50 protein-coding genes (2 of these 50 cut by a window edge) are annotated in these 57,671 nt (G+C 41.5%); 25 read left to right on the top strand and 25 right to left on the bottom strand.

Going from position 1 to position 57,671, the window contains the following annotated elements; genetic code table 11:
• Together cdd and purT are read left to right on the top strand one after the other, a co-directional pair.
• On the top strand, window positions 1–549 hold the 3' portion of the coding sequence (gene cdd / locus K358_RS0113570) for a cytidine deaminase (RefSeq protein WP_027697329.1). It extends 342 nt beyond the left edge of the window; 549 of the gene's 891 nt are visible here — the last part of the coding sequence; its start codon lies beyond the left edge, outside the window; it ends in the stop codon at window positions 547–549.
• A gap of 215 nt (window positions 550–764) precedes the next feature.
• On the top strand, window positions 765–1,940 hold the full coding sequence (purT, locus tag K358_RS0113565; protein WP_027697328.1) for a formate-dependent phosphoribosylglycinamide formyltransferase: 1,176 nt from the start codon (window positions 765–767) through the stop codon (window positions 1,938–1,940).
• Window positions 1,941–2,003: 63 nt separating this feature from the next.
• Here purT and K358_RS0113560 read toward each other — a convergent pair whose 3' ends face one another.
• The 7 genes from K358_RS0113560 to nrfB all read right to left on the bottom strand — a co-directional run bounded on the left by K358_RS0113560 (window position 2,004) and on the right by nrfB (window position 8,178).
• Window positions 2,004–2,648 (bottom strand): thiopurine S-methyltransferase, encoded by a 645-nt coding sequence (locus tag K358_RS0113560; protein WP_027697327.1) that lies wholly within the window; start codon window positions 2,646–2,648, stop codon window positions 2,004–2,006.
• A 79-nt stretch (window positions 2,649–2,727) separates the two neighbouring features.
• Complete coding sequence (ihfA, locus tag K358_RS0113555; protein ID WP_027697326.1) at window positions 2,728–3,024, bottom strand: integration host factor subunit alpha; 297 nt, start codon at window positions 3,022–3,024, stop codon at window positions 2,728–2,730.
• A gap of 398 nt (window positions 3,025–3,422) precedes the next feature.
• On the bottom strand, window positions 3,423–3,794 hold the full coding sequence (locus K358_RS0113550) for a cytochrome c-type biogenesis protein (RefSeq protein ID WP_051241325.1): 372 nt from the start codon (window positions 3,792–3,794) through the stop codon (window positions 3,423–3,425).
• Between the two features lie 46 nt (window positions 3,795–3,840).
• Window positions 3,841–5,808: a heme lyase CcmF/NrfE family subunit gene (locus K358_RS18555; RefSeq protein WP_051241318.1), complete on the bottom strand. Its 1,968-nt coding sequence runs from the start codon at window positions 5,806–5,808 to the stop codon at window positions 3,841–3,843.
• 113 nt (window positions 5,809–5,921) lie between these two features.
• Window positions 5,922–6,890, bottom strand: a complete 969-nt coding sequence (gene nrfD / locus K358_RS0113540; protein ID WP_027697324.1) for a cytochrome c nitrite reductase subunit NrfD — start codon at window positions 6,888–6,890, stop codon at window positions 5,922–5,924.
• Window positions 6,887–7,576: a cytochrome c nitrite reductase Fe-S protein gene (nrfC, locus tag K358_RS0113535; protein WP_027697323.1), complete on the bottom strand. Its 690-nt coding sequence runs from the start codon at window positions 7,574–7,576 to the stop codon at window positions 6,887–6,889. The genes nrfD and nrfC overlap by 4 nt, the downstream gene beginning before the upstream one ends.
• On the bottom strand, window positions 7,576–8,178 hold the full coding sequence (gene nrfB / locus K358_RS0113530; protein WP_027697322.1) for a cytochrome c nitrite reductase pentaheme subunit: 603 nt from the start codon (window positions 8,176–8,178) through the stop codon (window positions 7,576–7,578). Before nrfB ends, nrfC begins: the two co-directional genes overlap by 1 nt.
• A gap of 372 nt (window positions 8,179–8,550) precedes the next feature.
• Here nrfB and nrfA point away from each other — a divergent pair, with 372 nt between their 5' ends.
• The 8 genes from nrfA (at window position 8,551) to K358_RS18550 (ending at window position 16,075) form a co-directional block, all read left to right on the top strand.
• Window positions 8,551–10,014 carry an ammonia-forming nitrite reductase cytochrome c552 subunit gene (gene nrfA / locus K358_RS0113525; protein ID WP_038150223.1) on the top strand — a complete coding sequence of 488 codons (1,464 nt, stop codon included), beginning with the start codon at window positions 8,551–8,553 and terminating at the stop codon, window positions 10,012–10,014.
• 466 nt (window positions 10,015–10,480) lie between these two features.
• Window positions 10,481–11,146, top strand: a complete 666-nt coding sequence (locus tag K358_RS0113520) for an amino acid ABC transporter permease (RefSeq protein WP_038150175.1) — start codon at window positions 10,481–10,483, stop codon at window positions 11,144–11,146.
• Between the two features lie 2 nt (window positions 11,147–11,148).
• Window positions 11,149–11,820, top strand: a complete 672-nt coding sequence (locus K358_RS0113515) for an amino acid ABC transporter permease (protein WP_027697319.1) — start codon at window positions 11,149–11,151, stop codon at window positions 11,818–11,820.
• 10 nt (window positions 11,821–11,830) lie between these two features.
• Window positions 11,831–12,565, top strand: coding sequence for an amino acid ABC transporter ATP-binding protein (locus K358_RS0113510; RefSeq protein ID WP_027697318.1), 735 nt, complete (start codon window positions 11,831–11,833; stop codon window positions 12,563–12,565).
• Window positions 12,565–13,521, top strand: coding sequence for a glycosylasparaginase (locus tag K358_RS0113505; protein ID WP_027697317.1), 957 nt, complete (start codon window positions 12,565–12,567; stop codon window positions 13,519–13,521). The genes K358_RS0113510 and K358_RS0113505 overlap by 1 nt, the downstream gene beginning before the upstream one ends.
• Complete coding sequence (locus K358_RS0113500) at window positions 13,511–14,305, top strand: transporter substrate-binding domain-containing protein (RefSeq protein WP_211232240.1); 795 nt, start codon at window positions 13,511–13,513, stop codon at window positions 14,303–14,305. Before K358_RS0113505 ends, K358_RS0113500 begins: the two co-directional genes overlap by 11 nt.
• A gap of 75 nt (window positions 14,306–14,380) precedes the next feature.
• A complete protein-coding gene (locus K358_RS0113495) occupies window positions 14,381–15,103 on the top strand; it encodes a copper homeostasis protein CutC (RefSeq protein WP_027697315.1) in 723 nt (240 codons plus the stop codon).
• Window positions 15,104–16,075 (top strand): LacI family DNA-binding transcriptional regulator, encoded by a 972-nt coding sequence (locus K358_RS18550; protein ID WP_051241317.1) that lies wholly within the window; start codon window positions 15,104–15,106, stop codon window positions 16,073–16,075. It abuts the gene before it with no gap.
• Window positions 16,076–16,423: 348 nt separating this feature from the next.
• Here the strand turns inward: K358_RS18550 and K358_RS0113485 are convergent, their stop codons facing one another.
• The 5 genes from K358_RS0113485 to pheS form a co-directional block, all read right to left on the bottom strand.
• Window positions 16,424–17,089 (bottom strand): hypothetical protein, encoded by a 666-nt coding sequence (locus K358_RS0113485; RefSeq protein WP_051241316.1) that lies wholly within the window; start codon window positions 17,087–17,089, stop codon window positions 16,424–16,426.
• 167 nt (window positions 17,090–17,256) lie between these two features.
• Window positions 17,257–18,870 carry a peptide ABC transporter substrate-binding protein gene (locus K358_RS0113480; RefSeq protein WP_027697313.1) on the bottom strand — a complete coding sequence of 538 codons (1,614 nt, stop codon included), beginning with the start codon at window positions 18,868–18,870 and terminating at the stop codon, window positions 17,257–17,259.
• A gap of 183 nt (window positions 18,871–19,053) precedes the next feature.
• Window positions 19,054–19,620, bottom strand: coding sequence for a hypothetical protein (locus K358_RS0113475; RefSeq protein WP_027697312.1), 567 nt, complete (start codon window positions 19,618–19,620; stop codon window positions 19,054–19,056).
• An 81-nt stretch (window positions 19,621–19,701) separates the two neighbouring features.
• On the bottom strand, window positions 19,702–22,104 hold the full coding sequence (gene pheT / locus K358_RS0113470) for a phenylalanine--tRNA ligase subunit beta (protein ID WP_027697311.1): 2,403 nt from the start codon (window positions 22,102–22,104) through the stop codon (window positions 19,702–19,704).
• 18 nt (window positions 22,105–22,122) lie between these two features.
• Window positions 22,123–23,103: a phenylalanine--tRNA ligase subunit alpha gene (pheS, locus tag K358_RS0113465; protein ID WP_038150220.1), complete on the bottom strand. Its 981-nt coding sequence runs from the start codon at window positions 23,101–23,103 to the stop codon at window positions 22,123–22,125.
• 349 nt (window positions 23,104–23,452) lie between these two features.
• Between pheS and K358_RS0113460 the strand changes: the two genes are divergently transcribed.
• On the top strand, window positions 23,453–24,601 hold the full coding sequence (locus tag K358_RS0113460) for a PQQ-dependent sugar dehydrogenase (protein ID WP_051241315.1): 1,149 nt from the start codon (window positions 23,453–23,455) through the stop codon (window positions 24,599–24,601).
• An 87-nt stretch (window positions 24,602–24,688) separates the two neighbouring features.
• On the opposite strand, the gene K358_RS0113455 is transcribed toward K358_RS0113460, so the two are convergent.
• Both K358_RS0113455 and K358_RS0113450 read right to left on the bottom strand, forming a co-directional pair.
• Window positions 24,689–25,228: an NUDIX domain-containing protein gene (locus tag K358_RS0113455; protein ID WP_027697308.1), complete on the bottom strand. Its 540-nt coding sequence runs from the start codon at window positions 25,226–25,228 to the stop codon at window positions 24,689–24,691.
• Window positions 25,229–25,260: 32 nt separating this feature from the next.
• Complete coding sequence (locus K358_RS0113450; RefSeq protein WP_027697307.1) at window positions 25,261–25,992, bottom strand: SIMPL domain-containing protein; 732 nt, start codon at window positions 25,990–25,992, stop codon at window positions 25,261–25,263.
• Window positions 25,993–26,156: 164 nt separating this feature from the next.
• On the opposite strand from K358_RS0113450, the gene K358_RS0113445 reads away from it, so the two are divergent.
• The 3 genes from K358_RS0113445 to K358_RS18545 all read left to right on the top strand — a co-directional run bounded on the left by K358_RS0113445 (window position 26,157) and on the right by K358_RS18545 (window position 29,977).
• On the top strand, window positions 26,157–26,858 hold the full coding sequence (locus K358_RS0113445; RefSeq protein WP_027697306.1) for a tRNA (adenine(22)-N(1))-methyltransferase: 702 nt from the start codon (window positions 26,157–26,159) through the stop codon (window positions 26,856–26,858).
• 288 nt (window positions 26,859–27,146) lie between these two features.
• Window positions 27,147–28,835 (top strand): NAD-dependent malic enzyme, encoded by a 1,689-nt coding sequence (locus K358_RS0113440; protein WP_027697305.1) that lies wholly within the window; start codon window positions 27,147–27,149, stop codon window positions 28,833–28,835.
• 386 nt (window positions 28,836–29,221) lie between these two features.
• Window positions 29,222–29,977: a SanA/YdcF family protein gene (locus K358_RS18545; RefSeq protein ID WP_038150171.1), complete on the top strand. Its 756-nt coding sequence runs from the start codon at window positions 29,222–29,224 to the stop codon at window positions 29,975–29,977.
• 1 nt (window position 29,978) lies between these two features.
• Here the strand turns inward: K358_RS18545 and K358_RS0113430 are convergent, their stop codons facing one another.
• A complete protein-coding gene (locus K358_RS0113430; protein WP_051241314.1) occupies window positions 29,979–31,292 on the bottom strand; it encodes a GGDEF domain-containing protein in 1,314 nt (437 codons plus the stop codon).
• Between the two features lie 287 nt (window positions 31,293–31,579).
• Between K358_RS0113430 and K358_RS0113425 the strand changes: the two genes are divergently transcribed.
• Window positions 31,580–32,416, top strand: a complete 837-nt coding sequence (locus tag K358_RS0113425; protein ID WP_027697303.1) for a DUF2797 domain-containing protein — start codon at window positions 31,580–31,582, stop codon at window positions 32,414–32,416.
• A 66-nt stretch (window positions 32,417–32,482) separates the two neighbouring features.
• On the opposite strand, the gene K358_RS0113420 is transcribed toward K358_RS0113425, so the two are convergent.
• The 7 genes from K358_RS0113420 to K358_RS0113390 all read right to left on the bottom strand — a co-directional run bounded on the left by K358_RS0113420 (window position 32,483) and on the right by K358_RS0113390 (window position 42,766).
• Entirely contained in the window at window positions 32,483–33,631 is a 1,149-nt protein-coding gene (locus K358_RS0113420; protein WP_342341432.1) for a tetratricopeptide repeat protein, read from the bottom strand.
• Complete coding sequence (locus tag K358_RS0113415) at window positions 33,576–37,229, bottom strand: LysM peptidoglycan-binding domain-containing protein (RefSeq protein ID WP_038150169.1); 3,654 nt, start codon at window positions 37,227–37,229, stop codon at window positions 33,576–33,578. Before K358_RS0113415 ends, K358_RS0113420 begins: the two co-directional genes overlap by 56 nt.
• 3 nt (window positions 37,230–37,232) lie before the next feature.
• Entirely contained in the window at window positions 37,233–37,751 is a 519-nt protein-coding gene (locus K358_RS0113410) for a DUF4123 domain-containing protein (protein ID WP_038150168.1), read from the bottom strand.
• Window positions 37,744–39,849, bottom strand: a complete 2,106-nt coding sequence (locus tag K358_RS0113405) for a type VI secretion system Vgr family protein (protein ID WP_027697299.1) — start codon at window positions 39,847–39,849, stop codon at window positions 37,744–37,746. Before K358_RS0113405 ends, K358_RS0113410 begins: the two co-directional genes overlap by 8 nt.
• Before the next feature lie 291 nt (window positions 39,850–40,140).
• The gene (locus K358_RS0113400) at window positions 40,141–40,659 is read right to left on the bottom strand and encodes an Hcp family type VI secretion system effector (RefSeq protein ID WP_027694943.1); all 519 of its coding nucleotides are present in this window, start codon (window positions 40,657–40,659) and stop codon (window positions 40,141–40,143) included.
• Between the two features lie 198 nt (window positions 40,660–40,857).
• Window positions 40,858–42,114, bottom strand: coding sequence for a cysteine desulfurase-like protein (locus K358_RS0113395; RefSeq protein ID WP_027697298.1), 1,257 nt, complete (start codon window positions 42,112–42,114; stop codon window positions 40,858–40,860).
• The gene (locus K358_RS0113390) at window positions 42,101–42,766 is read right to left on the bottom strand and encodes a 2OG-Fe dioxygenase family protein (RefSeq protein ID WP_027697297.1); all 666 of its coding nucleotides are present in this window, start codon (window positions 42,764–42,766) and stop codon (window positions 42,101–42,103) included. The genes K358_RS0113395 and K358_RS0113390 overlap by 14 nt, the downstream gene beginning before the upstream one ends.
• Before the next feature lie 296 nt (window positions 42,767–43,062).
• Between K358_RS0113390 and trxB the strand changes: the two genes are divergently transcribed.
• The 3 genes from trxB (at window position 43,063) to cydC (ending at window position 47,766) form a co-directional block, all read left to right on the top strand.
• The gene (gene trxB, locus K358_RS0113380) at window positions 43,063–44,025 is read left to right on the top strand and encodes a thioredoxin-disulfide reductase (protein WP_027697296.1); all 963 of its coding nucleotides are present in this window, start codon (window positions 43,063–43,065) and stop codon (window positions 44,023–44,025) included.
• 242 nt (window positions 44,026–44,267) lie between these two features.
• Window positions 44,268–46,052, top strand: a complete 1,785-nt coding sequence (cydD, locus tag K358_RS0113375; RefSeq protein ID WP_027697295.1) for a heme ABC transporter permease/ATP-binding protein CydD — start codon at window positions 44,268–44,270, stop codon at window positions 46,050–46,052.
• Window positions 46,045–47,766 (top strand): heme ABC transporter ATP-binding protein/permease CydC, encoded by a 1,722-nt coding sequence (gene cydC, locus K358_RS0113370; protein WP_027697294.1) that lies wholly within the window; start codon window positions 46,045–46,047, stop codon window positions 47,764–47,766. The genes cydD and cydC overlap by 8 nt, the downstream gene beginning before the upstream one ends.
• Before the next feature lie 89 nt (window positions 47,767–47,855).
• Here cydC and serC read toward each other — a convergent pair whose 3' ends face one another.
• Both serC and K358_RS0113360 read right to left on the bottom strand, forming a co-directional pair.
• Complete coding sequence (serC, locus tag K358_RS0113365) at window positions 47,856–48,938, bottom strand: 3-phosphoserine/phosphohydroxythreonine transaminase (RefSeq protein ID WP_027697293.1); 1,083 nt, start codon at window positions 48,936–48,938, stop codon at window positions 47,856–47,858.
• A gap of 185 nt (window positions 48,939–49,123) precedes the next feature.
• Window positions 49,124–50,386, bottom strand: a complete 1,263-nt coding sequence (locus K358_RS0113360; RefSeq protein ID WP_027697292.1) for a DUF945 family protein — start codon at window positions 50,384–50,386, stop codon at window positions 49,124–49,126.
• A 275-nt stretch (window positions 50,387–50,661) separates the two neighbouring features.
• On the opposite strand from K358_RS0113360, the gene K358_RS0113355 reads away from it, so the two are divergent.
• Window positions 50,662–51,213 (top strand): hypothetical protein, encoded by a 552-nt coding sequence (locus tag K358_RS0113355; protein ID WP_027697291.1) that lies wholly within the window; start codon window positions 50,662–50,664, stop codon window positions 51,211–51,213.
• Window positions 51,214–51,309: 96 nt separating this feature from the next.
• Here K358_RS0113355 and K358_RS0113350 read toward each other — a convergent pair whose 3' ends face one another.
• Window positions 51,310–51,903 (bottom strand): TfoX/Sxy family DNA transformation protein, encoded by a 594-nt coding sequence (locus K358_RS0113350; RefSeq protein WP_027697290.1) that lies wholly within the window; start codon window positions 51,901–51,903, stop codon window positions 51,310–51,312.
• 441 nt (window positions 51,904–52,344) lie between these two features.
• Between K358_RS0113350 and K358_RS0113340 the strand changes: the two genes are divergently transcribed.
• From K358_RS0113340 to K358_RS0113315, 6 genes are all read left to right on the top strand, one after another.
• Window positions 52,345–53,250, top strand: a complete 906-nt coding sequence (locus K358_RS0113340; protein ID WP_027697289.1) for a LysO family transporter — start codon at window positions 52,345–52,347, stop codon at window positions 53,248–53,250.
• Between the two features lie 131 nt (window positions 53,251–53,381).
• Window positions 53,382–53,903 carry a hypothetical protein gene (locus K358_RS0113335; RefSeq protein ID WP_027697288.1) on the top strand — a complete coding sequence of 174 codons (522 nt, stop codon included), beginning with the start codon at window positions 53,382–53,384 and terminating at the stop codon, window positions 53,901–53,903.
• Between the two features lie 124 nt (window positions 53,904–54,027).
• Complete coding sequence (gene panP / locus K358_RS0113330; protein WP_027697287.1) at window positions 54,028–55,677, top strand: pyridoxal-dependent aspartate 1-decarboxylase PanP; 1,650 nt, start codon at window positions 54,028–54,030, stop codon at window positions 55,675–55,677.
• 307 nt (window positions 55,678–55,984) lie between these two features.
• Window positions 55,985–56,839, top strand: coding sequence for a MurR/RpiR family transcriptional regulator (locus K358_RS0113325; RefSeq protein WP_027697286.1), 855 nt, complete (start codon window positions 55,985–55,987; stop codon window positions 56,837–56,839).
• A 104-nt stretch (window positions 56,840–56,943) separates the two neighbouring features.
• Window positions 56,944–57,210: a GrxA family glutaredoxin gene (locus K358_RS0113320; protein WP_027697285.1), complete on the top strand. Its 267-nt coding sequence runs from the start codon at window positions 56,944–56,946 to the stop codon at window positions 57,208–57,210.
• Window positions 57,211–57,535: 325 nt separating this feature from the next.
• A protein-coding gene (locus K358_RS0113315) for an aspartate:alanine antiporter (protein ID WP_027697284.1) crosses the window boundary here: on the top strand, window positions 57,536–57,671 show its beginning. Its footprint extends 1,547 nt past the window's final position; only the first 136 of its 1,683 coding nucleotides appear in the window; it begins with the start codon at window positions 57,536–57,538; its stop codon lies off the right edge, out of view.

Raw genomic sequence — 57,671 nt, 5'->3', positions numbered from 1 at the left:
AAAGGTGAAGCAGGCATAAAGAACATCACGGTAAACCATTCTCCTTGTGGTCATTGTCGTCAATTTATGAATGAGCTGACTACCGCCTCAGATCTCACTATCCAACTGCCAAAACGTCCAGCGATGTCATTAGGTGATCTGCTAGCCGATTCTTTTGGTCCTGCTGATTTAGAGGAACCTCGCCGCTTAATGGATCAACACACGCACGATATAAGCAGCCCTGAAAGCACACCACTGATGGAAGCCGCTGTCGATGCCTTAAACAGCAGCCATGCACCTTACAGCAAAAATATTAGTGGTGTCTCGCTGCAAGTGAAAACTGGTGAAATTTTTAACGGTAGTTATGCCGAGAATGCGGCTTTTAATCCAAGTTTGCCGCCTCTTCAAGTCGCGATCAACTTATTGTTATTGGCTGGTTTCTCACTAAAAGATATTGAATCGGCTTGTCTGGCAGAGGTTGCGAGCGGGAGTATTAGCCACCTTGCCGATACCCAATCAACATTAGAAGCGATCAACCCTGACATTACGCTTGAATACGCCGCTCTATAAATTATACCGATCGCACTAATTATCTGATCATCTAATTAATTTGATTGGTATTAATCAGTTAAGCTATCCATGCCTAATCTCTTGTGTAAATAATAAGAGATTGGGCATTTTTTATACGCTTAGCTTTTTATTGATAAACCCACCAAGCAAACGATTGCCTAACCGAGAAAAATCAGTATGATCTAACTCCAAATTCATCTTGCAGAGAATAGATCATGTTTGGAACCGCAACGGCAGAAAATGCAACCAAAGTCGTATTATTAGGCTCGGGCGAGCTCGGTAAAGAAGTCGCTATTGAATGCCAACGCTTAGGCTTAGAAGTGATCGCGGTCGATCGCTATCCTAACGCCCCCGCCATGCAAGTGGCGCATCGTAGTTATACCGTCGATATGCTTGATGGTGATGCGATTGAAGCCATCATTGCCAAAGAAAAGCCTGATTATGTGGTTCCTGAGATTGAAGCGATCGCTACCGATAAATTAGTCGAACTCGAAGCCCAAGGCGTTAATGTCGTCCCCACCGCAAAAGCGACGCAACTGACAATGAATCGTGAAGGTATTCGTTGTTTAGCGGCTGAAGAACTTGGCATAAAAACCTCACCCTACCGTTTTTGTGACACCTTTGAGCAGTTTGAACAAGCAGTCGAGTTTGTGGGTTTGCCATGTGTGATAAAGCCGATCATGAGTTCATCTGGTAAAGGTCAGAGCGTGGTCAAAACTCAAGCAGATATGCAAAACGCTTGGCAATATGCTCAAGAAGGCGGCCGCGCTGGCGCAGGTAGAGTGATTGTTGAAGGCTTTGTCGATTTTGATTACGAAATCACGTTATTAACGGTTCGCGCCGTGGATGGTGTGCATTTTTGTGCCCCGATTGGACATAGACAAGAAGACGGTGATTATCGTGAATCCTGGCAGCCACAGGCTATGTCTGAGGCGGCACTAAAGGCTGCGAACAACATGGCTGAAAAAGTGGTTAATGCGTTAGGGGGTTACGGCTTATTTGGCGTAGAGTTATTTGTGAAAGGCGATCAAGTGATCTTTAGTGAAGTCTCCCCTCGTCCACACGATACCGGCATGGTAACACTAATTTCGCAAGAACTGTCTGAATTTGCTCTGCATGTTCGTGCGTTTACAGGCTTGCCAATTAACAACATTACTCAATACGGCCCAAGTGCTTCTGCGGTAGTACTCGCCGAAGGAAGTTCGCACAATATTGGGTTCACGGGGTTACAAGAAGCACTTGCTGCACCGCAAACTCAAATTCGTCTCTTTGGTAAACCGGATATTGATGGTCGCCGTCGTTTAGGGGTTACGCTGACACGACGTGACAATATTGAAAGCGCGGTTTCTGATGCCGTTGAAGCCGCAGGAAAAGTAAAAGTAAGTTTCTAGTTGCTCGTTGCTCGTTGCTCGAAGATAATATTGATTCCATTATTTTCGAGCAACGATAACAACTTACGATTCAATCAACCAAACTTCTTCTGCAAAGCGAGAAAGCCCTTGCTTAATTCTTGGGTGTTCACTATCGCCATCATCACGATTTAAATGCGTCACCTTATAACCTAGAAATAAGCTTTCAACCTCTTCAGCAGGTACGCTAAACGGCGGTCCTGACATTTCAGATTGATCGTAGTCTAATGTCACTAGTAAAATTTTCCCGCCTGGGGCAAGTAACGATTTAATACGTTCAGCATAAGCAACACGCAATTCAGAAGGCAATGCAATTAAAGCCGCTCGGTCATAGATGTTATCAAATTGAGTTAATGGTGCAGTGAAGAAATCTCCAGCATAAATCGACAACTCATCAAACTGATACAATTCATGTTGACCATTTAGTGGCGTGACCATTGGGGTATAAAAGTGCTCAGCAAAAAAGGCACGTACCGCGATATTACTAAGCTCTACCCCTGTCACTTCATTATGTTTTTGTGCAAGCCAAACCAGATCTTCTGTTTTTCCACATAGAGGAACGAGTACAGAGTGCTGACGTTCTGTAGATAGTGTTTCCCAATATTGAATCAGCAATGGATTCACATCTTCTAAGTGAAAACCTATTTTATTTTCAGCCCATTTGTTATGCCAAAATTCTTGATCTTGCATGGGGTTCCTTTATTAAAATTTAATAACAAAAAGGCCACCTTTAACGGTGACCTTCTTTCTTCCAGTGACTAGCGTGTTTTTATTTTTCTATCTTAATATTTTCAACACGAGCTTTCAGTTTTTGCCCTGGTCGGAATGTTACAACACGACGGGCAGAAATTGGAATATCTTCACCAGTTTTAGGGTTTCGTCCTGGCCTTTCACTTTTATCACGTAGATCAAAGTTACCAAAACCAGACAATTTAACCTGTTCACCATTTTCTAGTGCTTTGCGAATTTCTTCAAAAAACACTTCAACAGTATCCTTGGCATCACGTTTACTGTAACCAAGTTTTTCAAACAGGTTTTCAGCCAAATCGGCCTTAGTGAGCGCCATAAAACATCCCTCAATTTATCACTACCATAACGGCAGCATTTATAGCATTAGTACGTAGTTAGCAAGCTTAAAGCTAAGTATAACTTCGAAAGTGTAATCCAACCTTATGATTTTCGCCAAATTTTTTTGATTGTTTGTATAAAATATACTTTAGAGTTTCTTTTTAAAGTTGCTATTCATATACTAGCAGATAGTTAATAAAACCAAATAAATCAAAAATTTCAGTTAAATAAATCAAATTATTGAATAATTTTTAGTCATTCCCTCTACATTTGACTTTTTATTAAGAAGTGAGAAAAATTCAAACTTTAGATATATTTTAAAAATAAAACCAACAAAAGCAAAGCCTTAATTCGTCTATAACATTAGATTAAGCATTCGAACAATCCGTCTTTGTCCTACCGACTCAAGGTCATCCGACCAGCAGCCCAAACAAGTAAAAGTAGGAGCCCCATTGGAGTAAACCATAGTAGCCAAGTCTTATATTCTAGCTTAGGTTTATATAATACAAACTCTCCAAACCTTTGCTGCATGAAGTCCATAACTTCAGTATCGGTTTTACCTTGTTCCACCATAACAAAAACCTGATACTTCATATCGACAGCAATAGAAGCGTTTGATTCCATTAAATTTTGATTTTGACATTTTGGACATCGAAGATGGCGCGCAAGATAATAAGCTCGCTGTTGATTCTCTATCGAGCTAAACTGGAACACTTCTACACTGTTACGGTCGTTAGAAACGGTCAACTGTGCATACGCACTCGGCATAAAGCCGCATATAATAAAAACGAAGATAACGCGCAAAAAGCCATATCTACTCAGCACACCAGCGACCTTCTTGTTCTTTGATATTCAGTGATAATTTAGGACGAGTACGACCAAAAACGAGAGCAATCAACGCGCCAAAAATCATCAGCCCACCGCCAATCCAAATCCAGCGCATTAAAGGCTTATATTGCAAACGAAGCGCATAATGCTCGTTATCAATTTTATCCCCTAAGGTGATATACCAATCTCCCCAACGATTCCAATAGACATCTGGCTCAGTCATATCCATGCCTCTTACGGTGTAATGGCGCTTCTCAGGTTGTAGGTAGTTCACCAACTGCCCTTGTTCATCCGACATTCGAATAACCGCGCGCTCAGCAGTATAGTTGGGACCAATCAATAGCTCTGTTTTTTCGTACTCAAAGAGATGATCATGAAAGCTAAACTGAGTTCCATTTGTGACTTTTCGGCTGGTTTCAACAGAAGCGTAACCTTCATAACTTGCAGCAATCACAATCAAAGCAACCCCAATATGCGCGCACGCCATTGCCATTTTTTTGTTATCTTTGATTGCAGCCATAATTGAAGAAACAATCACCCAACAAGACAAAATACTCGCAATAGCAACGATAGAGTAGCTACCTTCAAACCATTGAAATTCAGGACGATAAGCCTTAAAAACCCCTATTCCACCTATCAGTAATGCAATACCAATAGAGATAATTAAAGGCCGCTTAATTAAATGGAAGTAAGAGACAACAACGTTGGACTTCTGATGATGAATAAACGAACTCAAGCCCATTAAAATACACAGAAGCAAAACAATCGGTATAAAAATTTGATTAAAATACGGAGCGCCGACTGAAATATTACCTAATCCAAATAGTTGATAAACCATAGGATAGAGTGTGCCCAGTAATACGCTAAAGGTCGCAATACAAAATAGCCCATTCCCCAAGAAAAATAACATTGGCAAGCTCAACCATTCAAACTTCATCGGTTGAATATACCGACCAGCACGATAAGCAAAAACCAACAAAGAGCCAATCATCACTACACTTAAAATCGATAATAGAATGATCCCTCTTGTAGGATCGGTAGCGAATGCATGGACTGACGTAATCACCCCAGAACGAACAATAAAAGTACCAAGAATGCTTAAACAAAAGGTAAATGTTGCAAGCAGTAAACTCCAGCCCGACATAATATTTGGTTGCTTACTCACTTTTAATGAATGCACCAATGCGGTCGCCGTTAACCAAGGCATTAAAGAGGCATTTTCTACCGGATCCCAAAACCACCAGCCACCCCAACCTAACTCGTTATAAGCCCACCAAGCGCCAAGCACAATGCCAGCGGTCATGAAACACCAGGAAGATAATGCCCATGGACGAATATCTTCAGCCCACTTTTGGTTGTTCTCTTTAGTGATCATGGTTGCCATCGACATAGCAAATGCCACAGCAAATCCAACATAGCCTAGGTATAACAATGGCGGGTGCACGATCAGCCCTATGTCTTGTAGCATTGGGTTTAAATCTCGTCCCTCAAATGCTGCAGGTAGTAACCGAATAAATGGATTTGAGGCGAATAAAATATAACCGCCTATCGCCGTTGAAATTGAACTTAAAATCATCAATGTCCAGTTTTGGAACTCTTGATTTTTTGTCTCTCCTATCCTTGCAACTAACGCGGTCCAACCGATTAAGCAAAATAGCCAGAATAAGAAAGAACCTTCATGCCCTCCCCAAACTGCAGTGAGCTTATAAATAAAAGGTAGGTGGGTATTCGAGTGGGAAGCGACATAAAGTACCGAAAAGTCATCAGTGGCAAAACATATAGCCAAAAAAGCAACACTGAGCGTGACACATCCACATGCTAAGTAGCTCAATAAGCGGCTACAACTAGCCCAATAGGACTCAACTTTATAGATAGCAAAAACTGAGCAGAGTGCACTACTTAAAGACAAAACAATAGAAAGAATTAACGACCAATGGCCCAACTCAGCAATCATATAAACCTATTAAAATTGATAGAAGAAAGAAGATGCATTACACACCTTCCTTTATATTTCAGTCATATACACCCAAGTCGCTTTGATATATCCAAGTGACTTGGGTATATATGTTAATACACCGTCATTTGCCCGGCATACAAAATGAACGTTCTCAACATCAACACACCGATCAAACTCAGTGTTGTCACAAAGACAATAAAGGCTTTTTTATGTTGAACTTCATTGGAGGTAAAGGTGTTCATGGCCAATGGCAATAACATCCCCATGCCAATCACTCCTACCCAAAACCAACTCGACCAAAAACCGCCACCAATTGCTGTTATCACCGCATCTGCCCTTGCACCGCCACCAAAATATAGGCCGGCAAAAAATGCACACAAGACAAACAACTCAAACAACACCACTGGTTTTTCAATTTTATGGATCCAGCGTACGCTTGGGCTATTAATCGGTTCTTTTCCACCCACAATGCCGAACAACAAGCACGCAGCAGCCCCCGATGAAACACTGGAAAAAACGAATAGCACGGGTAACACAGGGTTATTCAATAATGGGTAGGTTTTTAATGCGGAAAGCAAGAAGCCTGTATAAGCGGCTAACAAAAAAGCCAATATCGCCAAAAACCACTCAATCGGATTTTCAAACTTTTTCGCGATGGTTAACACTCGCTCAACCAAACCTTGAATAGCTGAAAATTTAGTTAAGAACTGAACAATCTCTTTTTTGAAAATAACCCCTAACCAAACAAACAACACCACCATATATATTTGGAACAACAACACCCCCATCGACATCACTGATGATGGGTTGTAATACAGCATAATTTTCCAAAATAACCATGGTCTTTGTAGATGGAAGACTAAAATAGTCAAACCTAAAATGATCCCCAAAGGGGCAAAAATGGCATTGGCTCGAATAATGCCATTTTTGCAAGCCTCGCCAGTAATCACCTTTTTCTTCAAGTAGATGGAAATCATCACCCCACCAGCAGACATACCGGTAAGAAATAAGTAAATCGCAATCACCCAGTCCCAAACTAAGGAGTCAAAGTGAAAAGCTTGGTTAATAATCTCACTCATCCTAAAATCTCCCCTTTATTGTTGGGCACTTTGTACATTTTAGGTTCAGTGCCTAACTCAACCTTCATTCGATAAACGGTATGAGTTTGAATGACTTTATTAATCTCACTATTGGGATCGTTTAAATCCCCAAACGTGAGTGCTTTGGTTGGGCAAGATTCAACACACGCTGGCTTTTTACCTTGTGCAAGGTTGGTCTTACGGCAGAAGTCGCATTTATCTGCCACTTTAGTTTCAGGATTAAAGAAACGAACTTGATAAGGGCAAGCCGCTAAACAATAGCCACAACCGACACATCGGTCGGCATTCACATCCACGATGCCCGTTTTAGGATCTCGGTAAGCGGCTTGAGTAGGACAGACATGAACACAAGGTGCATTATCGCAATGCTGGCAAGAGATACGTTCAAATGTGTACGAAGCATTTGGGAATTCACCAATAGGCTCACTACGTTGAATTTTTAACCTTGTCACCCCCTCGGGTACCTTGTTGACTTCTCGGCAAGCGTCGGTACAAGCGGTACAACCAATACATAATGTTTCATCATGGACCATGCCATAACGTATTAAGCCATCCGTTTCCGTAGCAATGAGTTTTTTACCATTCGCTAACGCAGTTGTTGCAATACCAGTGGTAAAGATGACAGCACCACTTCCTAATAAAAAATTACGTCTTGAACAGGACATTATTTATCCTCCTGTTGCTTATAACTTGTCATATCTGAATGGCAATCCACGCACATTTTGATCCGCGGTTTACGTTCAATACCTTGCATTGGATCTTTTTCTGGATGAATGGAATGACACGAGGAACAAGTCAGTTTTAAAGCATGTACATCATGGGTCCAATTGGCTTTACGCAATTGCTCACCTTGATGACAATCTATGCATTGTGAATTTTGAGTCTTGACCCAGGCTAGATCGTGAGCAGGTTTACTTTCTCCGGCAACCACTTGGCCTTGACGGAATTTAACAACATTAGGAGCACCATCACGATGAGAGGCACTAATATCATTGTGGCAATCAATACAGCCAATATTTCTTCCTGTTTTTTCATTCAACGCTTTAGCATGCTGTCCTAACAAAACATCATGCTCATCTTTATGGCATTGCGTACAGGCATAGTTTTTATCACGTTGAAATGACACGTGAGCTTCGTCTGTTTTTTTTAGATTTGGCTCAGCAGTATTTCCTTGTGAAGTCGCTAACGCATTGAATGAAAAAACCAATGCAACCAATATCAGGAACATGCCCGATAGCTTTGCGATGGTCTTTTTTATGCTATCCATGTTTTTGCACCTTATTTCTTACAAAACACTTATTTTTAAAAATAAGTTGTTAATGGTTTTGTATTTATATTTTGCCCATAAACCTCAACGGTTCATTTGCAATTAGTGCAACTCAAGTCATCAAATTTGTTTAGCCACAACACTCAACATTACAAAATGTAATACCACTAAAGAATAAAAAACCCGATCTAATTAACAACTTATAAAACGTATATTTTTAATATACCTTTATTTGATATCAATCAATTTAGCGCCACTTTAACCTTAAACTTTTCAAGGCCTTTGCTAATATTCCTCTGCACTCTCATTGTTATCAACTGCCCACAACAACACTTGATATGTAATTACAATAATGGAGTGATGATCGTGAATATAAACTGGAAAGCCCCTGTGGTTAGTTCAGCACTGCTATCGTTGTTAGGTATGAGCCTTTTGGTAAACCCAATTTCCACCTACGCTAACAAGCAAGCAGAAACAACCCAATCCGCTACTCAAATAATGAAGTTCGACCCTCGAAATGAAAAATTCGAGTCGGACCACCCTGAGCAATACCAAAGCTGGAAAGACACCTCGAAAAGCGAACATATAACCGATGCGTTAGCAAACGACCCTAATATGATTATTCTTTGGGCCGGATACGGTTTTGCCAAAGACTACAATGCACCACGTGGTCACTTTTATGCCATCACCGATGTGCGTGAAACCTTGCGTACTGGTGGCCCTAAAGATGCAAAATCAGGCCCAATGCCAATGGCATGCTGGAGCTGTAAAAGCCCAGATGTCCCTCGCGTAATAGATGAGCGTGGTGAGGATGGTTACTTTGAAGGTAAATGGGCACGTTTAGGGGCACAGATAGTCAATCCAATTGGCTGTGCCGATTGTCACGACACACAAAGTGATGACTTTAAAAAGGGTAAGCCCGCTTTACGTGTTGCTCGCCCTTTTGCTAAAAGAGCGATGCACGCCATTGATCGTGATTTTGACCAACAAGATCGTTTTGGTAAGCAATCTCAAGTTTGTGGTCAATGTCATGTCGAATATTACTTCCAAAAAGATAAAAAAAATGCCGTCAAATTCCCATGGGATAAAGGTGTCACTGTTGATCAAATGGAAAAATATTACGATGAAATAGGCTTTAGTGATTGGATAAACCCTGTCTCTAAAGCGCCAATGTTAAAAGCTCAACACCCAGAATATGAAACTTGGCAAATGGGTATACATGGTAAAAACAACGTTGCTTGTGTTGACTGCCACATGCCAAAAGTAAAAAACAAAGACGGCAAAGTTTATACCGATCATAAAGTCGGCAACCCGTTTGATCGTTTTGAAGACACTTGTGCACAATGTCATACGCAAGATAAGAAATCCATGATGGATATTGTGAAATCTCGTAAAGATAAAGTACAAGAGATGAAGCTGATTGCTGAGAAGCAACTGGTCGCTGCACACTTTGAAGCAAAAGCTGCTTGGGAAGCTGGCGCAACAGAAGCGGAAATGAAAGACATTCTAATGGATATTCGTCATGCTCAATGGCGTTGGGACTACGCGATTGCCTCTCATGGTGTACATATGCATGCCCCAGAAGTGGCCCTACGTGTCTTGGGCACTTCGGTTGACCGTGCCACCGATGCTCGAACTAAACTCATCCGAGTATTAGCAAAACACGGCATTATGGAGCCAGTGAAAATTCCAGACATTTCGACCAAAGAAAAAGCACAAAAGGCTCTTGGTATGGATATGGAAGGCATGAATCAAGAGAAAGATGACTTCTTGAAAACCGTCATCCCTGAATGGGATAAAGAAGCTAAAGCGCGCGAGGCGACCTACCCTCAATAAGCCATAGCATACACTTCGATGCACCATTTCAAACCCTCAATCTCTTTGGTTGAGGGTTTGTTTTATGGGTAAGACGAGATCAGCAGTTATTCACATTCAACCCTACACATTGGATTGTAAGACACGATTAATAGTGCGAATAAAGTGTTAGGTTGTGACTCATTTTGGGACAGAAACTAAGTCAAAAATTTTTCTAATTTTGTAAGCCATGAATTATTCAGAGTATGACAAATTGCGTAACTCAATGCCCAATCTGATGGAGCAGATCACTTAACCTCCACTCCAATTTTCGACAAAACCCGAAACAAACGCAGGTATTCACGGATGAAAAACCTCACACGGGTAACATTCCAATAAAAAATCATTAACAATGTGATACCGGTTTCAATTTTAAACAATCGTCATTGCATAAAAAATAATCAACACATAAATTGAAACTAGTTTCAATTATATAGAAGGAGGTTCCGTGTTTGATATATCGATAATACATCGATACTTAGACTCGTTTGTAGAAGGATTTACGATCACCGCTAGTATTAGCGTCGCTTCTATAATTGGCAGTTTTTGTATTGGTTTACTGGTGATGTTTGCCTGCATTAGTCAGTCGAAAGTGCTGTCTAAAACGGGCTATACCTACATAAATATTTTTAGGAATATTCCTTTTATTGTTCAGGTGTTTTTTATTTTTTATGGCTTACCTGAATTAGGCATTTTCATTGATCCCTATACCACCGGGGTGCTGGCGCTTTCTATTGCGGTTGGAGCTTACTGTGCAGACGTGTTACGCGCAGCAGTTCAGCAGGTCGATCATGATATAATCGAAGCGGCCCAATCTTTTGGGTTAAAACGCCTAACTATCTATAGAAAAATCATTATCCCTATCGCATTACGCAATTCGATCAAACCGCTTGGTTCGATTTTCGTGAACCTAATTTTGACTACGTCAATTTTATCAACAGTAACACTTAATGAACTAACAGGAACCGCAAAAATCATAGCGGCGGAAACGTTTAGACCTTTTGAAGTCTACTTCTTCTTATTACTGTTCTACTGTGTTCTGACTTACATCTTATCCATTCTTATCACTATAGCGCACAAGCGACTAAATCGATTTTCTGAAGCGGGAGCATAGCAATGTCTAGTACTGAATTTGTCCCCTATGACCTTATTGTTCTTCTTAGTGGTATCAGCGTTTCGCTAAAGGTGTTCTTGATCTCTAGCCTGTTTGGTGGGGTACTGGGTTTAAGCTTAGCGTTGTTTCGCCACTATAAATTTCCACTATTGAGCCAACTTTCTGTTTTCGTCAGTGAGTTTTTAAAAAACTCCCCGGTTTTGGTTCAGCTATTCCTGATCTACTTCGGCCTGCCGATATTCCTTTCCATGGATATGTCTGCGGAGTTAGCTGCCACCATCACTCTGACAGGCAACACCGCCGCGTTTGTCTCCGTCATTATCGTGACAGCTATGGCTGCGGTTGATAAAGGTCAAATTGAATCAGCACGTTCATTTGGCATCTCTGAAATGGTGATTTTGAAGAAACTCATCACACCTCAAGCACTACTAGTTGCCATTGCGCCACTCGTCGGTCTTGCCGTAAACCAACTTCAGGTCACGTCCCTGGTATCCGTTATCGGGGTTATGGACATTACTAAAGTCGGCGCCATTTTGAATCAACGCACTTGGCAGCCGTTTATTGTTTGGCCAGTTATCGGACTAACCTACTTCGCCATGTCGTTGATCATCTCGACACTGGGCAGAAAGCTCGAGCTCTATTTACGAAAATATCAAACTTGGTCTTTAACATAAGGTGATAACCATGATTTCAATTAACAACGTAAAAAAGTCGTTTGGAAGCAACGATATATTAAAAGGAGTCAGCCTAAATATTGAGCAAGGCGATGTGGTATCTATTTTAGGTGCCAGTGGCTCTGGGAAATCTACTCTATTGCGCTGCATCAATGGGCTGGAAGCGATTAACGACGGTGAAATCACCTTCCGCGATCTCTCAGTCTCCAACAAAAGGGAGTTACAAAAGATCCGTACGTCAGTGTCGACTGTGTTCCAACACTTTAACCTTTATCCGCATATGAGCATTTTAGACAACATCACCCTCGCGCCTATTGAAGTGCTAGGACAAAGCAAAGAGCAAGCCGAAAGCACCGCGCGGGAATTGTTGCAGCTTGTTGATCTAGCGGATAAAGAGACCAGCTTCCCAGCCCAACTCTCTGGCGGACAGAAACAGCGTATCGGTATTTGTCGAGCTCTAGCGATGAAACCTGAATGTCTGCTGTTAGACGAAGTAACAAGCGCGCTTGATCCAGAAATGACCTCAGAGGTGCTTGATGTACTCGCTGACCTTGCCAAATCAGGTACAACATTAATCTTTGTTACTCACGAAATTGCCTTCGCGAAAAAGATCTCTAATCGCATGGTTTTCCTCGATGAAGGGGTCGTAAGAGCTGACATGGACAAAGACGCCTTCTTTTCCGATGAAGGCGGTAAACAAGACGAAAGAATTAGACGATTTTTAGAGAAAATGGATAGTAAATAATGATTGTATTATCAAATTCAGAAGCCTGGCCGGGTATTGACGACACGGTAAGTATGCTTAATAGCGGATATAATGGTCTAGATGCGATCATTTGTGGTATTGAAAAAGTCGAAGCAGAGCCCAGAATTCGCAGCGTCGGTTACGGTGGCTGGCCTAACCTATTAGGTGAAATGGAGTTTGACGGCGCGGTAATGGATGGCAACACACTTCGAACTGGTGCTGTTGGTGCCGTCAAAGAGCATTTTCATGTCACGCGCATTGCCAAAAAAGTAATGGAAGAGCTCAACCACGAGATCCTTGTCGGTGAAGGGGCAACACGCTTTGCTTATGAGATGGGTTTTGAGTGCCCGAATCCACTTCTCGTAGATTCAAAAGAGGTATGGTTTAAAAAGCTTCAGGAGATAACTGGCGAAGACAACCCTGATATGTCGACTCGACCACTTGCTCACCTCAACTCAATGATCACCGACCCTGAGAAAGTCCGTGATACCACAGTATTTCTAACCAAAGACCATGCAAACAGTATTTATACTGCCACTAGCACTTCAGGGTGGGCCTGGAAATATCCAGGACGCCTTGGCGACTCACCTATCGTCGGGGCTGGTTTCTATGCCGATAGTCGATATGGCGCAGCGGCCTGTACTCATACGGGCGAAATGACGATTCGAGCCAATACCTCATACTCCATCGTAATGGCGATGCGTCTGGGTTTCTCCTTAGATCAAGCTGTGGATATGGCAATTGAAGAACTGAACTCACTTAGAACAGGCTTTTTAGCTGGAGTTGTTATTCATGCGATCGACAAAGATGATAACTACAGAGTCATCAATTTTGGATGTGAAGAGGACATCAAATACTGGGTTTATAAATCTGGAATGAGTAAACCCGAACAAAGAATAGCGGAAAGACGCTATATGGATATACAAAACGAAATGGAGAACAACAATGAAAATTAAGACATTGATTACCACTATATTGGCAAGTGCACTCGCAATTAGCTCCGCTTCAGCGTTTGCTGGTAAACTCGAAGACATTCGAGAACGCGGCTACATCAAAATAGGTGTATCCCTGGGTGGTGAACCTATCGGGTTCCGTGACCAAAAAAATAACCCTGTAGGTTATGACGTCGACCTAGCGAAACGCCTAGCAGAAAAACTTGGTGTTGAAGCACGCTTCACTGACGTACATGGGGATGCTCGTGTTTCTATGTTGTTTTCTGACCAATTAGATGCCGTCATTGGCAATATGTCAGCTACATTGGAGCGTGCAAAATCGGTGAACTTCTCCATTCCTTACGCACGTGCTGGCCTTCGGATTATTCATCAAAAAGACAAAGATATTAATTCACTACAAGACCTTGCTGGCAAACGAGTTGTTGTAGGCCGTGGTTCAACAGGCGAGACATTCTTAAAACGTGAAGTGCCAAAAGCAGAGTTGGTTTATACCGATAACTTCGCACCCGACGGTGTATTGCTACTTCGTCAAGGCCGTGTAGATGCTGGTATTGAAGACAGCTCTCTAATTGATTACCTAGCAACTAATAACCAAAACCTTGTGACTTTACCTAGCTTACACTCTAACGACCCTATCGCGATTGGAGTTAGAAAAGGCGATGCCGAATACCTACGCTGGATGGATATGTTTGTCTCTGAGTACATCAATTCTGGTGCTTATGAAGCGTCTTACCACAAATGGTGGGGATCGGATGCTAACCCACCTAAACTCTCGGGCAATTGGTAAACCGGTGCTTAAAAGGCCCTTCCCCCGGGGCCTTTTTTCCCTCAGTTTTTCAATAAGTATCAATGGGCGAGCTATATGAAAATTGAAGTCTGTATCGATAATATTGAATCATTACACACCGCTATTGCGGCAGGAGCAGATCGAATAGAGTTGTGTAGCGCTCTGGCTCTAGGAGGCTTAACACCTTCATTAGGGTTAATAACGCAAGCAGTCGCGGTATCCTCTATTCCTATTTACGTGATGATTCGACCTCGCGATGGTGATTTTGTCTTCAGTGACGAAGAAATCCACTTCATGGAACACGAAATTCACACCTACAAACAATTAGGTGTGAATGGCGTGGTCATTGGCGCACTCAACCCCGACGCCACAATTAACGAAGACGCGCTACGTCGATGGACAACCGCTGCACAAGGTGTTGGAGTCACTTTTCATCGCGCGTTTGATTTGGTCGCTAATCCGCTAGAAAGCTTAGAGCTTCTCTGTCACTACTCTATTGAACGAATTTTAACTTCAGGACTACAGCCGACTGCTCCAGAAGGTAAAGCGATGATTAAATATCTGGTCGAAACCGCTCAGAATCGTCTATCAATTATGGCGGGGGCTGGGGTCAATGATAATAATGCCCTTTCGCTGGCTAATATTGGCGTCACTGAACTGCACCTTTCTGGTAAAGGTCAACGCATTAGTAATATGCTCCATCAACACTCACAAATTTCCATGGGAACGGAAAGTTGCGATGATTGGGTCTCGATAACAGACTATGATAAAGTGAAGAAAATCGTGAGGTTATTTTGAATGAGTACTAAAACGCTACCTACATTACAGGATGTAGCAGACCGAGCATGCGTATCAAAAGCGGTTGCTTCTCGGGCTTTTTCAAAAGAAAAAAAACCTATTTCTGAAGTAAAAAAACAACGCGTGTTGCAAGCCGCCGAAGAGCTCGGTTACGTCATGAACCCCTTCGCACAAAGTTTGAATAGTAATACCACTGGGTTAGTCGCCATTGTAGTCAACCACATTAGTGATCTGAGTGACCTTGAGCTCTTTGACCATTTACTGCGAGGACTACAATCCATTGGCAAACTACCGATCTTCATTCGCATAAAAACCAAACAGGATATTGCTTCGATTACCGATAACGCATTCGTTCACCGTGTGGACGCTGCGATTATCTTCTCGGATCTTATCGAACCCAAAGACATGCCAAAACTGTTTCTCACCACCAGAGTGATTAACCTCAACGGTCAAAACTGGGACAACACTTGGTCGGTATTGCTGGATGAAGAGCAGGCAATTCGAGATGCAGTAAGTTACGCCTTCCAAGCCGGTGTAAAAGACGTACACCTGCTTGCAGGACGGGAAAGCTCTGCCGTCGAAGAACGAAGACTGGCACTCTACAAAGAGAACTTAGCTCGTCATGATATTGCCTTGAAAAGTATCACCTATTGCAACTACAAGTACAACGAAGCCAAGCAATATCTCATCGACAATACAAGCGATATTGTCCAACCAAGCAGCGGGGTTATTTGTACCTCTGATGCCATGGCAATGGCCGCTATAGATAGCTTTGGCCAACAGAACTCCCGTCCAGTGATCATTGGCTTCGACAACACCTTCTTTTCTCATTTTGGCTCTTACCAGTTCCCAAGTATTGGTTACTCGAAGGAAGAACTGATTGAGATGGTATTGGAATTGATTTCACTGCCTTCGACGGAGAAAAACCTCGCTGGTGAGAAGTACATTCGTAACTTTTTTAATTGTCATTGAATAAATGAAAGTTTTGCTAGGGTTTCTCACTATATTATATTGGCGATTTAGCAATCTCTATTGCTAATCAAAAATATGGTTAGTAGAGTACTCAAAGTACTCCGCCATGAATATAAAGGTAAGAAAGGACGAGCTAATAATGTGCGGTAAATTTTGAATTGGCATTGCAACTACAAGCGGCAAAGACGAGCTCTTCCCCTTGGTAGATTATGTCACTTGACAGTTAATAGTCTATATAAGGGGAAGCGGGGATGGGGTTGATTACGCCAAACCCTTTTGGGGACATAAATAAACCATAGAACCATTCAAACCATATTCAACCATTCAATTGAAACTGGTTTATTAACATTAATTGGCTATAAATTGCTTTGCTTGATTAATAGCTTTGATTATTGCCACCCTATCAACATCTGCATGACCGGTATCAAGCGCGTGTTGCCAGGTATCAATTGCATCTTGGTATTCTGCGTTTAAAAAATGATCCGATGCAATCAGCATTAATGTTGGCACGTTGTCTGGATCAACAGCTCGTGCTTTATCTAACAAAGTTTCGATAGTTGAATCAAACCATTGATTATTGGCGTAATATATCGCAGTTGCCCGAGCGGCATAAATATTAGCTTGAGGTTTTACCGCTAAACGTTCTGCATATAAAAAAGACGTCGCAGCATTCTCAAACTCATTGGTATACATATACGCGTTACCAAGTGCATACCAAGCTTCCCCATTTTGTTTATCTTCCCTTACCTTTTGTTGCGCCCTTTCAACTTGCTCACGGTTTATCTGTTTGGCCGTTTTTGAGGAAGAAGACTCAAGATTCGATTGAGCTGAAAAAGTAGGAGTAGAAAAAAGCTGTTCAGCATGACCAAGGTAAAAATAAGTCACGCTACTGGTAAGAATAATAAAGATAGAAATAAAACTAGGGATCCAATAACTAACTTTAGTCGTATGTTTGGCATACATTCTCCAGATAAAGATGAGTATAACCAAGATAGAAATCACTAAATAAATCATCACAAAATTCCATATCAATACCAGTGCCCCATTATTCAATAGTTCGTACCACGTAACCTTGATCTCGCTCCCTATGTTTTTATTTCCAGTAAAAATCTACTGGAGTTTATGTAAAAAAGCCACCTTGATGGATAATCAAGCTGGCTTTAAATAACATTATTTCAGCGTTATTTTGTTATATATAAATCACGGGTATAGCGGCGATCAGAAGCATTATCTTTGCTATAACCACCGACATGAGTGTTTTTTAGTACTGATCTTGTATAGAAGTACACCGGAATTGCAGGCATATCATTGGCAAAAATTTGCTCGGCCTTTTGGTATAAAACTTCTCGTTCTTTGTCTGTTTTCACTGAGGAGGCTTGTTTTAAAGCGGCATCATAATCAGCATTACTCCAACCACCATAGTTCAAACCTGACGAATCAAAGTAAGACAAAAAGGTTGAAGCTTCATTGTAATCGCCAATCCATGCATAGCGGGCAACCGAAAAGTTTTTCGAGGATAAGGTTTGTAAGAATGTCTTCCATTCTTGGTTAGCAATCTCAACTTGTGCGCCTAAATTTTTCTTCCACATTGAGGCCATCACAATGGCTAACTTTTTATGTGATTCACTAGTGTTATATTCTAAGTTGAATTTCAATGGATTTGATTCATCAAAACCAGCTTCTTTAAGTAAGGCTTTCGCTTTTTGATTACGATCTTGTTGGGACATTTCTGCCCATTCTAATTTAGGCACTTCAAAACCAGCGACTGCAGGTGGTGTATTGGTATAAGCAGGTAGTTGCCCCTGCCCTAAAATACGTTTTACAACTACATCACGATCAATGGAGTAAGCTAATGCTTTACGAACGTTAGGATCATTAAAAGGCGGTTTATTTAAGTTAAAGAGATAATAATATGTACCTAGTGAAGGCATGGTTAGTAGTTCATCTGGGCGCTCTTTTTTGATCGTCTGGTAAAGCTCAAGTGGCACAACATTTGTAATGTCAATTTCTCCCGTTCTAAAGCGATTGTATTCCGCATTCACATCTGAAATTGGCAAGTAAGTCACTTTATTAATCACGGTTTTGCTGTCATTCCAATAATTTTTGTTTCGTTCTAGCACCACCTTCTCATTAATAACCCAATCAGATAGTTTATAAGCTCCACTGACTACAATGTGTTCAGGCTTAGTCCAACTATCTTTATATTTTTTAATTACCTTTTCTGGTAATGCGAAGGTACTTTCATGAGCAAGCATTTTGGTAAAATAAGGGACAGGCTTTGTTAAGCTAATTTGTAGAGTCTTATCATCTAGAGCTTTGACACCAAGGCTCACGGCAGGTTTATCACCCTTTGTAATGGCATCAGCATTAACAATATTCGCCATTGAAACGTACCAAGAATATGGTGCGCCGGTTTTAGGATTAACAATACGCTGTAAAGCAAAAACAAAATCATCGGCTGTAATAGGTTCTCCATTCGACCATTTCGCATCACGTAAGTGGAAAGTATATTGTGTGCCATCTTCGGAAATATCCCAGCGGCTAGCTAATGCAGGAATAATATTACCGTGAAGGTCCTCGGTAACTAATCCTTCAAACATATCTGAGATAACACGCGAGCTTGATGTATCAGAAGACATGGTGGGATCGAGTGTTGGTACCTCATCACCATTGCCTCGCACTAACTCTTGTGTATTCGCCAGTTCAACATCATCAGGAACTTGTGCAGCCATAGTTGACACTGAAAACAATGCGGTAACAACCATTGCAATCGTCGATTTTTTAAATGTGTGCATCTGTTTTATTTCCTTTATATTATGAATGTGCATCCTGCTGAATACATCTGTATTCCATTGCACTTATGAGCTTAACTTGCTCATAATTATTACATTTACCGAAATTCCTCTAACATTTCTACGCCTACAGACGAAAAAACCGCCAATAGTGGCGGTTTTATTGTAAAACTTGAGGTAGAACGATCAATCTTGAATACTTTCAACTAACCCTTGGCTATTAAAAAGAACATTCATTTTATTGAAGCGATTTTTCCAATAGACCCAAGTATTCAAGTCTGTTGTGGGTGTCACATGCGCTGGTGGATAACCAATCGCATTCAAAACGCCTTGTTTAGTCATTCCTTCATACACTCGACCTTGTTTGATTCCCTTTTGATCAACGGTATTTAGGTTAGATAGCTTAGGACAGGTTGTCCCAAAATCTCTTGTAATACCTGACTGGAAGTCTCCCGTCGCTTTATGCCACACATATATATATTCCAAACCGGTTTCAGCCACTTTAAATGTCATGATTTTGCTATTCGCTTCAATAATATCCACTTTAGTGCAGCGAGGAATAAAGCCATCTTGAAGGTAATTTAAAGTAAACAGTTTCTTTCTTGCAGCATCGGGGTGAAGATTAACTTGAGTGTAGACCGTTTGGTTGGTCGACACTAAATCAACATTATCGGCTGTAATGACATCGAGTTTAGAAGAGCAACCAGGCAACATTAATAAGCCAGCAATTCCCATAATGATTTTCTTCTGCATACCCACTCCAAATTTGATAAAAAAAATCCGCTCCTCCTAATATAGAAGAAGCGGACTTCATATACTCAATTAAAAATCACATTAATCGCGTAATGTAGCACCAAATTGTTCAGTCAATGCTGCAACAATCGCGTCAACAGAAGCTGCAATATCGGCATCTTCCAATGTACGCTCAGTTGACTGTAAGCTTAGGGCGATCGCTAGGCTCTTATTGCCTTCTTCTACACCTTTGCCTCGGTACACATCAAACAGTTTCGCACCAGTCAGAAGTTCACCACCGTTAGCAAGACATGCGTTAACAATGTCACCACTTGCCACGTCTTCTTTCACAACAACCGCAATATCACGACGGTTAGCTGGGAATTTAGATAAGCTTACTGCTTCTGGGATCACACGTGAATCAATCGCTGACCATTCAATTTCAAATACGATAGTACGACCATTTAAGCCAAACTTACGCTCAAGCTCAGGGTGAACCGTACCAATAACACCAACAGGTTCGCCATCAACAACAATCGCTGCTGATTGACCTGGGTGTAGCGCAGGATGACTAACAGGTTCAAAGCTGTACGCTATTTCATTTGAAGTCAGTTCAAGAACCGCTTCTAAATCGCCTTTCAGGTCAAAGAAATCAACTGTGTTAGTTTCAATGTCCCAATGCTCTTCAGCGCGAGTCCCCGCAATAACACCTGCCAGCATAGGCTCTTGACGCATGCCATTTTCAGCAGATTCACAAGGAATAAAACGTAAACCGTATTCGAATAAACGAACGCGTGGTTGCTGACGTTTTTGGTTGTGAACAACGGTGTTTAATAGACCTTGGATTAAACCAAGACGCATCGCTGACATTTCTACTGAAATTGGGAACGGTAGAATTAACGGCTCAACACCCGGTACGATCAGTTTTTGTTGTTCAGGTTCAACGAAGCTGTAAGTAATTGCTTCTTGGAAACCACGGTCAACTAAAAGGTTACGTACACGTTTAAGAGGCAGGTTCGCTTCTTTATGATCGTTCATGCTAAGTGCAGCAACTGGTGCTTGATTTGGAATGTTGTCGTAACCGTAGATACGGCCGACTTCTTCAATCAAATCTTGCTCAATTGCGATATCAAAACGCCATGTCGGAGCAACTGCAGTCCAGCCTTCTGCACCGTTTTCAAGAGAAGTCGCTTCAACTGTCATACCTAGACGCTCTAAGATTTCAACCACATCGCTATCGGCAATATGGTGACCTAATAGGTTATCCAGTTTAGTGCGACGTAATGCTACTTTGTTTGGCTTAGGTAAATCAGCTTCAGATTCAACCGTTACAACCGGCGCTACTTCACCGCCACAGATTTCAACAAGCAGTTCAGTTGCACGTTCCATTGCGCTTGCTTGCAGTGCGTAATCCACACCACGCTCAAAACGCATTGAAGAATCGGTATGTAGACCATAGCTACGAGCGCGACCACGGATATGATCCGGTGCGAAGAATGCACACTCAAGCAGTACATCTTTAGTCTCAGCGGTTACGCCAGATTCTTCACCACCGAAGATACCTGCGATAGCCAAAGCTTTATTGTGATCTGCAACCACTAAAGTATCTGCGTTTAATTTCGCTTCAGTACCATCAAGTAGTGTTAGCTTCTCGTCTTGCTCAGCCATACGAACCACGATACCGCCTTCAATCTTAGCAAGATCAAACGCGTGCATTGGCTGGCCTTGCTCTAATAGAACGAAATTAGTGATATCAACCACAGGATCGATAGAACGAATACCACAACGGCGCAGTTTTTCTTGCATCCAAAGTGGCGTTTGCGCTTGAGCATTCACATTCTTAACCACACGACCAAGGTAACGTGGACACGCAGCTGGTGCTTTTACTTCAATTGAAACAGTGTCATCAATTGCAGGAGCAATTGCATTGACTGAAGGTTCAGTGACATCAGCGCGGTTTAATACGCCAACTTCACGAGCCATACCACGAACGCTGAAACAATCTGCGCGGTTTGCCGTTAGATCAACATCGATAGTGACATCATCTAGACCTAAAAATTCACGGAAATCCGTACCGATAACGGCATCTTCTGCCAATTCCATGATGCCGTCAGATTCTACGTCGATACCAAGTTCAGTAAATGAACACAGCATGCCGTGTGATGGTTGACCACGTAGCTTAGCTTTCTTGATTTTGAAATCACCTGGAAGCACTGCGCCTACCGTTGCAACCGCGACAGTTAAGCCTTCGCGACAGTTTGGTGCGCCACAAACGATGTCTAATAATTCTTCTGCGCCAACATCTACTTTAGTGACTCGTAATTTGTCAGCATCTGGGTGTTGACCACACTCCACTACTTTACCCACTTTTACGCCAGTAAAGCTGCCAGCAACTGGAAGTACGTCATCGACTTCTAGGCCAGCCATTGTAATTTGATGTGTTAATTCGTCAGTTTCAACCGCTGGGTTAACCCACTCACGAAGCCATGATTCGTTGAATTTCATTGTGATTAATCCTCTCGGTTACTTGAATTGTTTAAGGAAACGAAGATCGTTTTCAAAGAACGCACGTAAATCATTTACGCCGTAACGCAACATGGTTAAGCGCTCTACGCCCATACCAAATGCGAAACCCGAGTATTTTTCAGGATCAATGCCAACACTGCGAAGTACATTAGGGTGAACCATGCCACAGCCTAGTACTTCTAACCATTTGCCATTTTTACCCATTACATCCACTTCTGCAGAAGGCTCTGTGAATGGGAAATATGAAGGACGGAAACGCACTTGTACTTCTTCTTCAAAGAAATTACATAAGAAATCGTTCAAGATGCCTTTAAGCTGAGCAAAGTTCACGTTTTCATCCACCAGCATACCTTCTACTTGGTGGAACATTGGCGTGTGAGTTTGGTCGTAATCGTTACGATATACACGGCCCGGTGCAATGAAACGGAACGGCGGTTTGCCATTTTCCATAGTACGGATCTGAACACCAGAGGTATGAGTACGTAGCATAAGATCTGGGTTAAAGAAGAAAGTATCGTGATCCGTACGTGCTGGGTGATCATCTGCAATGTTCAACGCATCAAAGTTATGGAATGCATCTTCAATCTCTGGGCCCGCTTCAACGTTAAAGCCTAGCTCGCCAAAGAACTGCTCAATACGCTCAACAGTGCGAGTGACTGGGTGTAAACCACCATTTTCAATACGACGACCAGGCAGAGAAACATCAATCGTTTCCGCAGCAAGTTTTGCTTCAAGTTCGGCACGTTGTAGTGCATCTTTACGAGCAGCAATGGCTTGTTGTACTAAGCCTTTTGCTTTGTTGATCTCTTGACCAGCGCTACGACGTTCTTCCGGTGGAAGTTTACCTAAGCTTTGTAATTGAAGGGTTAATTCCCCTTTCTTACCTAAGACTTGTACACGCACATCTTCTAGTGTCGCGACAGAGTCTGCCTGCTCTATTGCTGCCGTTGCATTGGCAATGATTTGTTCTAATTGCATCGTTTCCTCACCTACCATTCGGTAGTCCTGTGGATAGTTCAGTTCCTAATTGGCTTAACATCTGCCATTTTGCTCAACATCTTTATCACTAATCATTTTGACAACAATCCGTGCATTAAAAAGTTATGCAAAATGGCAATCTTGCTCATCATGATAAAAAGCCAGTGAAAATAGCCCTATATAGTAATGAATGCAGCCCATAAAGCCAAACTGAAATCCTATTAAATACGGCTTTATTTTTATCCATAATTTATTTGTCATGTCTATTTACGATTTCACGCTCGATTTTTATTCATTTACTGTCCAGAGTATGAATATTCCCCCATTCAACATCGAGAGAATTATACTAATGCTACCTTTACTGTCTCAGTGCAAACGTTACTCTTCATTACTGTTATTTAGCTCGATTGCCACTTTCTCTTCCATAGCTAACGGTCAAGAGCCACCTGAAGAGCAGCAAGGTTACACCACCCAAATAGTGGCCGATAAACTAGGCGTCATTTGGGGGATGGATTGGGTAAGTGAAAATCAACTATTGATGACAGAACGTAGTGGCCATGTTTACTTACTAGACGTCACTACCAAACAAAAATCTGAAATATCTGGCCTACCTGACATCAAAGTTTCTGGTCAAGGCGGTTTGTTAGATGTCGCTCGTTATATCGATTCAAATAAGCAAACTTGGTTTTACTTTACCTACGTGAAACCGCTGCAAGATGGCAATTCTGCAACCACTCTAGCTAGAGCTCAATTAGATATCACCAATAAAGCCTTAACCCAATGGCAAGATCTGCTCGTCACTGATTCAGCCGATGACAGCGGTAAACACTTTGGTAGCCGCATTACCTTTAATGACAAGGGTCATGTGTTCTTTGGCGTAGGCGATCGCGGTAATCGTGATAACGGCCAAAATATGGATAACCAAGCCGCGGCTATTTTGCGATTAAACATTGATGGTTCAGTGCCACAAGACAATCCATTTATTAAAACGAAACAAGGTAATGAAGCGATATGGAGCTATGGTCATCGTAATCCACAAGGTTTAGTTTACGATTCAAACCGAAAAATATTATGGGAAGTTGAGCATGGCCCACGTGGCGGCGATGAAATTAACATTATCAAACCCGGGCTAAATTATGGTTGGGCAAAAACTTCTCACGGCAAGGAGTACTGGGGACCACTTGATGTAGGTGAAGCAGAAACTCTACCTGGTATCGAAGCCCCTATCATGGTTTATGTTCCCTCTATCGCACCAGGTTCTGCGGTGATTTATAACGGCGATACTTTCCCACAATGGCAAGGAAATTTATTGATTGGCGCTCTCGTAAAAACTCACATTAATATGGTTTCATTAACACCTGATAACCAAGTAAAAGATGAAATTCGCTTGGTTGAAGATCTGAACGAAAGAGTTCGAGATATAACAATCGATGAGAAAGGCTTGGTTTATTTCTCAACGGATTCTGGGAGGTTGTATCAATTAAAGCCTAAAAAATAACATTCGAATATCAATCTTAAAATCAAAGCCAATAAGTGAAAGTAACCCGCTCTTATTGGCTTTATATTTTTCTAAGTCATTAACGCGCTAAATCAACCCTTTCAACTTAGCTAAACCATAAGCATTAACGGTTGAAGCATCTTTAATTTCTCCCGAAATGATCTTTTGTTCAAATTCAGTAATCGGTATTTTCTTGGCCACTAACCCTTCTTCTTCCGGATCTAGGTTGCGTTCTGTTTGCGTTAAATCGGTTGCTAGATAGATATGGTAGCCTTGATTGGAATAACCATAAGCAAGGTATTGAAAACCAACATAAACCATATTACCTGCCACTAGGCCAGTTTCTTCTTTTAACTCACCGGCGGCTAAAACGACAGGGTCGGCATCTGGGTTACTTTCCCATGCGCCTTGAGGAAACTCTAATAGACGCTGTTTAACCGCATAGCGATATTGCTCAACAAGGTAAACCTCATCATTTTGGATCGGTAAAATCACCACAAAATCAGGCTTTTCGACCACGCCATAAATACCTTTCGCACCGCTTGGTCGTTCAATTTTATCTTCGCGAACTGTCATCCATTTGTTTTGGTAAACCACTTCGGAATGCAGGGTTTTTATTTCATTCATTATTATGCCTTTCGTATTTATCCGCAGTTTATTTAATCTGAAAGGTAATATTGTACCGTAGAAACCACACGGATCTTTTTGATATAAGGTGTGTTTTTATCTCTTGGTGAAATGGTAAATTGACCTTGTGATGCTCGTTTTATTTTACCTAGTTGGCTATCAGAATCTTTGGCAAACTTTTCCGCCACTACGCGGGCATTTTTGGTCGCTTCTTCAATCATGGATGGTTTGATTTCGTTCAGGCCAGTGAAGATATATTCAGGCTGAGATGAATAACTATCTCCACTGAACACAATTCCTTGCTTGCCAAGTTCTGACATTTCAGCCATGACATTACGCACGATATCGATTTTATTTGAGTAAACCGTCACGGTTTGATTAGCGGAATAACGAAATTCAGCGCGAGAATTATCACCCCACTGTTGAGCCGATTTATCAACAATGGCTGGAGCACTAAAACTGATTGCCTCGGGAGAGACGCCTTTTAGCAAAAGAAAGGCTTTAATTTTTTCGGTGCTTTTATCAACCTCATTATACAGCGCAGATAAGTCATTATTGGCTAAGGTAAATTGGATCGGCCAAATCACCACATCGGCCTCGACTTCTTTCTCTGCCAGCCCTTTCACGTTCACGCTGCGTTCGTATTGTTTATATTCAATAGCGGCCGATCCTAGTTGGTAGCCTAACAAAGCCAGCCCAATACAAATAAATGCGCCGAGTAACAGTGCTGGAATCGTTTTATTATTGGAGGATACATTGGTCATATCTATTCCTTTATTTATTAATCAATTAACTAAGTGAAATTACGTCTAGAAAGTGGTGCTCACAACAGATATTAGACGAAGTAATAGTCAAATGATATGAACCACCTACACCTATCCCTAATAACACAGTACAATGCTGACCGATAAAATTGACGAGAAGAATCGTGAAGCTAAGTAAACGTCTACAACATATTGAATCTATGATCTCAAAGCAGGATTACCAACATATATGGGATTGCTGCTGTGACCACGGTTTTCTAGGCGCGGCATTGCTACAACGCCAAGCAGCTCCGTTTATTCACTTTGTCGATATCGTTCCCGAGTTAACCTCATTAGTGCAAGCACGCTTAGAGCAATTCTTTCACAACAGCCTCTCTCAATGGCAAGTCTACTGTCAAGATGTCAAAACACTCCCGCTAGAAAAGTATTCCGGTAAACAACTGGTCATCATTGCAGGTGTGGGTGGCGATTTAATGATGGAGTTTGTTCAAGCGTTGCAGCAGCAATATTCTCACTTAGAGATCGACTACCTATTGTGTCCGGTTTACCAACAATTTAACCTGCGTCAAACCTTAATCAATTTAAATATGAGCTTAAAGCAAGAAAAGCTTATCGAAGATAACGGTCGATATTATGAAATTCTTCATGTGTCTCACGAGGCTCCTCAAAGTCCGCAAGATAACATTCATCCCGTTGGTGAGCAGATTTGGTACTATTCCAATCAAGAACAAGCCGAACTGAATAAGCGCTATCTGCAAAAGACACTCACCCACTATTCACGCATGCAGCAAAGCGATCCTACGCAAGCTCAATTGCCCTTACAGTGGTACTCTAATATTCGTCAGCAATTAGACTTTTTCGATTAAAAACAGAAAAACCAACAAAACTGTATACAAAATTTAGTTTTTTTGTACCTAGAAGACTTCAATTTGAAAACCTAACAAAAACCACACAATTGATTTAAAAACAAACAATTAAATAACATTCCATCATTTTCACCTTCTCTTAAGCCAGAAGTTAAAATCAATTTTCTGTGCGCTAAAGCCAAACATTACAGAAAGATTGTTTACAATTACTATGTGCATTTTAATATAGCGCTATACTGTTTCTGTTCCGAACCAAGCAAATTTTGCTCGTAGAAAAAGAGTCCGACAATGAATAACGATAAACGTCCCCTATATATTACCTACGCAGGCCCAGTATTAATGGCCACCCCTCTTCTAAATAAAGGTAGTGGTTTTACCTTTGAAGAACGAAAAGAATTCAACCTTGAAGGGTTACTACCTGAAGCAACAGAAACCATTCAAGAACAAGTAGAGCGTGCCTATCTACAATATCAAGCATTCGAAAGTGATATGGATAAGCACATTTATCTACGTAACATTCAAGATACCAACGAAACACTCTTCTACCGTTTAGTGCAAAATCATATCTCTGAAATGATGCCGATTATCTACACGCCAACGGTAGGCGCGGCTTGTGAAAATTTCTCGAATATCTATCGCCGTGGCCGTGGCTTATTTATTTCTTATCCAAACCGTGATCGTATTGACGATTTGGTTAACAACGCCACCAGCCAAAATGTAAAAGTGATCGTAGTCACCGATGGTGAACGTATTTTGGGTCTTGGTGACCAAGGTATCGGCGGTATGGGTATTCCAATCGGTAAGCTTTCTCTTTACACCGCCTGTGGTGGGATCAGTCCGGCTTATACTCTGCCTATCGTGCTCGATGTGGGTACCAATAATCCGCAACGTCTTGCCGATCCTATGTACATGGGCTGGCGTCATCCGCGTATTACTGGCGCAGAATATGACAAATTTGTCGATGATTTCATGCAAGCTATCAAACGCCGCTGGCCTGATGCTCTTATTCAGTTCGAAGACTTTGCGCAGAAAAATGCCATGCCGTTACTTGAGCGCTATAAAGATAAAGTGTGCTGCTTTAATGATGATATTCAAGGTACGGCTGCGGTCACCGTTGGCTCATTAATCGCGGCTTGTCATGCGGCAGGGAGTAAGCTTTCTGAGCAACGAGTCACCTTTGTTGGTGCAGGTTCTGCTGGTTGTGGTATTGCAGAAGCAATTATCGCGCAAATGGTGTCAGAAGGATTAACCGATGAACAAGCCCGCGCTCAAGTATACATGGTAGACCGTTGGGGCTTACTGCAACAAGGTATGAAAAACCTTCTTGATTTCCAACAGCGACTCGTTCAAAAAAATAAACACCTAGAAAAGTGGCAAAGTGAAGATCAAGGCTACTCTCTATTAGATGTAATGCGTAATGCTAAACCAACGGTATTAATCGGCGTATCTGGCGTACCTGGCTTATTCAGCCAAGAAGTCATTGAAACTATGCATGCACATTGTGAGCGCCCTATTATCTTCCCCCTTTCCAACCCAACAAGTCGAGTTGAAGGGACTCCACAAGATATTTTCCAATGGACAAATGGTAAGGCGCTGATCGCAACAGGCAGCCCATTTGCGCCAGTGAAATTTGAAGGCAAGGATTACCCAATCGCCCAATGTAACAATAGCTATATCTTCCCAGGGATTGGTCTAGGGGTACTTGCGGTTTCTGCATCACGTGTTACCGATGAAATGTTGATGGAATCAAGCCGTGCGCTTGCGACCTGTTCACCATTAGCCTTAAAAGGTAAAGGGGCACTGCTGCCACCGCTAGAAGAAATTCATACGGTGTCGAAGAAAATTGCTTTTGCTGTAGCGAAAAAAGCCATCGAGCAAGGTGTGGCGCTTTCAATCACAGATGATGCGATTGAAGCGGCAATTGAAAATGGCTTTTGGCAACCAGAATATCGTCGCTATAAACGTACTGCATTCTAACCAGCTCGCTATAAAGTTTAAAATGCAGCTTATACCCAAAGTAATTGGAGTTGCAGTGAGGAGACAAGTGAATGAGGGCCCATGAGCATAGCTCGCCTATGTGATTGGGCGAATGAACGTAGTCAACAAAGATGCAGCTTCAAGTACGAAGGGTATAGATGCTGATAAATTAAACAATAATAACAAGCGAATGTAAGCCCACTTTAATATTTAAACAAAGTGGGCTTTTTTATTTTTCACCGTCTAATTACGCTGCTATTATCAAACGTCTAAAAGTACCCCACATAACAGGTAATATGGTATGGATGCTAACATGACAATAAACCGTGGTTTTTTATGTGGAACAAACTTATTTTTCACCGCTCTCGAGCATAGTTTATAGCTCTATGATCATAAGCCAAGATCGACTGCAATTAATCTTAAAATGGCTAACCCGAAGCTTAACCGCTCTGGGGATTGTATTTGTGCTCTTTCTCAGTGGCATTGTACTTATCGACCGGCTGATCAGTTGGCAAACACAAGATGCTATTTATCACGATATAGCGGATGTTCCTCAATACAATCTTGGACTAGTATTAGGCACCAGCAAATATATTGGCCATACTTTAAATACCTATTACTCGCATCGAATTGAAGCGGCGATTGAACTGCACCGAAGAGGAAAAGTAACAAGCTTCCTACTTAGTGGTGATAATGCACACCGCTCCTATAACGAGCCATGGACAATGAAGCGAGATTTGCTTAAAGCAAATATTAAAGAAGAGAATATTCATCTTGATTATGCAGGTTTTAGAACTCTCGACTCTATCGTTCGAGCAAAAGAGGTTTTTCTTGCTGATAACTTTTTGATTATTACCCAAGACTTTCATTGTGAACGAGCTCTCTACATTGCTCAGTATTACCATATTAACGCCCAATGTTTAGCGGTTCCCGGCCCTGTTGAAACATCCGGCTTATCCATTCGTATTCGTGAAGTTTTTGCCAGAACAAAAGCGTTCTTAGATTTGTATATTTTACACTCACAACCTAAATTTTTCGGCCCAATAAGTCCGATTAAAGAGACCAACTTGCAAAGCTCACCTACCAACTTACCGACTGATTTAAAAGCAGAAAATGGTGAAGATGAGCCCGAAGTTAATTAGATTAAATGAGCTTCTTTAATACTTCCACGCGATTACGGCCGTTTCTTTTGGCATGATATAAAGCTTCATCTGCTCGAGCGATCATTTCTGTCACGCCTTCACCAGGTGCCATTTCAGTGACACCAAAGCTGCAAGTCAGTATTCCAACTTCAGGCCATTGATAACTTTCAACCGTCGAACGAATACGCTCAGCAACCTGTGAAGCTCCCTCAATATCAGAGTTGGGACAAAAAATGATAAACTCCTCACCACCCCAACGAACTAAACGATCATCTTCTCGTAACTTCCCATAAACTAACTCAGCAAACTCACGAAGCACTTGGTCACCAACATTATGACCAAAAGTATCATTTACTGCTTTGAAGTGATCCAAATCGACATAAATCATCGATAAGCGTGACGACCCCCATCGAACACGGCGTGCGAGATTATCTAACCATTCACGAATCGCTCGACGATTGCATGCTCCAGTCAGTTCATCTTTGGTGGCAATCAAGGATACTTCGCTATATTTCGTCTCTAGATCTTTATTCAACTGATTCAAATTTTCAGCATGGGCGGCCATTTTCAGCACGCGCTTTCTCGATTGAAACAGTTCATAAAACAAAAATATTAATGCAGCCACAATCCAAGTTGATAGCAAAACAAAAGCAAAAGCTTGTGGGCTTAAATAGTCACCTTTAAAAATGATTTTATTCACCGTGATTGTATGATCACCGAGTACTGAACCTGAATCTGTCGCAATTTGAATCATAGAAACGTTATCCACTTTCACACCAGATTCTTCAATTGCCACATTATAATCAAACAGCCACCAAGTCAGAACTTGAAACTTGTCATAGCCAATTTCTTTGCCGCCTTGAGCAAAACCAGCATGGTACTCAATCCCGTTATATTTCAGCGTATTATCATCTTTAGGGTCAAAAACCTTAGGCTCATAGTTTCGAATATTCACTCTAACTTTTGCAGTATTCTCTTGTACCCCTTGATAATCAATATCGAGGAATACACGGTCATAGCCAGATAAATCAACACCTTGGGTAACATCGTCCGACAAAGTAATGGTCATTTCACAATAAGGCCATGGGTAATCACTTTTCACAAGCCGACAGGACATGGTTGGCGTATCACTATCCAGGTTTAAACTTACTTGGCTATTACCTCCTACCACGCTATCAGATGCCACTTTATATGGATAAACTTTAGGCGACATTTCCAGTGTTTTATCATGGCCAAAAAAGTAGTAACTGATTGATAGAAATACGTTAAGTACAATAATTACAAGTACAACTTTAATGTATAGCTTATTTAGCATCTTCATTCCTTGTAAATCAGTACCCTCATGTTAGTTAAAGTCTTGGCTCTTTAATTCACAACGAGAATTTTAGTCTATATCGAGGCATTAGATTATTACTCATAACTTCTCACAATTTATTATATATTATATGGTCATCCTTCAACGTAGCAGAGTTGTTACAATATAAGGACGCCAATAGCCACATAATCTATAATGACAATTAAATCATTAACTAAGGAGTAATGAGTACAAAGCCATCTAAAATTTCGATAGACTAGACAAAATTAAACATTATGAGCAAAAATATGTCATTAAATATCACTGGAACCCTATCTAAACTTAGTTCTCGCTTAAACTCAGAGCAAGCCAATCAGGTTGAATATGCTTTACCAGTTGGTGAAGAAAAAATTGCGCTCAACCCTTATATTGGCCACACCATTACCCTAGCTCATACTGGCAATATTTTCTGCTCATCATGCGGCAAAAAAACCAAAAAAAGCTACTCGCAAGGCCATTGTTTTGTATGTATGAAAAAGCTAGCGAGTTGCGACATGTGCATTATGAAACCAGAGACCTGCCACTACGATCAAGGCACTTGCCGTGAGCCGCAATGGGGTGAAGACAATTGCATGGTCGATCACTACATCTACCTTTCAAACACCTCAAGCATAAAAGTGGGTATCACTCGCCACACTCAAATTCCAACGCGTTGGATTGATCAAGGTGCGACTCAAGGCCTACCAATTTTTAAAGTGAAAACACGTCATATTTCAGGCTTAATCGAAGTTGAACTAGCTAAGCACATTGCCGATAAAACTAACTGGCGCACGCTGCTAAAAGAAAATGGTGAAGATCTCGCGTTAGAAGAAAAGTTCGCCCAGCTATTGCCTTTGATCCAGCCGACGATTGAGGAAGTGAAAAAACAATTTGGCGATGATGCCGTCGAAGTATTATCTTCCGAGATCACCCCAATTGACTACCCGGTAGAGCAGCACCCAGTCAAGATTGTCTCGCATAACTTTGACAAGAACCCTATTGTGACGGGTCAATTACAAGGTATCAAAGGACAGTATTTAATTTTAGATACTGGTGTGATTAACATCCGAAAATTCACCTCGTATGAAGTGAAGTTTAGCGATTAAGCAGAAAAAACAGCCACCAAACAGAAGAATATGTACTCTATTTGGTGGCTTTTTTACTAATGGAGATCAATCCACCCACTTATCACGTGAGGTGAAACCGTCGATGTAGACCATTGGGGTCATAGCGTTCATTCTTTCGATTATAGAATCCGTCATATTGTCTAATTCATCAGCTGTTGGTGAGTAGTCTTTTGTTCTATGCTGCCCTATAAGCTGCTCAAGAAACAACCCATAGTAATACCCCTCATATCCCTTAGCGTCATTATCGAAATATCGATTATAAAGCGAGTAGCTTGAGCCCAAGTTAATTGACTTTTCAATTAACTTATTATCTTCTATTCCATTTTCATGGTTTATTGTTAAGAGTAATTTTATCGCTGGAATGTAATTATGATTCGCTGCAATAGTCAGTAATTCTCTCGCCATAGAAAATAGCTCAGGAGTGCTAGCTTCATGTGGAGATTTATAACCCTTACTACTAATAATCGTATCCACATAATCCATCAATGGTTGATAGTAATGATTCTCCGCAAACCGAATCACTTCTTTAAGGTAGTGCTGACGGCTTTCTGCTGAATGTGTGAAATTATAATTATTTGAAAAATACGTTTCATGCTCAATCACTGAGCCATCAGGCTTTAGCATGCTTAATAAGAAATATTGAGCCCGCAAATCACCTTGTTTGGCTTTTTGCTTAAATAATTCAATTGCTTTAGTTAAGCTTTCTTGAGTACAGTTCTTTTCACCAAAATAAACAAGACAACCCTCTCCAAAAGGAGAAAGCTCAAAATAAGCATTAGGGTTGCCTTGCTCTGCGGATTTTTTATAAAGCTGCAAAGCTGGGTATCTATTTTTGACACTTGAATCAAAAATCATTTTGGCATACCAAAATTGCGCATCAGCATCCCCTTTATCTACCAAGGGCTTTAGCTGTTTTATAGCTACGTCATGGCGACCATGCTGAATATTCACCAAAATATCGTATAACTTATCGCCCGGCTTTACGGTGCTGGAAATATACGGATCATCCGATTTTTTATTAACATTGACATCAATAAATGGCTGAAAAAGCGCAATATCGTCTTCTGGGTTAGGCGTGTAGTCATTACAACCCATGAGCCCAAGCGTGAAAACACACAATAAAGTACTGATAGATAACTTAAGATAACGCGGCATTAATCGTCCACTCCATAATAAATTCTTGTTTGGTTTCAATTTCATTATCCGTATTACGGATTTGAATGGCTTTGCCTGTGTCCTTTGGATTCTCTACCATTGAAATTGGGTAAGCATGATAACGACGCACTTTAACCTTGGGTAAAGTCACATAACTACTTTGATAGCTATTCGCTAGTGGGTCTTCTAGTTCATCCAAATACGTCAACACCATGTTTTGACAAAGCTCCTTAGAGTTCAATTCAAATAATCGAATCGCTTGGCTATTATCCGCATTACCAAACGTCTTCACAAACCTCGCCAGCTTAAACCAATTATCCTTAAACGACTCCCACTGCAAAGGCTTATCTTGCAATATTGCTGGGTCATTATTCATGCGAATCAAGCTTTCTTTCCATTGGCGTTTTGAGCTGATGTTGTCATTTTCATCATCCACTAACCATTGCATGATTTGTACGATAGATTGAGCGAGGCGTTGATTGCTTTGTGCTACATTATACTGACCACTTGGTTTATCTTGCTCCATTATCAAGGTAACAAATAAATTGCGCAGTGTTTCAGGTGGCAATTTAGTCACCCAAGCCTTCATTGTTGCTTGTCTATCTGTCCTTATGATATTAGTCGCCAACAACGGCGCATACTCTTTACTCAAGGTACTTTGCTTATACTCCGCCCATGTCGATACTGGCATCAATAACACATCCGCCACCGTTAAACCCATGGTCATAGCGAGCGTTAATACATTATTAAGTAACGCAAAGTCTTCATTCTCGCCGTCTTTGTCGACATCACCAAACACCGCTAAACGCTTAAAGTCGTGCTGCTTTAGCACCCCAAGCAAGGTATCGACAAATCGGTCTACCCCTAACATGTCTATATTAATGGCGAGTTTACCTGAGGCACCCGGCCCCATCACCAATTTTGCTGAGCTAACCAACACTAACACGCCACCTTGAAACAATAAGCGAAACTCACCTTTAGCCCCCGCGCCAAAGGAGGCAGAAAGCTCACCATTAATGCTACCTAGTTTTTTCTCGTTTGTGTCTTTTGGTGGCCACCAATAAACAGTGGCCCCTAAAGTGCCTCCGGCTTCAACCCCTGCAAAAGCATCCACGGTAACGCCCGCTTCCGCAGCATAATCGGCGCTTACTGGGCCAGAATTCAGCACATTCGTGGACTGGATATTGGGGTCAAAGGCCGTCACAGAACTGCCCTTTAGTCCAAAATTACCACTTCCGGAATCAGAAGGCCCAAACGCTACCTTGCCACTTAGCTGGCAAGATGCGCCGGCTAAACCATACACTGAGCCTTCAATTTTGGCCGCTAAGCAACCCGCTTCGTATTCATGCTTATCATCATGAAGATCAACGTAGGCTAATGTCAGGTCATAGCCTTTGACATCTTTGATGTCTTTAACACCCTCATTATTGCCTTTTTTAAACGGCAACCAAAACATAAAGCTGGCTTGCGCTTGCAACAACGCAAAATTCGCCGATACTTCACCCGAGCCGCCCAGTTGTTTTGGGTTCTTTCGCATATTTTGGTCATTGCTTAATGGCGTATTTAAGGTTGCTGCCGCTTTGCTACTAAAGCGGAACAACTGCGCCCCGGCATCCGCGCTGTATTGCGCTTCTTTACCATCTGGGCTTATGCCATTTTGATAATGGTAACGGTCTGACCAAAATGCGGTATCAAATTTCTTCTCTTTGGTCAGTGGAAATAAATCCAACTTCACCTCTGGATCGTTCAACTTTTCAAGCGCATCCGATAATGAATTAGCTGGCGTTGCACCATTGGATTGTTGGCTCGCAAACTGAATTTGACCAGTAATATTGCGCACATGCCCTTTGGCCAGCAAACATAAATCATCACTATTTTTTTCTGGCATGTACCACGCCGGACCACGCAGGTAAAACAGCTCGCCGCTCGACATCAAGCTGCATTCCACCACCTGTAAATCATTGAGCTCGGCCTGATTCTCAAAACCCGCTTTATTTTTCATTTTGGGTTGGTAACTGTTATCCCACAATAAAGTGAGCTTAGCGGGCATAGAGGCCACAAAAGGAGATTCAAATTCTAAGGTAGGATTTGGCGATTCCAATCGAGATTGCGCAAGGCTTTTTAAGAACGCAATACGGGCTTTAGCGACCTTTTTCACCCATAACAATTTATTAAAAAGCTCATCAAGCGGCAGTGTTGTGCCCAATACTTGCGCTAAATTCTTTTGGTGCTCGGTTATCGTATTATCAATTAAGGCAATTAACGCCAAGCTTGGGTAGTAAGACCAATCGAGCGTCACGTCATTCACTGATGCTTCTACCTCTTCCGTCGCACTACCACCTTTAGATTGAATATAAAGCTCTTCTATCAAATCATCTTTTTCAATATCAATCACTTGATTTGGTAAGCGCCAGTCCGGAATTTTTTCATTTAATACTTTCGGCCCTTGGTTTGCTGGGCTATCACCTTCTAATTGCGCCAAGGTTAAACATTGCTCTTTAACCACCAAACCTTGTCGATTTAGGTTACTCACCGCGGCGGAATACCAATTCACACCATAAGGAGATTGTGCCTCTTGAGGTTGTTGAATAAGTGCGCTTAATTTTGCTTTCGCTTTATCATGAGGCAACTGAGCAATCGACATTTCATCATGATTGTCAGAGAGCATTTTTGCATATTTTTCAATCGTCTCTTGTTGCTTGCTGGTGAAGTATTTTAACTCTTCTCGATACACAAACTCAGTACCATCATCCGAATTCATCTCTTCCGCTTTATCAATCGCCGCCTCTTCCATGCTTTCTATTTTGTCGGTAATGTCATCAAGCACCGTATGATGTAATTGATCCAATAAATATTGGTCAGCTTTGGCTTGTCGGTCACGCTCAACTTTAGCCGTATTGATAGAGGCACCTGAAATCGCATCCACCCCAGAGCGAGCTAACTCCATCTTTTGCTGCATGGCATCCGCTTGTTCAAAATGGCTTTGAAGCTTCTCAACATAGCGTTTCCAATACTTAACTTTGCTTTTTAAGCCGCCCATGTTGATATTGGCCTTTTCTGCCATATCGTAGAGAACATCAAACGGATCGCTATCGGTCTCTTTGTATAAATAACGCGTGATCACCAATTTAAATAAATTCAGTGTTTTATAATCACCTGCGTTTTCTTGCGACATAAATTGTTCAAAATGTTTTGCAGCAAATTTAGATAACACCCCTAATTTGCTTAAATTCTGAGTGGTGGTTTTTACGTCATCGTCCACTATCGTGGTATCTAGCAGCACTTTTTCTTTTTCAATAATTTTCTTCGCATCTTCGGTGATGCCATACCAACACTTATTACCGGTTTTTGGATGAGCCGGTAAGTATAAAATGTCCGCAAAATCAAGCGGCTTGCTACATGTATCATCACCACCTGCGAGTTTTTCTGGTGGTTTAGGTAGTTCAATACGACTACCATCTAAAGGAACACTTTCAATCGCCGGATCGGGTAAGGTTAATTTATCCCCCTCATAAATGAGATCGGGGTTTTTAATTTGCTCGCTATTTAAGCTCATCAAAACGTCTTTGGTGGTATTAAAACGTTCCGCCAGTATGCTTAAACAGTCATTTTTTAATATTGTGTATTGTTGAGCCATGATTTATACCCACTGCTTAAAAATTGATGAGGTTAAACGATAAGGAGTTTCCGCATTTTCTTTATCCGAAGTGCTTTGTTGATGAAAAGAGTGAATCTGCTGCGAACCATCAACCCAATACAAACCACTCGCTGGGCCTAAAATAGTATGAATGTCTTGTTCATTAAGCTCACTCGCCACTTGCTCCCAAATGCTGTTCACATAAAAGCGGAATAAAAAAGCCGTTTGGTCAATGCTTACCGACAATAAATTTTGTAAATGATTGAGCAGCTCATAAGCATCAGTATTTTTATTTAAAGTGATAACCACTGAACTGGAATCAAACAAAGGCAAAGTACGCCATTTATCTAATACCGATTCATTTGAACCAATATTAATCAACAATGGGCTTTGATCGATTAAGTAATCAAAATCAGAGCCCGCATACAAAGGTAAAACGGTATCAAGTTCTGCAATCGTTTTAAGCTGCTTTAGTGCACCAGGAATACGCACAGTATCGACTACTATCCAAAAGTTATTCATTCGATACCCCCTTATCACAAGCGCAATCCGCACGAGTACAAGAGCCATCTGCTTGCTTTTGACATTGTTTCGCTAAAGCAACATTCGCAATCGCTAAAGTCTGCATTTTAGTTGCCGAGATCTGCATGGGTAATGGGTTTGCCGGCGCGGCTGGTGATTCAAGCCCTAACGGCAAAACAGGTATAGAACCACTGTAACCACTACCGCTCCCCGCACTACCACCGGAGTTAATATTCACCCCTGCACCCACTAAATGCACACCTGCTGCATCCACTTTAACAAAACTGCCACCTGCTTTTATGGTCAGCTCACTCGCCGCTTCTAATATTATTTTTTGCCCAGCATCCAAATGAATTTCTGTCGCCGCATCTTTGATAATCTTAGAGCCAGACTTAACTTGTATTGAGCCATCAACCTCAGTGGTTTGATCTTTAGTGATTTTAGTGCGGCTTTCGCCCTCTACAGTCAGATTGTGATTGTTTTTTATTTGGGTGAATTGGTCGTTCTCAACCGTTAAATGCTGGTCGTGGTTTACGTCAGTAATGTGATCGTTAAGAGTTTCCGATTTGAAGTCTTTCTGCGCATGTACGTAGATTTGCTCAGAGCCAGATTGATCTTCAAAACTGATTTCGTTAAACCCTTCACCTTGATGGCTTTCACTGCGCCATACCGTTTTGGTTTTATTATCAGGTAATGTGTAAGGCGGTAGGTTTTGCGCGTTAAACGCACGACCTGTCACGATAGGCTGGTCTGGGTCGCCATTTAAAAACGACACAATCACTTCATGGCCGATGCGTGGAATGGCAATTTTTCCGTACTGACTACCCGCCCAACCTTGTGAAACTTGTACCCAGCATGAGCTGTGCTCATCACCGTTTGAGTATCTATCCCATGGAAAATGCAGTTTCACGCGGCCATATTCATCACAAAAGATTTCTTCACCCTCAGGGCCGACAACATAAGCGGTCATAGGGCCATCGACTTGTGGGAAAGTCATCTGTGGCATGCGCCAGGTTTTATCTGCGGGAATGGCTTCAAACTGATTGGCGTAAGTAGTCGGTTTACCGCCTGCGGACTCTTCAAGCGCTTGCGGTTGCTCGCCCTGATGAGTGCTCGCAATGACTAACCATTTTTTATTAAAGCCGTCATCAGTGTGTTTGCTTAATTCAAACTTAGCGCCGGTTTGTAGTTGTGGCTCATTACTTTTGCCTTTGGCGGTGTGAGCACTGCGACGCAGGCTATCTAAACGTAGTTGGTTAAACTCTTTACCAATTGCGTCATCTTTAAAACGCCCCGGCGCGTCAAAGTGTTGATAGGTGTCACGCTGGTAGTCTATATCACTGGCAACCGCTTGTTGGCTAAAGGTGTATTGCGGTTTTTTAAAGCTACTATCACCGCTGTGCGCTTCACTAACTTCAAACTGAGTGGTCTTGTTGAATTCTTTTATATATGGCGTTGAGCTGATACCGCTTGCCATCACGTTATAAGGCACAGGTGAATCTAGCGCGCTAATAACTTGAGAATCATCGGTGAACAATACGCTATGCTTACCCTTAGATTGTTCAATGTGGTACACCATGCCTTCTTCGGCGGCAAGGCGGTTAATAAACTCAAGGTCGGTTTCACGATATTGCATGCAAAACTCACGCTGTTTTGGCGTGCACGTTAATGCAAAGGCAAAGTCTTGAATGTCCATTTCTTTAAACAAGGTGGCGATGATATCCGGCGCAGAAATCGATTGAAAAATACGGCTGTTATGGCGCAGTGATAGGCGCTCAATTTCCGGTACTAAGGTTAAAGCATAAAAGGTGTGATGATGACCGGTTTCGCCTTGAGTGAAGTTGCGAACAATGCCGTTAATGCGTTGTACTATTTCACCATCGCGATACATTACAAGCTCGGCACTTTTATCTACCATGTCTAAGGCGGTTAAATCGGGACGGCGACTAGCAAGCTCAATCTGATAATGAAAGCCATGGCACCAAGTGCCATCAGCTTGCTGAATCGAAGAAAAGTTATCTTGCCCTTGATAGCTTCTCACTACTAACGATTCGTCACTGACGCCATCGACGCGAATACTAAATTGTAGCGTTGCCATGCCCTATCCTTTTAATGTTTAACGCTTTACTGGTTTGCTTTGTTCGCGAGCAATCCACCCACACCCAAAGCAAACAAGTAAATATTGAGACGAAAAATAAACAGAAAAAGCTTGACAGTTTTCTGCCAAGCTCGAGTACCTAATCTATAGCCAAAGTAATTGGAGTTGCAGTGAGGCGACAAGTGAATGAGGCCCCATGAGCATAGCTCGTCTATGACTTTCTTTATAAAAAGATAGGGGGGGTGAATGAACGCCGTCAACAAAGCTGCAACTTCAAGTACGAAGGATATATTAGGCTTCGATAGGCTTACGCCAGTCATCACCACCTGAGGTACCCGCATTATTGTGGTCCCAAGTGATTTTGCGGTAAGACATCGATACCGTGATGTTTTGTGTGAAGTCTTTCATTGCTGGATCTTGGCAATGTGGCATTTCACAGTTGATATCAATGATGGTTGCGCCTTCAAGTTTGCTGGTAAAGAAGTTCTCTTGTTTACCTTCGATAGACGTGCGGTACCATTTCAGTTCTACTTCATCGAGCTTTTCGCCAGACGTTAATGCGTTGTACATCAGTGGAACGGCTTTGTTTAAAGCAACCGTGAATTTGAATGGTTTGTGAACACGTTGGCCTGAAGGTTGACCAGATTGTGGATCGGTTGGAATAGTGACAGTGTGGTCAACATGTTGAACCAGCATCTCATCTTCATGACCTTCTACGTAAGAATCACCGATAGAATCAGCAGTACATGCGCCAGCAGTGATGTTGCCTTGAGTCGCGCCTTTGATTGATAAATAACATGGAGTTGGCATTACTAATATCCTTTTTCGTTTTAGTTAATTGGTGAGAAAAATCCCTATCTAAAATCACGCCAACGATAAAGCAACTACCATGCCAGCTTTTATCTCCAATAAAATCAATGACTTTCTATTTTACAACAATATTAAGTAGGCAAAAAGTTGCTTGATAGCGGCAAGTTTTTGCCTATACCTAATTAAATGGTGGCTAGGTTAAGTCAGCTCCTTAATACCCAACTTAAGCTCATCAAAAAACACCGCTATCTCATTCTCGGTGTTGTAATGCATTAAGCCGACCCGCAATAACCCACCATCTTCCGAACAATTCAATTGCTCTAGTAAGCCAATCGCATAAAAATGCCCGCTCCAAACACAAATATTCTTTTTAGCTAAAAACTTTGCCATTTCGCCAGAATCTACCCCTTTGATTTTTAATGCAAAGGTAGGCGTTCGCTGTGAAATACTTTCTAGATTGGTATGCCCATAACATGTCACTTCAGGCATCTTGTTTAAATGTTGTAGAAATACTTCCGATAACTGTTGTTCATGTGCGCTATAGGCACCAAAGCTTTGCTCTAATTTTTCTCTTAATGAAAGCTCTTCATCTCCCAAGGCAGCTAAGTGTTCGATACACGCAACCATGCCAGATAAAGCTTCAAAACTTTGAGTTCCCGTTTCATAGCGTCCCGGGCCAATATTGATGGCCGGTTCAACTTTGTATGGCTCTAATCTATGTAACCACTCAGGATGAATGTACATCATGCCAACATGAGGCCCAAAAAACTTATAAGCGGAACACACTAAAAAGTCACAGCGTAACTCTTGCGCATCTATTAAATGATGAGGTGCATAATGAACCGCATCGACAAACACCTTAGCGCCAACTTTATGGGCGAGTTCGGTTACTCGCTTCACATCAACAATGGTACCTGTAGTGTTCGATGCATAAGTAACTGCGACCAACTTGGTTTTCTCATTGATGACCGATGCAAGTTGCTGATAGTTAAGATCACAAGTTTCAGGTTCGACATCTATTTGATGAACGATACAGCCTTTATCTTGCGCCGCCTGTTGCCATGAAGACACATTGGCATAGTGATCGAGCCGCGTAACCACAACCTCATCACCTGCCTTCCATTCTCTGGCAATAGCTCTGCTTAATGAGAAGGTTAAGCTCGTCATATTAGCGCCAAATGCCATGTTTTCTGGATGTTCTGCATTAACCAGTGTCGCGGCATAATAACGAGCTTTACTCATTAGGTCGGTGGTGATCTGACTAGAAAAAAAAGCCCCACCAAGATTTGAGTTGTATCGACCTAGGTAGCCTTCCATGGCTTGTAATGTCGAATTAGCCACTTGCGCACCACCGGGGCCATCCATAAATATCACCGGCTGACCTTGGTGCTGCTGTTGCAAGGCCGGAAAATCTTTACGTAATGCTTCGATATCTAAACGTTTAATGTGCGGCATTACGTCCCTCCTTGGCAGTTAACACCATCACATCCATATAACCATCTTGCTGTGGTTCGATTGCTCGAATCGGTTGAGCGTTATGCCAAAGTCGATGATCATCTAGCATTGCCATCTCCCCATCATTCAACACTTTTCGGAAGAATGGCGCTTCATGGTCGTGGTTATACAGCATGACTTCCCCTCCAACCACGTTGTGTCTCGCGATGCCAATAATTGCGATATGATCAAAGCCATCTTGATGGACTCCTTCTGGCGCAACTGGGGTTTCATCCATGAGCGCCACCACTCGCATTTGGTGAATTTCAATCTCTTGTCCATTCGGTAAGTGGTTCGCTTGCATGAAATGAGAACACATTAATTTTAATGATGTACTCGCTAACACATCCGCTTCAATTGGTTCGAAACGTCGGACGATATCACCTTGGAAATGATTGATATCACTAGTCTGAACAAAATCATGCTTGTCGCTCGGCTTTACTTCATCATCAAGAAAATAGATAACGGAATAACGGCGTAAACGGTATTTCCCATCGGCATGATTCGTATGCGGAAGCGCTGAAAAGCTTTCTAAAATAGGCGCTAAGGCCTCACGACCTAACTGAACGAGTTGCAATTCATTTTTCGGGCGACTTACTGTTGCATCACTCATATCAACCTCACTATTATGACTATATTTCATCAGTTATAAGTCTTAGTCATTAATCTAGCCAAATCAAATTAAGCAGTGAAATATAAAACTTAATGCTAATTCCTTAGTCAGTAACAAATAGTTAAGTGCGGCTTGGCAGAATATAACGCTAATTATGCATGTGGATTTGGCGATACGATGCTGTTTCACTCCATTTCCTTTGCAGAATGTAAATCTATTACTTTCTTTAATGCGACATTTTCCATACAATCCAGACACAGTATATTGACCTTTAGCGCATTCAAATTGGAGTCTTCATGAGCAACGTTAAGCATTGTAATTTACTCATCCTTGGTTCAGGTCCTGCAGGTTATACTGCGGCGGTTTATGCTGCGCGCGCCAATTTGAAACCGGTGTTAGTGACAGGCATACAACAAGGTGGCCAATTAACCACCACAACGGAAGTTGAAAACTGGCCTGGTGATCCAGAGGGATTAACGGGACCAGGCTTAATGGATCGCATGAAAGAGCATGCTGAACGTTTTGAAACTGAGATTGTGTTTGACCACGTTAATGAAGTTGATTTCAGCCAGCGCCCTTTCCGTCTAAAAGGCGATTCAAGCGAATATACTTGCGATGCGTTAATTATCTCAACGGGCGCATCTGCCAAATACTTAGGTTTAGAATCTGAAGAAGCCTTCAAAGGTCGCGGCGTTTCTGCTTGCGCCACTTGTGATGGTTTCTTCTATCGCAACCAAAAAGTTGCGGTAGTCGGTGGTGGTAATACCGCCGTAGAAGAAGCGCTTTACTTGTCAAACATTGCTTCTGAAGTGCACTTAATTCACCGTCGCGACAGCTTCCGCGCAGAAAAAATTCTGATTAACCGCTTAATGGATAAAGTCGAGAGCGGCAATATCATTCTTCATACAGATCGCACACTTGAAGAAGTCGTGGGTGATGAAATGGGCGTAACTGGCGTTAAAATTAAGGATACTCAATCTGATAACGTTGAAACCATTGATGTGATGGGCGCTTTCATTGCGATTGGTCATCAGCCGAACACCGACATTTTCCAAGGCCAACTTGACATGAAAGATGGTTACATCATCGTGAAATCAGGCCTAGACGGTAACGCAACTCAAACTAGCATTGAGGGAATTTATGCCGCAGGTGATGTTATGGATCATAACTACCGCCAAGCAATCACATCCGCAGGTACTGGTTGTATGGCTGCACTCGATGCCGAACGCTACCTAGATGCACTGAACAGCGTAAAATAGCAATATATAAAAGAGGGTTTTTCGCCCTCTTTTCTTTTATAAATAAGCACCTTATTAAGTACAAGCGAATCAATCGCTGATAGAATATGCCTGCCTAATTATTAAGGCGAAAGTAACACAAGCCAATTTGTTATATCACTGCAGTGCCGACGCGGCATCACTCTCGAATTTCAGTGTTTATGATAATGGCCTTTTTTAGATGCAATCCTGCCCCTTTCACCCCTGATGGGAATGAGTCTTACATGGATAAACAACAAAGACGTCATTTAACTAAATGGCTCAAACAGCAAGGTAAACTTGCGAAAAAATGGTTACTGATAACAATAGGATTAGGTGTTCTTTCTACCTTATTTCTACTCGGTCAAGCCGCATTCTTAGCCTCTATTCTGCATAACATCATCATAGAGAATGTCGACAAACATCAACTCGTCAGTTCCTTCATCGGTTTAGCGGTGATGATCGCCGGTCGTGCATTATGTACTTGGGGTCGTGAAATTGCCGGCTATCGCTGTGGTGAAGCGGTACGTCTTTATATTCGTCAACAAATTTTAGATAAACTGCGCGACCTAGGCCCAGCCTATATTAAAGGCAAGCCGGCCGGTACTTGGGCTGCGTTATTACTAGAACAAGTTGAAGAGATGCAAGACTTCTTCTCTCGTTATCTGCCGCAAATGTCCCTCGCGGTCTTTATTCCGTTTTTGATATTAGTGGTTGTATTTCCAACCAACTGGGTAGCAGGTTTGATTTTCCTTATCACAGCCCCATTGGTTCCACTGTTCATGGCATTAGTAGGCATGAAAGCGGCCGATGCCAATAAAAAGAATTTCAAAGCATTGCAACGTTTATCCGGTCATTTTTATGATCGTTTGCAATCCATGACCACGATTCGCCTATTTTATCGCGCAGAAGCTGAAACAGAATTATTACGTGGCGCTTCAGAAGTTTTACGTAAAAGCACCATGGACGTGCTGCGTATTGCCTTCTTATCCTCGGCAGTACTTGAATTCTTCACTTCTATTTCCATTGCGATTACCGCGGTATATTTCGGCTTTAGTTACATTGGCGAGCTTAACTTTGGCTACTACGGCGCAGGCATTACCTTATTTACCGGTTTGTTTGTCCTAGTATTAGCGCCAGAGTTTTACCAACCATTACGTGACTTAGGTACCTTCTACCATGCTAAAGCTCAAGCATTAGGCGCGGCGGAAAGTATTGTCGAATTTTTAGATGCTGATGTAGAAGCGACTAAATCAGGTACTACACCTTTAGCTAGCCCAGATAAAATCGTGATTACCGCCCATGATTTGGAAGTGTTTAGCCCAGAAAAAACCAAGCTAATTGGCCCTATGTCCTTCACTTTAGATGCCAATCAAACGACAGCGTTAGTTGGTCCAAGTGGCGCAGGCAAAACCAGCTTAATTAATGCGATTCTAGGCTTTCTACCCTATTCTGGCTCTTTACAAATCAATGGTGTAGAAGTCAAAGAACTCGATTTGAAACTATGGCGCAGTAATATCAGTTGGGTGGGCCAAAACCCGCTACTGGTTAACGGCAGCATTTATGACAACGTGGTTCTTGGACAACAAAACATTTCTCAACAACAAGTCACCAAAGCATTACAAGATGCCTTTGCAGCTGAGTTTGTAGAAACCCATGGTTTGGATTACCACATCAGCGATCGCTCCGGCGGCCTTTCTGTTGGACAAGCACAGCGTTTAGCACTAGCCCGCGCCATGCTGCAAAATGGCCAGTTCTGGCTACTAGATGAAGCAACCGCAAGCTTAGATGCACACAGTGAAAAATTGGTTGCCAAGGCATTAGCGAATAATACCATTGGCAAAACCACATTAATGGTGACACACCAATTAGATCACTTAAAACAAGTAGAAAACATCTTGGTGATGAATGCCGGTCAGATAGTTCAATCCGGCTCATATAATGCGATTAAAGATTCAGGTTTATTTGCTCAAATGTTGTCTTCAAAAGTTGAAATCGATAACGAGAATAAGGGGAATTTAGATGCGTGAGTTAGCACCTTATCTCAAACTCTACAAAAAGCATTGGTTTAACCTATCATTGGGTATGTTTTTGGCCTTTGTGACTTTAGTTGCCTCTATTGGCTTACTAACCCTTTCTGGTTGGTTTTTATCAGCGGCCGCGGTTGCAGGGCTCACTATTGCACGCGAAACCTTCAACTACATGCTGCCTGGTGGTGGTGTTCGAGGTTTTGCCATGGCGAGAACCGCTGGCCGTTGGGGTGAGCGGGTTGTCAGCCACGATGCAACGTTCAAGTTATTGGCCGATCTACGGATCTTCTTCTTTAAGAAGTTGACGCCATTAATTCCGGGGCGCTTATCAAAGCTGCGTGATGCTGATCTACTCAACCGTCTTGTGGCGGATGTCGATGCCATGGATCACGTGTATTTACGCTTAGTGAGCCCAATTATTGTCGGCATTTTTGGTATTGCATCGTTAACGGTGTTCATTGCTTGGTTTGATTTAACCATAGGTTTAACACTTGGGGCGATTCTACTTACCTTATTATTGCTGTGGCCGATTATTTTCTACAAATTAGGCAAGCACAATGGTGAAACGCTAACCCAAAATAAAGCTAAGCTACGTATTGCAACGCTAGATTGGGTACAAGGTCACAGTGAATTAGTCTTATTTGGCGCTGAACCTAAATATCGTGAAGCTATAAGCACACATCAAGACTCATTAATTAAAAACCAATTTAAAAATGCTCACTACACCGGTCTTGCAAGCGCCCTACTGTTACTAGCGAATGGTTGGAGCCTAGTATTGATCATTTGGATGGCAGCTGACGGTATTAATGGCCAGCCTCCGGGCCCAATGGTCGCGATGATGGCCTTTGCAACCATGGCGAGTTTTGAACTATTAATGCCAATTGCTGGTGCATTCCAGTATCTAGGACAAACCTTAGAATCGGCGCGCCGGTTAAATGAAGTACTTTCAGCCACCCCAGATGTCGTGTTTACCGAATCTGGCACAGAAACTAGCCAAGATTATAATGTTCAACTAAGCAATGTGAATTATCGTTACCATGATAGTGATAAAGATGCGCTTAAATCAGTATCGCTGAACTTAAACTCTGGTCAGAAACTGGCGATTGTCGGCCAAACCGGTTCAGGTAAATCTACCCTACTGCAATTGTTAACTCGCCAATTTGATGTGACTTCTGGTGAATTACTTCTTGGCGGTAGCGCTATCGAACAATGGACCGAGAAAGGTTTACGCCAAAGTATTTCAGTGGTTAGTCAACGTGTTGATATTCTAAATGGCACATTGAAAGACAACCTACAACTGGCTAAGCCTGATGCGTCTGATGAAGAAATGAAGCAAATTTTGCAAGAAGTTGGCCTTTCTCACCTTAACGAGAATACCGGTTTAGATACCTGGTTAGGCGATGGTGGTCGTCAACTATCTGGCGGTGAAAAACGTCGTATTGGTATTGCTCGAGCGGTATTACACAACGCTCCAATTATGCTATTTGATGAACCTACAGAAGGCTTAGACAAACAAACCGAAAGCCAAATTATGCAGTTATTAAGTAAACATACTATTAATAAAACCGTGGTATTCGTTACTCACCGCTTAGTTGGCTTAGAAAAAATGGATATGATTTGTTTGATGGATCAAGGTGAGATTGTAGAGCAAGGCAGCCATAGCCAATTATTGGCCCAAAATGGCTTATATCACCGCTTGCATCAGCGTCTATAAGTATTCTACTTAAGAAAGGTAATTCAAATAAAAACCGCCAAGTTAAAAAATCAACTTGGCGGTTTTTTTATCTATTCATAAATTTGAAGTTATTTATTGGCCGCTTCAAACTCTTTCATGAAATCAACTAACGCTTGTACCCCTTCGAATGGCATTGCGTTGTAAATAGACGCTCGCATGCCACCTACCGCTCGATGGCCTTTCAATGCTTGTAAACCACGCGCTTCAGCTTGCTCAAGGAACAGTCCATCAAGCTCAGGTTTGGCGAGTTGGAATGGCACATTCATCAATGAACGGTTATTCGTATGGACGTTGTTACGATAAAAATCTGACTCATCAATACATTGATAAAGTAACGCAGCCTTGGCACGGTTCACTTTTTCCATCTCCGCAACACCGCCATTGGCTTTTAGCCATTTAAAGACTAAGCCCGATAAGTACCAAGCATAAGTTGGAGGCGTATTGAACATTGATTCTTTTTCGAACAAAACTTTGTAATTTAAAATGCTTGGCAACGCTGAATTCGCGAATTCAAGCAGATCATCACGCACAATCACAATACATAAACCGGCTGGGCCAATGTTTTTCTGAGCACCTGCGTAAATCACGCCGTATTTAGACACATCAATTTCACGCGATAAAATTGTTGAAGACATATCCGCGACAATTGGTTTATCTGTCTGTGGTAAATCATTAATTTCAATGCCATCAATGGTCTCATTCGGGCAAAAATGCACATAAGCTGCATCATCGGATAAGACCCATTCAGAAGCCGGCAGTACTGCGGTTTTTCCATCAATTTCAGTCGAGGCTTTAAATACATTCGGTTGGCAATATTTTTGCGCTTCATCAACCGCGCTGGCTGCCCAGTACCCACCATCAATATAATCAGCGGTTTTAGCATCACCTAATAAGTTCATAGGAATAGCCGCAAACTGAGCACGAGCGCCACCCTGACAGAAAAGCACTTTGTAATTATCAGGGATAGAAAGGAGATCGCGTAGATCTTGCTCTGCATCCGCCGCCACTTTCAAGAAAGGTTTACTGCGATGACTGATTTCCATAACGGATGTGCCTAGGCCATTCCAATCTAAAAACTCTTTCTGAGCTTGTTGCATAACCGCTTTAGGAAGACTTGCTGGGCCAGCACTGAAGTTATAGATAGGTTCCATGATGAATTTTGCTCCTGCGTAGATGACAAATAAAGATAACGAATTTACCTACAGTAATACCATTTTTTACTTAATTGAGAAAAGCCATTTTTGTTCAAACATAAAAAAAGAGGCCACATTGGCCCCTTTCATCGTAAAACACCTATTTTCTCAATAAAAAATGTGTGTCATGCATTTCACTCTGATTATAAAAATAACGGTGCAAGTACCACAAATAGCGGCAATGTTTTACCACCTTTGAACACAATGTTGCCACCTTTAATATCACCATTAAGATGATAGCCATCCGCTTGCTTCACCATGATGCCTTGTTGGATTAAGTCATCTAAACCCGATTGAATAAATGGAAATTGCGTAACCATTTCAGTGGAAATAAAGGCATTGGCTCCACCATTAATCGATGAGATCACTTGCATTGGGTTTTTAGTTACTTTGTTATCTCCTTTAGGGAAATTAAGTAACCAATCACTGTTAAACTTACCTTCACCAATCGAGGCTTTCATCTCATTAAGAGAAATGCTGAACCCTTTTTCAAACAAGCCATCAACCGAAGCCATAATAACTTTGATATCGTCATTATTTAATGCATGACCTTTATCTTGATACACACTCAGCAATTGAGAAAAAGCTTCGATATCTAACGAATTAAATGAAGCATCAACGCCTAGATCCGTCAGCGTGTCATCAACAAGATCCACAGTATCTACTGCGATTTTATGATGACTAGAGAAGGTTTTCTCTTTGGTGTTTTCTTCAGTATTAAATTCATAATCAAATTTATGAACATCGACAATACTCACGCCCTGCACGTCAACCATATTGGTTTCACCGACGGTGATTTGTTGACTGCCCAGCCAAAAGCCCTCTTTCTTCTGACCATTACCAGCACCAGTAACCGAATCAACAGTCAAAGATTCGCCATTACTGAAGTGGCCGTCAAAGCCTTCAAAAGCATAATCAAATTTAATATGACCATCACGGCTAATATCCGCACTCAATTTAGCAGGAGAAAACTCCAACTTAGAATTCACATCATTGGCAAAGTTAAATGCCATTTTTTGACTAGTCATATCCAATGCAGTTGAGCCGTTAATATAGGTAACAGAATGGATATCAATCGGTAAGCTAGTATAGTCATTGGGCTTAGTATCCGTCGCGATACTAACCAAGCCATGGTTAATGGTGTGATCTAGCAAGAACTCTGTTGGCAAGCCATCTAGTTCGAGCTGCTGCTTTAATACTGGATCAACCACAGTAACTTTAGTTTGTGCTGTGGAGCTCAGGTAACCACGATCATAATTAACAAGCTCAACATTGACTTCTTCTTTGTCCAGCTTATTTACCGTGTCTTGAATGGTCGTTTGAGCAAACTGCCCTAGCGCTAACGGCCAACATGCACCTAATAGTACTGCGCCACCAATTGCGACGAACTTCTTTACATTATTCATTTTAATCCTTGGCAAATAAAAAGCAGTCTATCGTAAATTCATTTTTGATGTCATGAAAAAAAAGAAATAGAAAGATCTAAAGGCTTACTATTTTAGAATTCATAAATTGAATTAATATATGAAGCTGTCATATTTGTCTGAATGTTTACATTAACTAGTACTTTGCCAATTTACATCAGTCGCAGCTTCTGACAAAATCAGCCACATAGAGCAAAAACATTATAAATAATTCATTTGCTATTTTTTACGATTGAATAAGAAAAGGGTTTTCTTTCATGCGCAAGTCACTGATTCTTTCTGGCCTACTATTGGTATCTGGGTCTACTTTTGCCGCGAGTAATGGCTCTGCCAATATGAGCAACTTTAATTACGATTATATTGATGCTCGAATTGGTATGAGCCCAATGACTTTTGGTGCAGCGGTTAGTAAATCCATTCATCCCAATGCACACGCGATTTTTTCATTAGATTCTGAATTTGACAGCGATTACGATCTTTCTGCAGGTTTAGGGTTCCATGCGCCAGTAAGTAACTGGACAGACATTACAGGTGAAATGTTATTCAAACTCGTTGATGACAGACGCAAATTCGATAATGACACGGGAATGGAAATTAATCTAGGTGTTCGACAATGGCTTGGCCCACAGTTTGAGATTGGTGGTCAGGTAGGTTACTACAAAATCAATAACCATGTTGACACCGATGAAGTTTATGGCTCAATCTCAGGTCGATTCCATGCGACTGAGCTGTTTTCTATTGGCTTAGAAGGTAAGCTAAATTACATTTATGGTGACCAAGTTATGGTTACAGCACGTTTTAACTATTAATCAAACACGTTTAACTGCTAATCAAAACTGCACACAGCAAACACAACAAAGCCTCGCACAACATGCGAGGCTTTTCTTTAATAGTTTAAGTGTAACTTAGTGGTGCACGCTGGATAAAAGTTGCTGCTTTCTAGGCTCTTGAATAAGTTTCCAATGACAACCGTCTACTGCTCCGGCAAATTTCCACAACAAACGTATATCGACATCGCCACCATACGCTTCTTTTACCTTCCTAAAGACATCTTCCGGCCCCATCTGTAAAAATGTATTTACATCTGGTACACCTGCTTTTTTCACCATTCGCTCTAGTGTGAGTTGCATATTAGGTAAATCACGCAACCTACGACTGTCTGCTGATTTTTGAAATGCCCTTTCTTGCTTGGAGTATTCAATCGATAATTGAATGATGCTATCGAGTGACTCATCACCTTCTGTATATAACTTCGTCACATCAAAATAATTTACCGTTGCCACCGTTTGTTTCTTTACGTGTTTATATCTTTTACAACCCTTCTCTTCCAAGGTTTTATCAAGACCACTGCCGCCACGAATAAAAATAGTTCCATCAGAAATTAACGCATACATTGCATCTTCACTAAATAATCCAATTCCTCCAAACATTGAACGCTTTTGAAATGAGCCAAACTTAGCTACGTATTCAAAAAAGGAACGTTCCATATTGCTGCCCATGTGTAACCTCCATACTTATGTTTAACCCCCCGATCAATACACAAGCGTCAATAAGACATATTTTTATAACTTCCATATTTTTTGCGAGCAGACTTAAAAACATCGACTCTATTAACCATGTTTTTATGAACACGCTCTAACATAAATGATACTTTATGATAAAAATTAAGTAAGTGCATAGCTCACACCTAACTATGAAAACTCCTTGAAAAATGAGAGCCTACTCGCATTGTTATTTTTGCAGTGTTATGGAAATGTAAAGTTAAATTCAACATGCAAATATCACCACAAAAATTACAGGGTTCATAAAATGCCCAACAAACTTAATTCACCATAAAAAATAAATCCGTTCTCAGCTTAAGTAGATGATTTTCATTCTCAAAATCATTAAGATGATCGCGCAATTGACCTTTACTCTCTCACTTTTCATTTGGGGTGCTTATGTATTCAGGTGTATTTATGATTTTCCTGCCATTAGTCGTGGGTTACTTCATTACCCTTGGTAACGAAACTTGGCACCACAGAATCAATCAAGCCGTTTCTTATCTGATCTACGTTATTCTCTTTTTTATGGGTTTAAGTCTGTCGGCGTTAGATAACCTCGGCAGTAATTTGCAAACTATTGTACTTTTCACCTTCACCTTTTTTATCGCGATTGGTGCTTGCAACCTGGCAGCGCTACCCTTGGTTGATAAATGGATGCCAGTCGAAGCCCAATCGAAAGCCGCCCCATTGCCGGTTTACATGATGGCATTAGAATCCGCCAAACTCATTTTAGTCGTTGGTGCTGGCTTATTATTAGGTCTACTCCTTCCTTTTCAGGTTCCATACATTAATGAAATCAGCGAAGGCATTTTATTGCTGTTACTCTTTTTCATTGGTATTCAATTAAGAAATAGTGGTCTCACGCTCAGACAAATTATTTTAAATAAACGCGGTATGATCATCGCTTGTATTATTGTCGGGACTTCATGGATCGGTGGTATAATTGCATCGTATATATTGGATATACCTATGACCAACGGTCTCGCTATGGCATCTGGGTTTGGTTGGTATTCACTTGCGGGTATTTTAATGGGAGATGCTTACGGCCCCGTTTATGGTGGCGCTTCTTTTATGTTGGAATTACTGCGTGAGTTAGTTGCCTTAATTGCCATACCGATGTTTATTCGTCGCTACCCTTGTACCAGTATTGGTTATGCAGGCGCCACCGCCATGGACTTTACCTTGCCTGTTATACAAAGTACTGGTGGTGTAAAATGTGTCCCTATTGCCATCGTCAGCGGCTTTATTCTCAGCTTACTCGTTCCTATATTGATGCTGTTTTTTGTATCTTTAGGGGGGTAACCTCAACTACGGTTATGTATTATTCGTGCTACAACTTCAAGAATGAAGGGAATAGTGATATAAGACACTGACCTAGAAACGGGTCAACGCTATAATAAAAAGGCTTTTAACGCCTTACTCAAGGAAAGAAAATGAAAAAACCTGCTATCGCCCTTTTATTACTATCTCTAAGCAGTTCAGTGTTTGCCGCTACAGATAACAATACCCAATGCTTAACCGATAAATACGATGCGTATATTGATGCATCTTTAACTTGGTACCAAGATCTTGTGTCGATTACCACAGAGTCGAACCCTGATTTAAAAGATGTCGGTGATTGGTTTTTACAAGGCAGAACCCATCATTTTGAATTGAATCGTGCTGCAGTGGATTTTTATCTGACTTCTGAGCCCCAAAAAATCGCCACGGATGAGCAAGTTGAATCGTGGCTGAAGCTTTCTCAAGCCGATGTAAAAACCTTATCACAACGTGATGATGAACTAGGCAAAATTGCTAAAACAACATTTGATGACCGCCAATCGGCACCGAATGAAAAAAACTATGAATTACGCTCTGCTTTTGCTGACCTGTTGAGCCACCCTAGCAATATCAAACCTGCATTAGACAAATACAATCAATCGATTGCTAAAACTAACGCCATTGAGTGTAAGTAACTACATATAATGTAGCCTCGGGCACGGCCACACACAAACTACCTACATTTGAACGAGACTTTATTGATTTATTACGATAAATTATTTCTCTCAAATCAACGTAAACTCTATAAGAAAACGGGTTATGGGATCTAACGACAAAATTGTAGATGTCAATTTTGAGAGCTTGCTGCGCATTTTTACTGTACCAGAGGCTCCCGATTCAACATTGGGTAACATCGAACAAAAACTTTCTCAGAATCTAAATGAATTCTTAAGAGAGCATATTGTCGTGGAAGAAAAACCCTTATCAGAAATTGAAAAAGATTTTTCAGATGCTGTAATCCCTGAGTTTCCGACCTTTGTTTCAGAGCATACTCAGCATCTTCTTGATACCCTAGTCTCCCATTCGGTACATACCTCAGCACCAAGCTTTATTGGTCATATGACTTCTGCATTGCCTTACTTTTTAATGCCGTTGTCTAAAATCATGATTGCACTGAATCAAAACCTAGTAAAAATTGAAACATCCAAAGCATTCACGCCTTTAGAGCGCCAGGTGCTTGGCATGTTACACCGTTTAATTTACGGGCAATCTGAGAGCTTTTATCAAGAATGGATGCATAGTGCGGTACATTCACTCGGCGCATTTTGTTCTGGTGGCACTATAGCTAACATCACTGCATTATGGGTTGCGCGTAACAATGCATTAAAAGCTGATGGCGATTTTCCTGGGGTAGAAAAAGAAGGCCTATTTAATGCCATGATGCATTATGGTTATCAAGGAATGGCGGTATTAGTATCTGAACGTGGCCATTACTCTCTGAAAAAAGCCACGGATGTACTCGGTATCGGCCAGTCAAACCTTGTTCCAGTCAAAGCCGATGAACATAACCGTATTTGCCCGGCGGCACTCGAAGAGACCATCAAGCAACTTAAAGATAAAAAAATCAAACCATTCGCGATTATTGGTGTGGCGGGTACAACTGAAACGGGCAACATTGATCCTTTAGATACCATCGCCGATATTGCACAACGAGAAAATTGCCACTTCCATGTGGATGCAGCTTGGGGTGGCGCGACATTAATGTCGAATAATCATCGTTCATTATTAAAAGGTATTGAACGCGCAGACTCTGTGACGATAGATGCCCACAAACAGCTGTATATCCCGATGGGTGCAGGAATGGTGTTATTTAAAGATCCAGAAGCAATGAAAGCGGTAGAACACCATGCTGAATATATTCTGCGTAAAGGTTCAAAAGATCTCGGCTCACACACATTAGAAGGTTCTCGTTCCGGCATGGCGATGCTCGTGTATTCCAGCATGCACATTATCAGCCGCCCAGGTTATGAACTATTAATTGACCAAAGTATTGATAAAGCGCATTATTTTGCCAACTTAGTCAAACAGCAAAATGACTTCGAGCTAATTTCTGAACCTGAACTATGTTTATTAACCTACCGCTATGTGCCGCAAGACACGCGAAAAGCCTTATTAGTCGCATCGACTGAAGAGCGCCAACAATTGCACCAATTACTCAATGAACTGACGCAGTTTATTCAAAAGAAACAACGTGAAAATGGTATTTCCTTTGTCTCCCGAACTCGTTTAACGCCAGTGCAGTGGGATCGTATGGAAACCAGTGTATTCCGCGTGGTGCTCGCAAACCCACTCACCACCAATGACATTCTTCATTCAGTTATCGAAGAACAGCGACAAATTGCTCAAACGAGCTCAATAGTCTTGCCACAAATTAACCAACTTACAGCCAAAATTTTTCAGAATGTTTAAGACAATCCAGACAAACATTCTGTAAATTTCTTTCTAAAAGTAGAAACTCAGCGACCAATATCATCATTATTGAGAGATAATTTTGAGTATAAAACTTACAAAACTGTAACTTAATTTGAAGTTTGTCATGTTATCACTATAAAAATCCCCACCAAATACATGAATCCCCCTCAGCTTGGTTATACTGACTATACCCAAATCATTTGGGTATATGTACTCATGGACTCGAGTATTTATCCGCGCATTACTATCCATTATGCGCATGTAATCAAATCAGGCTTTGAGTCTCAGCATTTTCGAGAACAATATGAATACATTAGAAAAAATTCAAAAGAACCTAGATATTTTCAGCAAATCTGAAAGAAAAGTCGCAGAAGTCATCATCGAAGCCCCACAAACGGCGATTCATTCCAGTATTGCGACCTTAGCCAAAATTGCCGACGTGAGTGAGCCAACCGTCAATCGATTCTGCCGCCGCTTAGATACTAAGGGATTCCCTGACTTCAAACTACATTTAGCCCAAAGCTTGGCCAACGGCACACCTTATGTAAACCGTAATGTAGAAGAATCTGACGGCCCTGACGCTTATACTCATAAAATCTTTGAATCCACCATGGCTTGTTTGGATGTTGCAAAAAACAGCCTCGATCCTTTTCAAATTAACCGTGCGGTCGACTTACTTACGCAAGCGAAGCGTATTTCATTCTTTGGTTTGGGCGCCTCCTCTGCGGTGGCAAAAGACGCGCAGAACAAATTCATTCGATTCAATATTCCAATCATGAATTTCGATGATGTGGTAATGCAACGAATGAGCTGCATTAACTCGACAGAAAATGACGTCGTGGTTTTGATCTCGCATACCGGACGAACAAAAAGCCAAGTAGAAACCGCTCAACTCGCCAGAGAAAATGGCGCAACCGTGATTGCCATTACCGCCAAAGATTCACCTTTGGAGCAAGTGTGCGATCTAGCGATTACTCTCGATGTACCAGAAGACACCGACGTATATATGCCAATGGCAAGCCGTGTAGTTCAAATGGTAGTAATTGATGTACTCGCGACTGGTTTTACTTTACGTCGAGGATCAGGCTTTAGAGAAAATCTAAAACGAGTAAAAGATGTACTAAAAGATTCTCGTTACGATAAAACAAGTCCATTTTAGGCTAATCCAACATACTTAATTACTTTTAACTCTTAATCTGAACTTTAAAAACGAATTATCTTAGGGCATAGTGAGCCACATAACGAATTGGAAGGAGATAAACCATGTTTGTAGTTATTTTTGGTCGTCCCGCTTGCCCGTTTTGTGTACGAGCAAAAGAGCTAGCGGAAAAGTTAAAAGAAGAGCGTGATGACTTCAACTACCGCTATGTTGATATTCATGCAGAAGGCATCAGTAAAGCTGACTTAGAAAAAACCGTTGGTAAACCAGTTGAAACCGTTCCTCAAATTTTTGTAGACCAAGATCACGTAGGTGGATTTACAGAATTTGAAGCTTATGCAAAAGCAAACCTAGGTTTATACAGCGAATAATTTCTCGCTAGCTAAGAAGTTCTTTATGGCTTGAAAATGCAAGCGTAAAAAGAAGCTTCCCCCCGATAAAATGGTCAGAACTTTCTGACCATTTTTTTATTGCCACACAGAAAACCACACCACAAAATCAACCATACATTAACTATTTGGCAATAATGTAAAATTTAATATTAAAACTCCACATTACCTCTTATTAATTACTCATTTATCCGATACACTTCGCATTAAATTTATACTGTTATTTGATTAAACGATGCACAAAGATGTGATATCTCGAATAACTCACCTATTCTTTGTTATACTTTAATTTCACTTGAGAAATACCGTGAATATAGACGTTGCTGCACTTTTAAACCAAAATCCTATACTACTCTTGTTTGTCGTATTAGCGATCGGTTTATCTATTGGTAAAATCCGTTTCGGAAACTTTCAACTTGGCAATTCCATTGGTGTGTTGCTTA

The organism is Vibrio litoralis DSM 17657 (assembly GCF_000426765.1).
Taxonomy (GTDB): Bacteria; Pseudomonadota; Gammaproteobacteria; order Enterobacterales; family Vibrionaceae; genus Vibrio; species Vibrio litoralis.
This window is presented reverse-complemented; position numbering and strand designations above follow the sequence as displayed.

Coding starts and splice junctions, on each gene's coding strand:
- K358_RS0113455 (WP_027697308.1), bottom strand. CDS start 25,228: ATGAATGAAATAAAAACCCTGCATTCCGAAGTGGTTTACCAAAACAAA.
- serC (WP_027697293.1), bottom strand. CDS start 48,938: ATGGAACCTATCTATAACTTCAGTGCTGGCCCAGCAAGTCTTCCTAAA.
- K358_RS0113510 (WP_027697318.1), top strand. CDS start 11,831: ATGATTTCAATTAACAACGTAAAAAAGTCGTTTGGAAGCAACGATATA.
- purT (WP_027697328.1), top strand. CDS start 765: ATGTTTGGAACCGCAACGGCAGAAAATGCAACCAAAGTCGTATTATTA.
- K358_RS0113480 (WP_027697313.1), bottom strand. CDS start 18,870: ATGCACACATTTAAAAAATCGACGATTGCAATGGTTGTTACCGCATTG.
- nrfD (WP_027697324.1), bottom strand. CDS start 6,890: ATGAGTGAGATTATTAACCAAGCTTTTCACTTTGACTCCTTAGTTTGG.
- K358_RS0113515 (WP_027697319.1), top strand. CDS start 11,149: ATGTCTAGTACTGAATTTGTCCCCTATGACCTTATTGTTCTTCTTAGT.
- K358_RS0113450 (WP_027697307.1), bottom strand. CDS start 25,992: ATGACCAATGTATCCTCCAATAATAAAACGATTCCAGCACTGTTACTC.
- K358_RS0113415 (WP_038150169.1), bottom strand. CDS start 37,229: ATGGCTCAACAATACACAATATTAAAAAATGACTGTTTAAGCATACTG.
- K358_RS18550 (WP_051241317.1), top strand. CDS start 15,104: ATGAGTACTAAAACGCTACCTACATTACAGGATGTAGCAGACCGAGCA.
- K358_RS0113560 (WP_027697327.1), bottom strand. CDS start 2,648: ATGCAAGATCAAGAATTTTGGCATAACAAATGGGCTGAAAATAAAATA.
- K358_RS0113500 (WP_211232240.1), top strand. CDS start 13,511: ATGAAAATTAAGACATTGATTACCACTATATTGGCAAGTGCACTCGCA.
- K358_RS0113425 (WP_027697303.1), top strand. CDS start 31,580: ATGTCATTAAATATCACTGGAACCCTATCTAAACTTAGTTCTCGCTTA.
- K358_RS0113360 (WP_027697292.1), bottom strand. CDS start 50,386: ATGAATAATGTAAAGAAGTTCGTCGCAATTGGTGGCGCAGTACTATTA.
- pheT (WP_027697311.1), bottom strand. CDS start 22,104: ATGAAATTCAACGAATCATGGCTTCGTGAGTGGGTTAACCCAGCGGTT.
- K358_RS0113460 (WP_051241315.1), top strand. CDS start 23,453: ATGCTACCTTTACTGTCTCAGTGCAAACGTTACTCTTCATTACTGTTA.
- K358_RS0113505 (WP_027697317.1), top strand. CDS start 12,565: ATGATTGTATTATCAAATTCAGAAGCCTGGCCGGGTATTGACGACACG.
- K358_RS0113395 (WP_027697298.1), bottom strand. CDS start 42,114: ATGCCGCACATTAAACGTTTAGATATCGAAGCATTACGTAAAGATTTT.
- K358_RS0113325 (WP_027697286.1), top strand. CDS start 55,985: ATGAATACATTAGAAAAAATTCAAAAGAACCTAGATATTTTCAGCAAA.
- nrfB (WP_027697322.1), bottom strand. CDS start 8,178: ATGGATAGCATAAAAAAGACCATCGCAAAGCTATCGGGCATGTTCCTG.
- K358_RS18545 (WP_038150171.1), top strand. CDS start 29,222: ATGATCATAAGCCAAGATCGACTGCAATTAATCTTAAAATGGCTAACC.
- cydD (WP_027697295.1), top strand. CDS start 44,268: ATGGATAAACAACAAAGACGTCATTTAACTAAATGGCTCAAACAGCAA.
- K358_RS0113440 (WP_027697305.1), top strand. CDS start 27,147: ATGAATAACGATAAACGTCCCCTATATATTACCTACGCAGGCCCAGTA.
- K358_RS0113550 (WP_051241325.1), bottom strand. CDS start 3,794: ATGCCGAGTGCGTATGCACAGTTGACCGTTTCTAACGACCGTAACAGT.
- K358_RS0113485 (WP_051241316.1), bottom strand. CDS start 17,089: ATGATTTATTTAGTGATTTCTATCTTGGTTATACTCATCTTTATCTGG.
- K358_RS0113355 (WP_027697291.1), top strand. CDS start 50,662: ATGCGCAAGTCACTGATTCTTTCTGGCCTACTATTGGTATCTGGGTCT.
- pheS (WP_038150220.1), bottom strand. CDS start 23,103: ATGCAATTAGAACAAATCATTGCCAATGCAACGGCAGCAATAGAGCAG.
- K358_RS0113430 (WP_051241314.1), bottom strand. CDS start 31,292: ATGCTAAATAAGCTATACATTAAAGTTGTACTTGTAATTATTGTACTT.
- K358_RS0113495 (WP_027697315.1), top strand. CDS start 14,381: ATGAAAATTGAAGTCTGTATCGATAATATTGAATCATTACACACCGCT.
- ihfA (WP_027697326.1), bottom strand. CDS start 3,024: ATGGCGCTCACTAAGGCCGATTTGGCTGAAAACCTGTTTGAAAAACTT.
- K358_RS0113405 (WP_027697299.1), bottom strand. CDS start 39,849: ATGGCAACGCTACAATTTAGTATTCGCGTCGATGGCGTCAGTGACGAA.
- K358_RS0113320 (WP_027697285.1), top strand. CDS start 56,944: ATGTTTGTAGTTATTTTTGGTCGTCCCGCTTGCCCGTTTTGTGTACGA.
- K358_RS0113340 (WP_027697289.1), top strand. CDS start 52,345: ATGTATTCAGGTGTATTTATGATTTTCCTGCCATTAGTCGTGGGTTAC.
- K358_RS0113410 (WP_038150168.1), bottom strand. CDS start 37,751: ATGAATAACTTTTGGATAGTAGTCGATACTGTGCGTATTCCTGGTGCA.
- K358_RS0113390 (WP_027697297.1), bottom strand. CDS start 42,766: ATGAGTGATGCAACAGTAAGTCGCCCGAAAAATGAATTGCAACTCGTT.
- K358_RS0113350 (WP_027697290.1), bottom strand. CDS start 51,903: ATGGGCAGCAATATGGAACGTTCCTTTTTTGAATACGTAGCTAAGTTT.
- nrfC (WP_027697323.1), bottom strand. CDS start 7,576: ATGTCCTGTTCAAGACGTAATTTTTTATTAGGAAGTGGTGCTGTCATC.
- K358_RS0113335 (WP_027697288.1), top strand. CDS start 53,382: ATGAAAAAACCTGCTATCGCCCTTTTATTACTATCTCTAAGCAGTTCA.
- K358_RS0113475 (WP_027697312.1), bottom strand. CDS start 19,620: ATGCAGAAGAAAATCATTATGGGAATTGCTGGCTTATTAATGTTGCCT.
- cydC (WP_027697294.1), top strand. CDS start 46,045: ATGCGTGAGTTAGCACCTTATCTCAAACTCTACAAAAAGCATTGGTTT.
- panP (WP_027697287.1), top strand. CDS start 54,028: ATGGGATCTAACGACAAAATTGTAGATGTCAATTTTGAGAGCTTGCTG.
- K358_RS0113400 (WP_027694943.1), bottom strand. CDS start 40,659: ATGCCAACTCCATGTTATTTATCAATCAAAGGCGCGACTCAAGGCAAC.
- trxB (WP_027697296.1), top strand. CDS start 43,063: ATGAGCAACGTTAAGCATTGTAATTTACTCATCCTTGGTTCAGGTCCT.
- K358_RS18555 (WP_051241318.1), bottom strand. CDS start 5,808: ATGATTGCTGAGTTGGGCCATTGGTCGTTAATTCTTTCTATTGTTTTG.